General features: G+C 33.8%; 40 protein-coding genes (1 of these 40 cut by a window edge). 25 read left to right on the top strand and 15 right to left on the bottom strand.

Going from position 1 to position 57,654, the window contains the following annotated elements; genetic code table 11:
* Positions 1–142: 142 nt before the first annotated feature.
* Positions 143–703, bottom strand: a complete 561-nt coding sequence (locus ERX46_RS16945) for a hypothetical protein (RefSeq protein ID WP_130095056.1) — start codon at positions 701–703, stop codon at positions 143–145.
* Between the two features lie 195 nt (positions 704–898).
* Positions 899–3,136: a hypothetical protein gene (locus ERX46_RS16940; RefSeq protein WP_130095055.1), complete on the bottom strand. Its 2,238-nt coding sequence runs from the start codon at positions 3,134–3,136 to the stop codon at positions 899–901.
* Between the two features lie 185 nt (positions 3,137–3,321).
* On the opposite strand from ERX46_RS16940, the gene ERX46_RS16935 reads away from it, so the two are divergent.
* Genes ERX46_RS16935 through ERX46_RS16920 form a run of 4 tightly spaced genes read left to right on the top strand, consistent with a single transcriptional unit; the run spans position 3,322 to position 8,483 of the window.
* Positions 3,322–4,881: an LptF/LptG family permease gene (locus ERX46_RS16935; RefSeq protein WP_130095054.1), complete on the top strand. Its 1,560-nt coding sequence runs from the start codon at positions 3,322–3,324 to the stop codon at positions 4,879–4,881.
* Positions 4,881–6,053: a glycosyltransferase family 4 protein gene (locus ERX46_RS16930; RefSeq protein WP_130095053.1), complete on the top strand. Its 1,173-nt coding sequence runs from the start codon at positions 4,881–4,883 to the stop codon at positions 6,051–6,053. The genes ERX46_RS16935 and ERX46_RS16930 overlap by 1 nt, the downstream gene beginning before the upstream one ends.
* Positions 6,004–7,209 carry a glycosyltransferase gene (locus ERX46_RS16925; RefSeq protein WP_130095052.1) on the top strand — a complete coding sequence of 402 codons (1,206 nt, stop codon included), beginning with the start codon at positions 6,004–6,006 and terminating at the stop codon, positions 7,207–7,209. Before ERX46_RS16930 ends, ERX46_RS16925 begins: the two co-directional genes overlap by 50 nt.
* A gap of 53 nt (positions 7,210–7,262) precedes the next feature.
* The gene (locus ERX46_RS16920; protein ID WP_130095051.1) at positions 7,263–8,483 is read left to right on the top strand and encodes a bifunctional 3,4-dihydroxy-2-butanone-4-phosphate synthase/GTP cyclohydrolase II; all 1,221 of its coding nucleotides are present in this window, start codon (positions 7,263–7,265) and stop codon (positions 8,481–8,483) included.
* A 700-nt stretch (positions 8,484–9,183) separates the two neighbouring features.
* Here ERX46_RS16920 and ERX46_RS16915 read toward each other — a convergent pair.
* Genes ERX46_RS16915 through ERX46_RS16905 form a run of 3 tightly spaced genes read right to left on the bottom strand, consistent with a single transcriptional unit; the run spans position 9,184 to position 17,227 of the window.
* Positions 9,184–9,414 (bottom strand): hypothetical protein, encoded by a 231-nt coding sequence (locus ERX46_RS16915; RefSeq protein ID WP_130095050.1) that lies wholly within the window; start codon positions 9,412–9,414, stop codon positions 9,184–9,186.
* Between the two features lie 36 nt (positions 9,415–9,450).
* The gene (locus ERX46_RS16910; protein ID WP_165366268.1) at positions 9,451–10,575 is read right to left on the bottom strand and encodes an FAD:protein FMN transferase; all 1,125 of its coding nucleotides are present in this window, start codon (positions 10,573–10,575) and stop codon (positions 9,451–9,453) included.
* Entirely contained in the window at positions 10,538–17,227 is a 6,690-nt protein-coding gene (locus ERX46_RS16905) for a hypothetical protein (protein ID WP_130095048.1), read from the bottom strand. The genes ERX46_RS16910 and ERX46_RS16905 overlap by 38 nt, the downstream gene beginning before the upstream one ends.
* 330 nt (positions 17,228–17,557) lie before the next feature.
* Here ERX46_RS16905 and ERX46_RS16900 point away from each other — a divergent pair, with 330 nt between their 5' ends.
* The 6 genes from ERX46_RS16900 (at position 17,558) to ERX46_RS16875 (ending at position 24,326) form a co-directional block, all read left to right on the top strand.
* On the top strand, positions 17,558–18,280 hold the full coding sequence (locus ERX46_RS16900) for a 2-phosphosulfolactate phosphatase (protein ID WP_130095047.1): 723 nt from the start codon (positions 17,558–17,560) through the stop codon (positions 18,278–18,280).
* Between the two features lies 1 nt (position 18,281).
* Entirely contained in the window at positions 18,282–20,213 is a 1,932-nt protein-coding gene (locus ERX46_RS16895; protein ID WP_130095046.1) for a phospholipase D-like domain-containing protein, read from the top strand.
* 77 nt (positions 20,214–20,290) lie between these two features.
* Positions 20,291–20,791 (top strand): YehS family protein, encoded by a 501-nt coding sequence (locus ERX46_RS16890; protein ID WP_130095045.1) that lies wholly within the window; start codon positions 20,291–20,293, stop codon positions 20,789–20,791.
* Between the two features lie 541 nt (positions 20,792–21,332).
* Complete coding sequence (locus ERX46_RS16885; protein WP_130095044.1) at positions 21,333–22,217, top strand: alpha/beta hydrolase; 885 nt, start codon at positions 21,333–21,335, stop codon at positions 22,215–22,217.
* A 147-nt stretch (positions 22,218–22,364) separates the two neighbouring features.
* Entirely contained in the window at positions 22,365–23,129 is a 765-nt protein-coding gene (locus tag ERX46_RS16880; RefSeq protein WP_130095043.1) for an ABC transporter ATP-binding protein, read from the top strand.
* A gap of 3 nt (positions 23,130–23,132) precedes the next feature.
* Positions 23,133–24,326, top strand: a complete 1,194-nt coding sequence (locus tag ERX46_RS16875; protein WP_130095042.1) for an ABC transporter permease subunit — start codon at positions 23,133–23,135, stop codon at positions 24,324–24,326.
* A gap of 909 nt (positions 24,327–25,235) precedes the next feature.
* On the opposite strand, the gene ERX46_RS16870 is transcribed toward ERX46_RS16875, so the two are convergent.
* Genes ERX46_RS16870 through ERX46_RS16855 form a run of 4 tightly spaced genes read right to left on the bottom strand, consistent with a single transcriptional unit; the run spans position 25,236 to position 29,241 of the window.
* Positions 25,236–26,474, bottom strand: coding sequence for an HAD-IIIA family hydrolase (locus tag ERX46_RS16870; RefSeq protein WP_130095041.1), 1,239 nt, complete (start codon positions 26,472–26,474; stop codon positions 25,236–25,238).
* Between the two features lie 18 nt (positions 26,475–26,492).
* Complete coding sequence (locus tag ERX46_RS16865) at positions 26,493–27,077, bottom strand: D-sedoheptulose-7-phosphate isomerase (protein ID WP_130095040.1); 585 nt, start codon at positions 27,075–27,077, stop codon at positions 26,493–26,495.
* Positions 27,059–28,087: a GHMP family kinase ATP-binding protein gene (locus tag ERX46_RS16860; RefSeq protein WP_130095039.1), complete on the bottom strand. Its 1,029-nt coding sequence runs from the start codon at positions 28,085–28,087 to the stop codon at positions 27,059–27,061. Before ERX46_RS16860 ends, ERX46_RS16865 begins: the two co-directional genes overlap by 19 nt.
* Positions 28,088–28,098: 11 nt before the next feature.
* Positions 28,099–29,241 carry a glycosyltransferase gene (locus tag ERX46_RS16855; RefSeq protein WP_130095038.1) on the bottom strand — a complete coding sequence of 381 codons (1,143 nt, stop codon included), beginning with the start codon at positions 29,239–29,241 and terminating at the stop codon, positions 28,099–28,101.
* 271 nt (positions 29,242–29,512) lie between these two features.
* Here ERX46_RS16855 and ERX46_RS16850 point away from each other — a divergent pair, with 271 nt between their 5' ends.
* The 8 genes from ERX46_RS16850 to ERX46_RS16810 all read left to right on the top strand — a co-directional run bounded on the left by ERX46_RS16850 (position 29,513) and on the right by ERX46_RS16810 (position 39,511).
* Positions 29,513–30,403, top strand: a complete 891-nt coding sequence (locus tag ERX46_RS16850) for a 3-hydroxyacyl-CoA dehydrogenase family protein (RefSeq protein ID WP_130095059.1) — start codon at positions 29,513–29,515, stop codon at positions 30,401–30,403.
* 280 nt (positions 30,404–30,683) lie between these two features.
* Entirely contained in the window at positions 30,684–31,781 is a 1,098-nt protein-coding gene (locus ERX46_RS16845; protein WP_130095037.1) for a hypothetical protein, read from the top strand.
* Between the two features lie 471 nt (positions 31,782–32,252).
* Positions 32,253–32,570, top strand: coding sequence for a hypothetical protein (locus ERX46_RS16835; RefSeq protein ID WP_130095036.1), 318 nt, complete (start codon positions 32,253–32,255; stop codon positions 32,568–32,570).
* 483 nt (positions 32,571–33,053) lie between these two features.
* The gene (locus tag ERX46_RS16830; protein WP_130095035.1) at positions 33,054–35,507 is read left to right on the top strand and encodes an alpha-ketoacid dehydrogenase subunit alpha/beta; all 2,454 of its coding nucleotides are present in this window, start codon (positions 33,054–33,056) and stop codon (positions 35,505–35,507) included.
* A 229-nt stretch (positions 35,508–35,736) separates the two neighbouring features.
* Positions 35,737–36,588, top strand: a complete 852-nt coding sequence (locus ERX46_RS16825; RefSeq protein ID WP_130095034.1) for an MBL fold metallo-hydrolase — start codon at positions 35,737–35,739, stop codon at positions 36,586–36,588.
* 24 nt (positions 36,589–36,612) lie between these two features.
* On the top strand, positions 36,613–37,713 hold the full coding sequence (locus ERX46_RS16820; RefSeq protein ID WP_130095033.1) for an SPOR domain-containing protein: 1,101 nt from the start codon (positions 36,613–36,615) through the stop codon (positions 37,711–37,713).
* Positions 37,714–37,746: 33 nt separating this feature from the next.
* Positions 37,747–38,565, top strand: a complete 819-nt coding sequence (locus tag ERX46_RS16815) for a 1-acyl-sn-glycerol-3-phosphate acyltransferase (protein WP_130095032.1) — start codon at positions 37,747–37,749, stop codon at positions 38,563–38,565.
* Between the two features lies 1 nt (position 38,566).
* Positions 38,567–39,511, top strand: a complete 945-nt coding sequence (locus tag ERX46_RS16810) for a GNAT family N-acetyltransferase (protein ID WP_130095031.1) — start codon at positions 38,567–38,569, stop codon at positions 39,509–39,511.
* A gap of 53 nt (positions 39,512–39,564) precedes the next feature.
* Here the strand turns inward: ERX46_RS16810 and ERX46_RS16805 are convergent, their stop codons facing one another.
* The 5 genes from ERX46_RS16805 to ERX46_RS16785 form a co-directional block, all read right to left on the bottom strand.
* Positions 39,565–41,526, bottom strand: coding sequence for a WG repeat-containing protein (locus tag ERX46_RS16805; RefSeq protein ID WP_130095030.1), 1,962 nt, complete (start codon positions 41,524–41,526; stop codon positions 39,565–39,567).
* Between the two features lie 36 nt (positions 41,527–41,562).
* Positions 41,563–43,416: a T9SS type A sorting domain-containing protein gene (locus ERX46_RS16800; protein ID WP_130095029.1), complete on the bottom strand. Its 1,854-nt coding sequence runs from the start codon at positions 43,414–43,416 to the stop codon at positions 41,563–41,565.
* Between the two features lie 290 nt (positions 43,417–43,706).
* Positions 43,707–44,729, bottom strand: coding sequence for a helix-turn-helix transcriptional regulator (locus ERX46_RS16795; protein ID WP_130095028.1), 1,023 nt, complete (start codon positions 44,727–44,729; stop codon positions 43,707–43,709).
* 33 nt (positions 44,730–44,762) lie between these two features.
* Positions 44,763–45,722, bottom strand: coding sequence for a M48 family metallopeptidase (locus tag ERX46_RS16790; protein ID WP_130095027.1), 960 nt, complete (start codon positions 45,720–45,722; stop codon positions 44,763–44,765).
* Positions 45,723–45,741: 19 nt separating this feature from the next.
* Positions 45,742–46,305 (bottom strand): LemA family protein, encoded by a 564-nt coding sequence (locus ERX46_RS16785; RefSeq protein WP_130095026.1) that lies wholly within the window; start codon positions 46,303–46,305, stop codon positions 45,742–45,744.
* A gap of 187 nt (positions 46,306–46,492) precedes the next feature.
* Here ERX46_RS16785 and ERX46_RS16780 point away from each other — a divergent pair, with 187 nt between their 5' ends.
* The 7 genes from ERX46_RS16780 (at position 46,493) to ERX46_RS16750 (ending at position 57,503) form a co-directional block, all read left to right on the top strand.
* Positions 46,493–47,452, top strand: a complete 960-nt coding sequence (locus ERX46_RS16780) for a tRNA dihydrouridine synthase (RefSeq protein ID WP_130095025.1) — start codon at positions 46,493–46,495, stop codon at positions 47,450–47,452.
* 80 nt (positions 47,453–47,532) lie between these two features.
* Complete coding sequence (locus tag ERX46_RS16775; RefSeq protein ID WP_130095024.1) at positions 47,533–47,940, top strand: hypothetical protein; 408 nt, start codon at positions 47,533–47,535, stop codon at positions 47,938–47,940.
* Positions 47,921–48,316 carry a hypothetical protein gene (locus ERX46_RS16770; RefSeq protein WP_130095023.1) on the top strand — a complete coding sequence of 132 codons (396 nt, stop codon included), beginning with the start codon at positions 47,921–47,923 and terminating at the stop codon, positions 48,314–48,316. Before ERX46_RS16775 ends, ERX46_RS16770 begins: the two co-directional genes overlap by 20 nt.
* 295 nt (positions 48,317–48,611) lie before the next feature.
* Complete coding sequence (locus ERX46_RS16765; RefSeq protein WP_130095022.1) at positions 48,612–49,499, top strand: DMT family transporter; 888 nt, start codon at positions 48,612–48,614, stop codon at positions 49,497–49,499.
* A gap of 109 nt (positions 49,500–49,608) precedes the next feature.
* Positions 49,609–54,705, top strand: a complete 5,097-nt coding sequence (locus tag ERX46_RS16760; protein ID WP_130095021.1) for a translocation/assembly module TamB domain-containing protein — start codon at positions 49,609–49,611, stop codon at positions 54,703–54,705.
* On the top strand, positions 54,705–56,993 hold the full coding sequence (tamL, locus tag ERX46_RS16755) for a translocation and assembly module lipoprotein TamL (RefSeq protein WP_130095020.1): 2,289 nt from the start codon (positions 54,705–54,707) through the stop codon (positions 56,991–56,993). The genes ERX46_RS16760 and tamL overlap by 1 nt, the downstream gene beginning before the upstream one ends.
* Positions 56,994–57,269: 276 nt before the next feature.
* Positions 57,270–57,503, top strand: a complete 234-nt coding sequence (locus tag ERX46_RS16750) for a hypothetical protein (RefSeq protein WP_130095019.1) — start codon at positions 57,270–57,272, stop codon at positions 57,501–57,503.
* 73 nt (positions 57,504–57,576) lie between these two features.
* On the opposite strand, the gene ERX46_RS16745 is transcribed toward ERX46_RS16750, so the two are convergent.
* Positions 57,577–57,654, bottom strand: the 3' portion of a protein-coding gene (locus ERX46_RS16745) for a hypothetical protein (RefSeq protein WP_130095018.1). It continues 1,062 nt past the right edge of the window; 78 of the gene's 1,140 nt are visible here — the last part of the coding sequence; its start codon lies off the right edge, out of view; it ends in the stop codon at positions 57,577–57,579.

Here is a 57,654-nt window from a genome sequence, read left to right as displayed (position 1 = left end):
TGGAATGTTGGAACTTCATTTGTCGTTTAATCCACCAAGATGCGAACCGCCGTATACGAGACCCGTACGTACGGTGGTGTGAGAGGCGCACTCCGTCAGTTTATCTGGCGGAGCCGTCTACTCGATTATGCCCTTTTTATTTTTAATTCCACTGTAGTTCAACATATTTCGTGCAGTCGTTTTTCATATCTTCAAAACAGTCTAATAAAATTGCTGCACCACCTTTATTCACGACTTCTTTAACCAATTCGTAAGTTTCTTCAGCTCCTTTCGGGTCTTGTCCAACCACGTCAAACACTATATTTTTTGTCTTAGAAAGCGCTGCGTATAAACTCAACAGTCGCCTTGGGTTTCCTGTGAGCGTATTGACTTTAGTCTTTTCGTTTATCCATTCAATTTCATAAATTTTTGACGCATATGGACTTTTCAAATCTGCATTCTTTTTTAAATATTCTCCAACCGTCACTGGATAAAAAAATCGTCTAATTTTAGGTTCAATAAAGTGCTCGACAAAGGTTAATTTTTTATGTATGACAACATTTTCGTCTTTCTTTTTACCAATAAAAACATCTTTGAGAAACATCTCTGTCTCATAGAAATGCTGTCCATTGAATAGATACAAAACAACTATCTCACCAACGTTCAAGTCGAAAGGAGGTATGTGAAAAGTGTCTGTTTTTATTCCTTTATTTTCAATCAGCATTCTCTAATTTCTAATTGGGCATAACAGGTAGATATACGCAATTGCGTATATCCAACCTATATTTATCTCAAAAATAAGAAATATATCCCAAAACCCAATCCACTTGAAAACAAATAGTTACCAAAACAAAGGAAAATTACACTATAAATTAACCGTATATTAAACGTCTAATTCTAAAATTACAACCCATTCCCCCTACTCCCCAAAAGTCTTAAACTTCACAGAACTCGCGCCAACCGTAATCCTAGATTTATCAATTGCCTTGTTCAATCTATCAATCACCTTAGTGGCTTCTTCTCTTGGCAAGTACTGACCAGCTAAAATATTCAATTCGCTTTTTAGGGTTTTCAATGTTGTATACGAACGGTAGGCACTCAACATTTGGTTTCCGCTGAATTTATTTTGATTCATGAAGGAAAGAAGAGCAGCGTCTGATGGTTTGAAATTACTTCTTACTGGATCCGTGAAACTATTGACTTGCATTAAAATTTCTCTGTCAATATGAATAACAACTTCTGTCGTTCTTAATTGTTTGAAAATGGAATCCTCTCTTGCAGATTGACGTTCGGCAGTTGAAATTCCAGGATAATTAGACAATTCATTTGGAGTATAGTTAATTACCACTCTATCATTTTTGAATTTGCCAACTCCTCCTCCACGTGAAATAATTTTAAAATTCTTTTTCTTGTCTAAAAGTGCTTCAAAAAACTCTACAACTGCTATAGAATCTTGTTTATGGAAAAGTGACGCTTGATTTAATTCAAATTTATCTACGTCAAACAAGTCATTGATTCGCAATTGAATTTGAGATGTATATAAAGGAATAGCATCTGTAATATTTATATGCAACATCACTTCATCGTAATTATTACTCATGTGAGAGAGCGGCATAGCCAGTAATGTAACATCAAATCTATCTTTTTCATCTGTCGCTGGAAAAACGAATTCTTGCGTAAACAAATTAAATGTTGTAGAATCTTCGAATAGGAAATATCCATCCACTTCTTTGAAAGGAACCCATTTCTTTCCTATTAAATCATACATTTTTTGAAGTTTGGCGCTAACGACTGACTTAGCCCATAAAATATCTTCTTTTTCCTTTTTTAATTTCTTAATTGTGCTTTCAATACTTTTTAGTTGATTATAGCTTTGCACAACTTTCTCTTGTCTTTTCTTTCGTTTTTTGCGTTTAGAATCTGTTTTGTACTTTTCGTGATTCGTAATTATAGTGCTGTAGCGAATGTCATTGAGTTCCTTCTCCGTTTTATCAATTATTAATTTCAAACCATCTCTCTTCCCTTCCAAGGTTTTAATTTGATAATCGATTCCTCTTTTACCACTAATTTTCTCTTCGAGATTGCTAATGTCTTGTTTTACTTTGGCTATTAATGAATAATACGTTACTCCACCGCCAAAACTAGAATCTGGAGAGAGAAATCGTGTATTACTTGCTCCAAAAAGCGGATAATAATCTCCATTTTTTCGAATAACAACTGTGGTTTGCTTTTCTGAATTATATCCCCAAACATCAAGGTGAATATTTGTTTCTCTTCCGCCTCCAGAAGTTTCAAAACTATGCATGGTGTGTCCCATCGATAAAATCTCAGGCTTCTTCTTTTTTGAATCTGGCTTTATCCCTATATAAGGTTCATAAGGGAAAAGTCCAACAGCTTTTGGCAAACCTTTATTCCATCTTCCACGTTCATCTTTCTCTCTTTCTTCAAATAATCCAGAAGTCGTTGAACCATCTCCAGCAGCGGTTAAAATATTTTCAAAATAGTCTGCTTTACCTCCTAATTGAGTGAAAATTTGTTGCGTTCTATTGGCTACCCATTTGTTTACTGCAATATTATAAGCAATAATCACTTGTTTCTTTTCTTCTTCTGTCCAACTTCCAAAGCCATCTAAAATAGCCACCTTATCTTTAAAAGTCAATGTAGGATTGGTCAATTTTTCTACTCTTTTATTGATGACCGTTTCCTCTTTCTTTTCACGTTTTGCTTGTTCTGGCAATTCGTTCATTAACAACTCTTCAAATCGCTCATAGTCTAATGCATTACCATCTTTTATCAAACTATTACTTCTGTTGGATTGTAATAATTGATTCAATTCCCAAAGTGCCATTTTATTAGACAATTCCGCAAGTATTCCTTTTGGAGAACGGCTAATTTCGTGAGAATAAATAGCCAATAATTCAGGTTGATTTATAATTTTTTGTTCTGTAGAATCGTAATTTATGTCTCCATTAGGCAAAGTAATTTCCTCCCCTTGATAAACAATATATCGTCCAATATTTTGTTCTAAAATTGGACTTTTTCTAACCGTATGATACAAGTAAGCCTTGCTTTGAGGTGTCAAAAAGTAATCCTCTTGTCCATTAACGGAGAAACTGAGTACAATTAATAAGATGGCGATCAAACGAAAGTTATTCATACTACAAATATGGAAAAAAGATTTATCCTTTTTTAGTACTTAGAGAGTAGTTATTAACAAGTGCAGTGTTGGTATTGCTATAAAAATCACCATTCTAAAATAGGAATGCGAACATTTATCAATAAGCAGATTTTATTAAGCGCCGATAAAAATTAATTCAGTACATTCGCAATTGAATAAAAAGAATGAAAAAACTCAGTATTTTTTTCATAAAATCATTTGTGGGGCCGTTTCTAGCGACCTTTTTTATTTCCATGTTTATGCTTGTTATGCAATTCCTATGGAAATACATCGATGACTTGATGGGTAAGGGCTTGGAAATAAGTATTATTCTCGAACTTTTGTTCTATGTATCTGCAAGCCTCTTGCCTTTAGCGCTTCCATTGGCTATTTTGCTTTCTTCATTGATTGTAATGGGAAATTTGGGAGAATCTAATGAATTAACAGCTTTAAAATCCAGCGGACTTTCCATATATCGAATTTTAAGACCATTAACAGGAGTCGTAATTTTAATTGCTGTAGGAACATTTTACTTTTCCAATTATGTAATTCCTATTGCGAATTATAAATGGCATTCCATTATATGGGATATTCAAGAAAAGAAAATGACTTCCTTTCTAAAACCCGGTTCCTATACCCAGGAAATTGATGGATTTAGCATAAAAATTAAGGAAGGAAAAGACAATAGCTTTAAGAATATCATTATTCACGACCGCAGGATCAGTAGTGAATTGAAAACCATTAGAGCTGACTCTGGGGAGTTTTATCAATCGGAAAACGGGGAATTTCTATTTTTCAAACTCTTTAATGGAGATGTGATTGAGGAATTAAGAAGTGCTCCAAACTTTCAAGGGAATAAAAGCAAAGGAGGAGGAATTTTTCCAAGTAGAAAATCTGATTTTAAATCGGCTACCTACAAAATGGACATGAGTGGTTTTAAATTACAGCGAACAAAAGACGACATGTTTAAGAATGATTATGAAATGCTAAATGTGTTTCAAATCAATAAAACAGTCGACTCTATGCGCATTATTTATAATGAACTAATTGAAGTATTAGCGACTAACACAAAGTCAAAGCACCCCTATTTTCAAGCAATAAACTATCTTAACAACGATGTAATTGACAGTACAATGATGTTGGCTGAAGAACGTTTTAGGCGAAAAAAATTCATACTGGAAGGAAACGATACAATAGTTGATAAAGCAGATATTGAAAAACAGTTAATTAAGAAAAAGAAGAAACAAGAGTTAGATTCAGCTCAACTCGTTATTCCAGTTTATCGTTTTGATGATATGACTGATGAGGAAAGGGAAAACACCATGAGTCACATGAAAACTCAGTTAAGAAACAACATAAAAGGACTTGAAGGTCAAATAGATATTGAAGAAAACCGCCACCGTCAATTGCGAAAATTCGAAATTGAATTTCATCGTAAATTCGCTTTATCCTTTGCAATTATTGTTCTATTTTTCGTTGGAGCTCCACTTGGTGCAATTGTTAAACGTGGCGGATTTGGTGCACCAGTAGTAATTGCAGCATTGTTATTTATGGTTTATTTTGTATTGATTACGATTGGAGACGGAATGGCCAATAACGGAGTCATTTTACCCTATTTAGGAATGTGGGGACCGAATATTATTCTATCACCAGTGGCTTTTTTATTAATGAGAAGTGCTGCTAATGACAGAAGCGTTGTGGTTTTACCTAAAATATTCAAAAAGAAGAAAAAGATTAAAAACTAATGCTCAAAGTATTTCACTTTTCAAATAAACCACCCTTCCCATTAAAAGATGGAGGTTGCATTGCTATTTCGAGTATTTTAAAGTCTTTACTTTCAAGTCCAAATTTAGAAGTTACTCACTTTACTTTATATACTCATAAGCATCCTTTTAATATTGAAAGTTATCCGGAATCTTGGATAAAAAGAATGAATATTCTATCTGGTTTTGTGAATACTAAAACAGATTTACTAGGCGCTTTGATTCATTTAGTGACCAATAAATCATATAACGTCACGCGATTTTACGATAAAAAGGTTGCCCAAAAATTAAAAGAAGAACTTGAGCAAGGAGAATACAATATAGCTATTCTCGAAAGTATTTATCTCCTTCCCTATTTGCAAATATTCAAGGACAATGACGTAAAAGTAATAGTTAGAGCGCATAACATTGAACATCAAATTTGGGCTGGAATGGGAGAAAATTCTTCTTCAACCCTTAAAAGATGGTATTATCAAAAGCTAGCCAAACAACTATTGACTTTCGAAATAAGTGAGTTATCAAAAGTTAATGGCATAATTTCTATAACTGAAGAAGATGCAAAATTCTTCCAACAATTTGAGCCCGAAGTAATGACAACGGCTATTCCAACTTCAGTAAAAACCAATTTTCCAGAGGCTGATTATTCTAAGTCTGATTTCTACTTTTTAGGAGCTATGGACTGGATGCCGAATCAAGAAGGAGTGCAGTGGTTAATCAATAAAGTTATTCCAGAAGGATTAACAGGAACTCGCTTATATGTTGGCGGAAAAAGTTTAAAAGAAGGAGAATTTGATCATCCTTCGGTAGAAAATTGTGGAGAAATCAAAAATGCAATTGATTTTATTACAGCACATGGAATTTGTATTATTCCAATGCAATCTGGAAGCGGATTAAAAATAAAATTATTAGAGAATATGGCGATGGGAAAACCTATCGTCACTACAACAGAAGGTGTTCGTGGAGTGAATATTACGCACAATAAGGAAGTATTGATTGCTGACGATCCAGATGAATTTAGAGAATTAATGTACAAACTTCACTTAGATGAAAAGTTAAGAAAAAAATTGGGGACTCAATCCAAATTGTATATTCGCAATAATTACAGTGAAGAAAAAATTACCAGAAGACTCCTTGCATTCCTTAAAGACATATAAAAAATTAGTGGTGATTACCTCACGTTTTCCTTTTCCACTCGAAAAAGGTGATAAACTGCGTGCATACCATCAAATTAAAGAATTATCGAAACATTTTGAAATTCACTTAATTAGTACTTCGGAACATAAAGTTGAAGAAGAACACATTGAAGAATTGCGGCCTTTTTGTAAATCAATAGCTATTTTTCAAATAAGCATATTTCAAAAAGTTATTGGAGCAAGTACAAAAATGTTCAGTAGAAAACCTATTCAAGTAGGCTATTTCCATCACTATTCTATTCAATTAAAGATCAATAAATTACTTACAGAAATTCAACCAGATCACATTTATTGTCAATTGATTCGTGCAGCTGAATATGTAAAAAACTATCACGATTGTCCAAAAACTATCGATTACATGGACGCACTTTCAAAAGGACTTGAAAGGAGATCTATGAATGCAAAATGGTTGAAGAAATATATTTTCGAAAGTGAATTTAAAAGATTGATGAATTACGAAAATTCTATTTTTGAATACTTCGAGCACCATACAATTATTTCAAAACAAGATAAGCAATACATTTTCCACAAAAATAGAGCGGAAATTGAGATTGTTCCAAATGGTGTAGATGATTCATTCCTTGAAATTGATAATGCACAGCCTAAAAATGTAGATTTAGTATTTATTGGCAACATGTCTTATCCACCGAATGTTACCGCTGCACAATTTATTGTGAATGAAATACTTCCATTACTTCCTACTCAGTTAAAAGTTAAAATTGCAGGTTCAAATCCAGCTAAGGAAGTAATTAAACTGGCCTCAAATCAAGTAGAAATCACAGGTTATGTCGATGACATTAAGAATGCTTACCGCAGTGCTGAAATATTTATAGCTCCCATGTTTTTAGGAACTGGATTGCAAAACAAATTGCTCGAATCAATGGCATTAGGTGTTCCCTGCATTACGACAAGCATGGCAAATAATGCATTGGGCGCAACTCCAGAGAAAGAGATTTTAATTGCAGACAGCGCTGAAGAATTCGCATTTCAAATAAAGCGATTAACAGAAAATCCTCAATTAAAACAGGAAATAATTGAAAACGGAAGGTCATTCATCGTTAAAAATTATGAATGGAGCAAAGTAACAGACAAACTCGTCCAACTTATCAAGGATTAGTTTATAATCCGGCTTTATATTCGTAAATTTGCATTAAAATTTAGAAGACAGCAATGCAATATAATTTGAATACGATAGAAGAAGCCCTCGAAGACATCAAAGCAGGAAAAGTTGTTATTGTAGTTGACGATGAGGACCGCGAAAACGAAGGAGATTTTGTTACCGCAGCAGAAAATGTAACTCCTGAGATCATTAACTTTATGGCAACTCATGGACGTGGATTAATCTGCGCTCCACTTGTTGAGGACAGGTGTGACGAATTAGGATTGGACTTAATGGTTCGCGCTAATTCAGCAGCCTACGAAACTCCTTTCACTGTATCGGTAGATTTAATAGGACACGGATGTACAACAGGAATTTCGGCAATTGATCGTTATAAAACTGTAAAGGCATTAATTGATCCAGACATCAGACCAGAGGAATTAGGAAAACCAGGACATATCTTCCCATTGCGTGCAAAACGTGGTGGAGTTTTAAGAAGAGCTGGCCATACTGAAGCGGCTATTGATTTAGCACGTTTAGCAGGATTCCAACCAGCAGGTGTTATTGTTGAAATTTTGAACGAAGATGGATCAATGGCGCGTTTGCCACAATTGGTTGAAATCGGAGAAAGATTCGGAATTAAAATCATCACTATTGAAGATTTAATTAAATACCGTTTAAAGAAAGAAACTTTAGTTGAACGTCAGGTAAAAATTCAATTGCCTACCGAATTCGGAGATTTCGAAATGATTGCTTACGAAGACAAAAACAGCGGAGAAGAACATTTAGCTTTAATTAAAGGTGAATGGACGCAAGATGAAGATGTTTTGGTAAGAGTGCACAGTTCATGTATGACGGGAGATATTTTCGGATCTTGCAGATGTGACTGTGGACCACAATTACACGAAGCAATGCGCATGATTCAAGAAGAAGGAAGAGGTGTTATCGTTTATATGAATCAAGAAGGTCGTGGTATCGGAATGATGAATAAATTGAAAGCCTACAAACTTCAAGAAGAAGGTTATGACACAATTCAAGCAAATGAAAAACTTGGATTTAAAGGAGATCAAAGAGATTACGGTATTGGAGCACAGATTTTACGTGATTTGAATGTCCGCAAAATGCGCTTGATGTCTAATAACCCAACGAAAAGAACTGGTCTAATTGGATATGGTTTGGAAGTTGTTGAAAATGTTTCTTTAGAAATTGAAAGTAATAAGCACAATAAGTTTTATTTGGAAACTAAAAGAGACCGAATGGGACATACTATTGAGGTGAAAAATAAAAAATAATTATTAATTTTTAATGATTAATGATAAATTGGTTTGACTTGAAATTGACTCGTAGGGGTTTTCTTCCTCATTCTCAATCTCTTTCTCACTCTTTTATCTATTAGAAGATTACTAAGAAGATTATATTTTAGAAGTCCGCCAATTGGTGGACTTTTTTTGTTTTATAAACATTAAAAATTACTTGGTGGTTGGTGACTTTGAAGAAAACAAAGTTATTTGTAGAAAGGTTTTTCACGGAGAAACACAGAGGGTTTTCACGGAGATGCACGGAGCGTTTATAGTGTATTGACAGAGTAAAACTGGAGCGCAGCGTTAATTGGTGAGTTATTGAGTTATTGAATTCTTGAATAAAGTTGAGCAGTGTCAATATGGTTCTGAGATTCGCAAAGCTATTAAATCACCGCTGAAGTCGCACTACTACGGCATGTTTTAAAAGCAAAGTTTATTTATACAATGAAAAGCCATTGTCTCTTAACAGTTAAGAAAACTGATATTATGACTTAAAAAATGTATGAAGTGACTTCGTAAATAGACATCACAGCAGTGCAATTGCAGCGAAGCTATTATAAAACTAAATAACTTCGTAATTATAGAAGCACTTCCTCTGCAAAGTCCAAATACTTTCCATAAACAACTAACAACTTGATTATTAGGATAAGGAAATCATCAAACCACCCCGTTAACCATTAAAAATTAAAAATTACTCTTCTTCTTTATCAATAACTTCATCACGTTTCTTGTGAATCTTTTTTGACCAAGTTCGGGCGATGATAAGCACCAAAATAAGTGTTCCACCAATAATCATGGCAGTATTTGATTCCCAGAAATTTACTTGTTCGCTGTCCGTTTGTTTAACGTGCTGTGGAGATTGCGCTAGTGTTACAAAGCTCATCCAAATTGCGGCCATTACTAAATATATTTTTGTCATCATATCTTTAAAATTTATTCACGTGAAATTGATGAAACGTTAGTCCATCAAATACATATTCATTCCTCTGTTGTAGGCTCTTTCGATGCGGCCCTGTTCATTCTCAAACAATAAATAAGCATCAATGTTTAAGTCGGGATTATCTTTCATTAATTGCATTGATTGCTCTACTCCCATTACCATGAATGCCGTAGCATAAGCATCTGCGGTCGCTGCATCATCTGCAACTACTGTAACGCTCAATAAATTGTGTCTAACTGGTCGACCAGTAATTGGACTAATGGTGTGACTGTACTTTCTGCCGTCTAATTCATAGAATTTTCTGTAATTCCCTGATGTTGCGACAGCTTTATTGGTTAATTCGATATAGTTTTCTAATTCGCGATTTTCTATGCCCTCAACGCCTGTATTTTCTTCTACAGGTACATCAATTCCGATAATCCACTTTCTTTTGTCATCGTTTATTCCTTTAACTCTGATCTCTCCTCCTATTTCGATGAAGTAATTCGCTTGCCCTTTTGAATCTAAGAATTCTGCTACAACATCAACGGCTTGTCCTTTTGCAATGGCGTTGAAAACCAATTTAAAACGTTTGTCTTTTTTGGCAATAATTCCATCTTCATATTTGAAAGTTGATTTATTAAATCCAACAAAATTCAATACGCTGTCTATTGCTTTATCGGATGGCGCTGCTTTAATGTCGTTGAAAAATCCCCATAAACTAACCAAAGGATAAACTGTAGGATCAAAAGCTCCATCTGTTGTTTCATAAATCTCCTGACTTAAATCAAAACACTTTTTAAAGAATTGAGTAGAATTCAAATCAATTACTGAATCATTTTCGTTGAATTCACTGATTAAAGAATGGGGAATATAAGTTGACAATTCTAAATTGAAAGCTTCAATTAAGTCATCAATTTCTTGTGGATCTGTAAGCAATGAATCATCACTTGTTTTAATTACAAATGTTGTTCCTAAGGCATTTCCAGAAATAGTTTTAAGGTTTTTCCACCAAACATTTTCTGTATTGTTTGAATATTCTATGATGTGTTCATCCTCAGATTCTACTGTCTCATCTGCGCTGCATGCTACAAAAAAGAGAGATAAACCTCCAATTAAGAGAAATCTAGTAGTGTTTTTCCAACTTTGCACTTTCCGTTCCATAAATCCAATTTTGTTCAGTGATTGGCGAACCATTCTTACTATAGGTCAAGCCATTTCTTGTTTGCGTTCTAATGTAAACTTCTCCTCTACCTTCCGTAACAACTATTCTTCGTGTTACAATTTTAATAGGAATACCTTTACTGTCCTCGCGAACGTAATTTTCTTGAGTAACTCCTTCCGGATAATCATCTCCAATAGTATTTGCTACCGTTTCAGTAAACTTGATGTCATTATTTTCTAAACCATCCACATACTTTTGAGTTTCTTGCTTTTCTTTGCTAGCGTCGTTTCCAATGTTCTGATTTTTATTTTCAATACTGATCGCTTGTCCTTTCAACTCTTCATAATTGTCGTTGATATTCTCTACGTTTTCTCGACGCAACAACTCTTCACTTTTATCAATACTTAGCAGTTTGTTTTCAGTAGCATTATTCTCTCTCACTTCTTCGGCTGCTTGTTTTTGCCTTCCTCTTTCGTAAGCTGACATGCGATTTGTTACGTCGTCATCCACAACAGTTAAATCCTTAACATTCTGCAAAGCTTTCTCTGTTTCAAGCGTTTTGATTGCCTCTACTTCAAGATATATCTCCTCTGTTCTACTGCTTTTATCTTTTGACCTTCTATTGTCTTGATTAATTTTCTCTTGATCAATATCTTTCAATTGCTCAACAGCCAATAATCTTGCATCATCTTTACCAACTTGTGCTTCTACAAATTGATTGTCAGATGCTGTTAATTGATCATCCATTTTCAATTGTTCTTGACGCACTTGGCCTGATTCTTCTGCTAATTTACGTTCAAGTTGGGCTTCATACAATTTGATATCTTCTTTCAATTGTAATTCAATAATGTCTTTTTCTTGCGTTGATTCCGTAACTCTTAATTCAGCTAAAATGGCCTGATCTTGAAGATCAATCACTTTTTCATACATGTCATTATTTTCAACAACCCTTCTGTCATCAATTCCATATCTAACATTATTCACTTGACGTTCAGTTCCCTGTTGAAATTCCTCATTGACGATTAAAAATTCATCATACGTTTTCTCAATTTCAACAAGTTCTTCACTCGTAGCGGTTACTTTAACATCATGATGCGCCAATTCAGTTGCATCTTTATCGTTTCTGCTATTTTCAATATCTTTAATTTGCTCGATTGCCTCTTTGTGCAAAGCTCTGAAATCTGCATTCTCTTGATCAAAATCATCATTTAAAAAGACAAGTTCTTGACTAGCACGTGATAAATCGCCATCTTTATATTTAGAGAATTGTGAAGCTTCTTTTTCTAACTCAAACAATTGTTTATCGACATCATCTGCAATTTCTCTCTTTGTTTCATCATCAGATAAATGCGATTCATCTCTTATGTTCTTGATAGTAGTAACTTCATTTTCATAAGCTAAACGCTCTTCATAATCACTTAAAGAACGATTTTCTTCCTCCCCTTCAAATTCATTTAGACTATTTAAAACATTTCCTTGTTTTATTCTTTTCCTTTGAATTTCTCCTTTTTCAAGTAATGCAGCACCTTCCATAATTGAGATATTAGACTGTTCACCTATATACGCAACACTTCCTTGTGCTTTTACATTTGCATTTTTAATTGCTTCTATTTTTGCCAAACGCGTTCTTGGATGTTGCTCATAAGTTCTAATACTCAAAGCGCGTTGATAAGCACTTTTAGCCTTATCATATTCTTCATCTTGGAAAAATTGATCAGCAGAACTAATCGATTGCGCATATCTTTTATCCATCTTCTGAGCTGTTTGTTCTTTAGATTTCTCAATAGACAATTGCAATTGTGTATTTGCATACGCATCATTTACATCAATTTTCAATGCATTTCTATATGCTGAACTTGCTTCAAGATATTCTTCACTTTTAAACAACCTATCTGCCTCTGCAATTAACTGATCAAACTGTTGTTGTTTAGATTCATTGTCTCTTTTCGCTTTTAAGATATTATCAAGAATTTGCTGCGTTTCATCTATTTTATCTTTTGCTTCAGTATCATTTTCTTTAACCGATAATGCCGATTTATAATTGGCCAATGCACTTTCAAACTCCTTATTTAAAGATTGAGCATTTGCTTTATCCATGAAGTTTTGATATTCTTTTTCTTTTAAAACTCCCGCGTTATTAGCAATTTCTTCCTCTGCCAATGCAATTTGTATTTTTGGATATTCCTCTGATTTTTTAATATTCAACGCTTCGTTATACAATTGAATACTGTTCTCATACGCTTTATTGTCGAAGGCTAAATCTGCTTTTGAAAGCAATGAACTATAATTTGCTTCCATTTCTTTTGCAGCTGATGCTTTGTCTAGAATCGCTTGGAATTTTAAAATCTCTTTCGTTGGGAAATCTTCATTTGGTTTTATTCTTTGCGCTTCTTTTAAATAGTCAATTGCATTTTTGTATTTTTCATCTTGAGCTGCAACACTCGCCAATTGTAACTGATCTTGATAAAGTTTTTCATTGTTTGCTGCTTGATTACTCGCTGCAGCATCTTCCTCGATTTTACGCAATAAATTATCGATTTCAACAATTTTAGTTTGCGGTAATGAAGCTTGTGGACGAATTACTTGTGCTGATCCAAAAATAGTTTTTGCATCTTCTAGCTTTGCAATGTTATTGTTTTCAGCAATTGCCTCATCGTATTTTGCCAATGCTGACTCCACCAATCCTGTGTATTCTTCTTCTTCCAAAGCAAGTTCAGCAATCTTAGCATTAGCTTGTTCTTTTAATTGCGTTGCCTGAGCATCTGCAGGAACTATAATTAATGCATCATCAAAAGCTTTTACAGCTGCAGAATAATCTTTATTTTCCATTGCTGAATTCCCAAGACTCATCGCTGAATTGTATTGATCATCTTTGTTTTGAGCTTGTGCCAATGCGTTAAGCTTTAATTGCATGTCAATAATTCGACTTTTTGCAATAGCATCACCTTCTTTAATAGTTAACGCTTCATTGAAACTTGAAAGCGCTTCTTTGTATTTCTCAGCGGATGCGAAATCCTCTGCAATACTCATTTTCGAAGCATATTCTTCTTCCTTATTTTTAGAAGCCGCTTCTTGTGCTAACTTATCTTTAATGATTTGTAGATTTGCATCTATTTCCGCATCAGAATTTAATAGAAGTGCTTCCTCATATTTAGATTTCGCTTCGTTCCATTTTTCCTGACCAAGCAATTCATTACCCGCTTGCTTTAATTGTGCAAATTGTTCGCCTTGAGATTGAGATGCCTCCCAAGCTGTTTTACTTTCTTTTGCCGTTTCAAGCATTTGAGAAACATCAGAACGCGTATTATCAATAGTTAAAGCTTGTTCATATTTCTGAATTACTTCATTCCACTTATTCTCTGGCTTTAATGCGCTTGCTTCATCAATTAATGTTTGAATTTGAGCCGCACTTTCTTTATTTGCTTCCAAACTTGCTAATGCCGCATTCGCCTCAGTGATTCTAGTATTCACATGTTCTCTGTCGGCAAAAATTGCTTTTGCAGCTAAATACTTGTCTCTAGCATTTGCCCATTCTTTATTGTCAAATGCCTTATCAGCATTTGCAACAATCGCATTAAATTCTGATTCTAATTCCTCTTGTGATTGTGCTGCTTCCCATTCTTGCTTACTTACTTTTGCAGCAGCCAATAATTCAGAAACATCATTTCGTTCTTTATCCAAAGCTAAAGCTTGATCGTATTTCTGAATAACTTCTGTCCAGTTGTTAGCTGGTTTCAATGCGGATGCTTCATCCAATAAAATTTGAATTTGAGCTAAAGTTGCTTCTTTAGATTGTGTAGCTTCCCACTCTTGTTTACTCACTTTTGCAGCAGCTAATAATTCAGAAACATCATTTCTTTCTTTATCTAAGGCTAAAGCTTGATCGTATTTTTGAATTACTTCTGTCCATTTATTATCAGGTTTCATCGCAGTAGCTTCATCCAATAATATTTGAATTTGAGCTAAAGTCTCTTCTTTTGATTGTGCAGCTTCCCATTCTTGTTTGCTCACTTTTGCAGCGGCTAACAAATCTGAAACATCATTTCGTGTGCCATCAAGTGCTAAAGCTTGATCGTATTTTTGAATAACATCTGTCCACTTGTTGTCTGGTTTTAATGCTGTAGCTTCATCTAATAAAACTTGAATTTCAGCTGTAGTTGCTTCTTTAGATTGTGCAGCTTCCCATTCCAGTTTACTCACTTTTGCAGCAGCCAATAATTCAGAGACATCTTTTCGTTCACCATCAAGCGCTAATGCTTGATCGTATTTCTGAATTACTTCTGTCCATTTGTTATCTGGTTTCAATGCAGTTGCATCGTCCAATAAAGTTTGAATTTGAGCTGCGGTTGCTTCCTTAGATTGTGCAGCGTCCCATTCTTGCTTGCTTATTTTCGCAGCAGCTAATAATTCAGTAACGTCTTTTCTTTCCGGTTGAATCGCTAATGCTTCTTCATATTTTGCTATTACTTCTGTCCATTTGTTTTCTGGTTTCAAAGCAGCAGCATCACTCATTAATTTTTGAATTTTCGCCAGGTTCTCTTGTTTGTCGGCTGCGTTTTTAATCGCTTCTTCAATTAAAGTCAATTGTGTATTTACATGCTCTCTATCTGCGAATATTTTTTGTGCTTCTGTATATTTTACTTTAGCTTCTTCCCAGTTCTCTTTACCAAATTCAGCATCAGCTTGAGCTACAAGTTCGTTGAAAGCAGTTTCTTCGGCCTTTTGTGATTCTTTTTTAGCCAATAATTCTTCCGCTTTCTTTTTTCCAGCAATTGCTTCAACGTGATCTGCTTTTAATCCAAGAACAGCATCAAAATCTGTAATTGCAGCTGTATAATTTTCTGCAGTTACTTTCTCATTTGCACTTGTCATTAAATCACTAATTTGAGCATCCAGCCCTTGCTGCTCTATTTTAGCTTCAACTTCAGCAATTCTATTATTAACATGTTCTCTATCGCCAAAAACTGCTTTTGCCGCTAAATATTTAGTTTTTGCTTCTTGCCAAGTTTTTGCGTCATAAGCTTTGTCGGCAGCTGCAACTAATTCATTAAATTTATTTTCTTCTGCTTCTTTAGATTGCTTTGCAGCCAATAAATCTTCTGCTTTTTTCTTTCCAGCCAATGCCTCAGGATGTGTTGAAACTAAAGCCAAAACACTTGAATAATCTGCTATTGCATTTGAAAAGTCTTCGGTACCCATTTTTTCTTGAGCACTCGCCATTAAAGCAGCAATTTGTTCTTTCTGTTGTTCTTTATTCTTTTGATCAGCCAATAATTGATTGGCATTATCCAATTTCGTTTGAACTGCCGGATCTTCCATTATTGCAATTGCCTCGGTGTATTTCGAAACAGCTACATCATAATTTTTAGATGTAACATTAGCATCTCCTTCGGCAACAAGTTTATTGAAATCGGCAATTTTTTTAGCTTCTGCTGCTCTTTCGTCAATTATATCTTGCGCCATTTTAATTCTACCAGGAGGATAAGTTGCAGCACTTTCAAAAGTCATTGCTTCCTTATATTTTAAAATAGCTTCTTCATAATTTTCAGCGTCATAAAGCGCATCACCTTCTTTTACCGCGTTGTTGTAATTGTCTTTTTGTTCTTTTACAGCTGTTTGAGCGTCTAATTTACCACTGATAATATCTAATTGTTTTTGTGGATATTCTTCTTTAGGTAAAAGTTTTTTAGCTTGTAGATAGTTATCACGTGCCGCTTGAAAACTATTTTGTTTAAAGAAACCATCTGCTCTTTTTACAATTTTATCATATTCTTCTCTCTTGGCTGCATTTGCAATTTCTTCTTTTAAATCCTTTACTCTATCTTTTGGATATTGTTCATCAGATTTCATAACGATTGCTTCGTTGTATTTGGCTAAGGCTTTGTCATATTCTTTGGCAGTTGCTAAATTATCTGCTGCTGCAATCAAATTCAAATAGGCTTGATTTTCTTGTTGAAAAGCCAACTCTTCCTCTTCTTTCTTTTGAAGAAGATCCTCAATTTTCAATAATTGTGCGTTTGGATGTGCTTCTTTTTGCTTTCCTTCAATTTGTAATGCCGATACATATTTATTTAACGCTTCTTGATATTTTTTACTCGCATACAAAGCGTCTGCATCCTTTATCAATTGGTTGTATTCAGCATCTAAATTCTTCTCTTTGTCTTGTGCGGCTTTTAATTTGCTTTCAATTTTATTTTTAACCTGCTGCATCTGACCTTTGTTGTAATTCATGCGCTCACCTTCATCAAGTGACCATTTTACAACAGGTTCAGTTTCTAAAAATGAAAAATCTGTTCCCACACGTTCAGCAAACAAATCCAAATTAATAGGCGGAAAAATTTTTCCTCCAGCAGGCATATCTTCACCAATAACTTTAACTACATCAAGGATGATTATTTTGGTAACATAACCGGATTTGGTATATTTTACGGTATAAACTTTTCCAGGCGGAAAGCTAACAGAATACGAGCCACCAGAAGAAGTGCTGGAACTGGTTACTTCTGAACCATTGGCGAAAACAGAAACTTTAACGTTAGAAAGTGACTTTTCGGAGTCCATATCTGTGACACTTCCATCATAAGTAATATTTTGCCCATAAGTATAGGCAATGGAAAGGATCAAAAAAGTGATAATTGAGAAAAAATGCTTCATCTTGTTTATATAGAACGCAATCATATAAAATCTGTTACAAGTTGCGTTTGAAATTCATAGTTTGACTTACAAATATCGATAAAAATAAAATAAATCCATTGAATACGGTCTATTGAAATAGCGTGAATTCTAAACAGTTGCAAATACCCCTGATAATCAATTAATTAAATACATAAACTTTGAGTTTTACTGAATGAATTTTCACCTATTTTCTAAGAATTATCACATTTATGACTTTAATCATTAAAAAATCAATCAAAATCTTCGAATTTTAGAAGCAATATTGGACATTTCGTTATTCCAATTAGAGAAAATCATTAAATTCGCCCAATGCAGAAAAAATTAATCGAAGTTTGTTATACTCCTGCCGACTATGAATATTTCAAAGGTCGCTTTGATATTGTGGTTGTTATTGACGTTCTCCGAGCAACTTCGGCGATATGTTCGGCAATTCACAATGGCGTAAACAGCGTTATTCCAGTTTCAACAATTGAAGAAGCAAGAGAATATCAAGAGAAAGGATATTTGGTTGGAGCAGAAAGACAAGGAGAAATCGTGGAAGGTTTCGATTTTGGAAATTCTCCATACAGCTATATGAAACCTGAATTAATCGGGAAGGATATTGTACTTTCTACAACCAATGGAACGCGAGCAATTAATATTGCCAAAGAGGCTCCAACTGTTGTTATTGGTGCGCTAACAAATATCGATTTCCTTTGTGACTGGCTCATCAAACAAGATAAAAATGTTTTGTGCTTAGCTTCTGGTTGGAAAGACAAATTCAATTTAGAAGATACAATTTGTGGTGGTGCAATTGCTGATATTTTAATTAAAACAGGGAAATTCACCTCAGATGAAGATTCTTCAGTAGCTGCTAAATACCTATTTCAAGCGGCCAAAGACAATTACTTTGGTTTCTTAAAAGCAAGTTCACACAGAAGAAGATTAAAAAAGCTAAATTTGAATGAAGATATCAAGTTCTGTTTGACGCCAAATCAAATGGATGTTATTCCAATCTTAAGGGATGGCAGAATTGAAAAATTAGAATTTTAAAATGAAAAAAGCACTTTTTGTATTCTATCTCATTTGCTCTAGCTCAGTTCTAGTTGCCCAAAATGACACAAGCAAGGTAGAGTGGATAAAAGTGTATTTTAACAGTATTGCCGATCGAAGTTACGCTTTGCCAGGCAACGATGCGAATGATCAGTGGGACATGATTCAGCCACTGGTAGATCGAATTGATAGCGCAAATTTTAGTATTGATTTAGTCGCTTATGACTTGCAAAATATGCGTGTTGGACATGCGCTTGCCAATGCTGCTAGAAGAGGTGTTCGTGTGCGGGTAATTACAGATATTATTCACAGAAATCACGCACCAAGATTCACACAACCCATGTGGGATACTTTAAGAGCAGCGGGAATTTACAATATTGATGACAGTGGAACAATTTACCATCCTGATGGTCAAATCATAGAATTATATGAAAGATTGCCCAATTCTGGAGCGAATATGCACCATAAATTTGCCGTTTTTGATTTAATTAGTGAAGATCCTGAAGATGATTATCTGTGGACGGGAACAATGAATATTACTTACACTGGCCCTTGGAATACAAATGCGACTTTACTCATTAAAGACAATGGTTTAGCAGGCGCCTATGGTGAAGAATTTCAACAAATGTGGGGAAGTAATACTGAAATCCCCAATGCTAATAAAGCAAGATTTCATAAGGATAAGAGAAATGTTTCTAACAATTTACACTTCGTAAATGACATAAAAGTTGAAGCATATTTTGGTCCGCTTGACAGAGATAAAAGAAAGCCAAGTATTTCCAGTAGAATTACTGAATTAATCAACGATTATGCAATACACGATGTGCATTTCTTGGCTTTTGCAATTAGTCCAAACATTCCAATTAGCCAAGCGCTAATCGACAGGTCAGGAAGAGGTGAAATTAACCTTGAAGGAGTAATTGATCCAGCATTTTATGCACGTTATAGAAACAACGGTCAAATTTGGGCAAAACCTGAAATGAATTTTGGAAATCGCAAGGTCATGGCAGGAAGAGAAGTGAGAAAACTCCACGCCAAGACGATGATTATTGATGCACAATATCAATATCCTGAAAAACACAAAGCGTTAACGATTGTCGGTTCCTATAACTTCTCTGCTGCTGCTGAAATTGCAAATGATGAGAATATTTTAATGATTTATGATAATAAAATTGCCAACCAGTTTCTGCAAGATTTTAAAGGTGTAATGAGCCGTGCAGAAGGAAGAAGCTATCACCATTTCCCGAAAATTGACACCAGTGTTTGGTATGACAATTATAGATTTGGGAGAAATGGAAGTATTGAAATTGAATTAGAAACGAATATTTTCTATCCTGTTGAGTTATTAGGGGTGAATATTCCAAGAACTTGGGGTGGACATAAAGATTCAAGTTATTTCTATGCGGATGAAGCAAACAACTATTTAGGTGATTTAATAAAAGGAGCGTCTTTGAAAGTGAGTGCTGGAAAAGAAATGCCTTCTCATAGATTTAGTCGTTATTCAGCTTACATTACCGCAAAAAAAGATTCACAAATGATTGCTGTTAACCGTGAAATGATTGCTTCTGGTCATGCCTCCTACTCTTTCTATAACCGTCAGCAAGCTGATTCTATTTTGAGCTTTAAAATGGCTGAAAAAACAGCGAAAGAAAACAAACTTGGAATGTGGGCTTTCCCTGATTTTGTTAACGCTAAAGTGTTGACTCCAGAGGCTGAAATGATGGATAATTTATTCCCTTTAGACATCAATAAAGCTACAGATAAAGAGTTAATGTTGATTCCATCGATAGGACCAAAAACAGCAACTACAATTATAGAATACAGAGACAATAATGGTGGCTTTGAACAAATAGAGGAATTAACCCGTATCAGAGGGATTGGGCCTGCTACTTTGGAAAAGCTTAAACCTTATTTATACGTTGAAAATGAATAAATTAAAGATATATAATTACGTTTAAAAGCGTTTTTTATAATTTTATATTGATCACAATAATTACAAAATAAACAAACATGACAAACAACGATATTTTACGCCAAATACGCTACGCTTTTGAATACAGTGACGATGATATGATGGCATTATTTGCCTCTGCAGGAATGGAAGCAACTCGCTCTCAAGTTTGTGACTGGTTGAAAAAAGAAGAAGAAGATTCTTACGTCAAAATGGAAGATAAGGAATTGGCGACTTTCCTCAATGGTTTCATCAATGAAAAACGTGGAAAAAAAGAAGGTCCACCAATGCGTCCAGAAGACAATTTGAACAACAATATTATATTTAGAAAACTAAAAATCGCATTGAATATTGATGATGTTGAGATTTTAAGAATTTTGGATTTAGCGAATATGAGAGTGAGTAAGCATGAATTGAGTGCATTCTTTCGTAAACCAACACAAAGACAGTATAGAAAATGTAATGACCAGTTTTTGAGGAATTTTTTATATGGAATGCAGTTGAAATATAGAGAAGGAGCGGTTAAAGAGAAGGAAGGGAAGGTTAATGATGAATTATGAGTGTTGAATTATGAATTGTTGGATTAGGTGGTGATTCGCTGAATTTTCTTAGAGAGGGGAAGGAAGAAAGGAAGAAAGGATTACGCGGAGATTCGCAGAGGAGCAGAGATTCGCAAAGAAGAAAAAAAGAGAAGGAGAGAGAAAGGTGACGCAGAGGTTAGCTGAGCGTTGCATTGCGATGCACTGAGCTTGTCGAATATGATTCGCAAAGAAGAAAAAAAGAGAAGGAGAGAGATTTCCATAAACCTTCCCTAATTATTCACAGTAAAGAAGATGATGTTATTCCTTTTGAAATGGGGCAAAAGATTTACAATAATGCAAATCAACCTAAAGAATTTTTCGAAATTGAGGGCTGTCATATCTGTGGATCGAGATTATATAATGAAGAAATTGCTGAGAAGATCAAGATGATGTTGGAAAATATAGAGTAAGAAGATTTGGGCGTAAATTACTCATCACATTTCCAACAACTTAACAACAATTAAAGCTTAATTTAGTATCTTATGCATTATATTCTTTCCAGAATTTAGAATAAAAACTCATGAAATTAATTTCCTTAATAACTTTAGTCTTTTTGCTACTCTCCTCTTGCAGCTTCGATAGCATGTTTTTATATCCAACACAAATTCCTGCTGAAGCAAAAAACTTAACCATCAATACGCCAACTGATACGACGATAATTTATATTGACTTCATAAATTTTCAGCCTACTTTTCGCAGACCAAATAACGATATTATTGATTTGAGTTATACTATCGAAAGTGTAAAATTCGAAAGTGATAACGGCAATATGCTGAATGGTTGGATGATTAAATCTAAAACTCAAAAAGCGGAGACTACACTACTCCATTTTCACGGAAATGCCGGATTTATAATTGAGCAATACAGAGCTTTATCTCCTTTGCTAGATTATGGTTTTCAAATTTTCATCATTGATTACAGCGGATTTGGATTCTCAGAAGGAAAAGCAACAAGAAAAAATGTATTAATGGATGGAAATTCAGCATTAAAACATTTGGTTTCTCGACCAGATATAAAAAACACTAACCTTGTGATTTATGGTCAATCTTTGGGTGGTCATCTAGCAGCTGTCGTGGGTGAACAAAATCAGGATTTAGTTGATGGTATCGTAATTGAAGGAGCATTTTCTTCTCATAAAGATATTGGAAAAGAAACCGCTGGATTTTTTGGTAAACTATTCGTTCAAGAACAATATAGTGCTTTGGAATCCATCCAAAACTTTCACAAACCAGTGCTTATAATTCATAGCAGTGAAGATGATGTAATTCCGATTGCATTGGGAAGAAAAATTTATGATCACGCGAATGAACCTAAGGAGTTTTATGAGATTGATGGATGTCATATCTGCGGACCGAGATTGTATCATGAAGAAATTGCTGAAAAGATTCAAAAAATGATCAAATAATCTCTAGAAATATTTTATCATTTTTCATTTTCAACTTTTCACTTTTCATTTTCCCTAAAACAAAATCCTCAATCAAAACAAAAACCTTATTTTAGCTCAGATTTTTAAAATGACAAATAACAAGATTATTACCTTATATACAAACTTATGATTCAAGTAGAGAACATACGCAAGGAGTTCGAATTAACCAAAAAACAGCAAAAGGAAAACAATACTAAAGATAAAGTAGCATTGGCTGTTGATGATGTCAGCTTTGAATGCCAACCAGGACGCATTTTTTCATTGTTGGGACCAAATGGAGCTGGGAAAACCACAACGCTCCGCATGTTGGCTGGAATTTTAAAACCTACATCAGGTTCCATTAGAATAAACGGAATAGATATTCAGAAAAATCCTAACGAAGCCAAGAAAGACATTGGTTTTTTGACAGGTTCAACAGGATTGTACGAACGTTTAACTGCCAATGAAATCATAGAATATTTCTCTAAACTTTATGGAGTTTCTAGAGAAGATTATGAAGAACGCAAAGAAAATTTGTACACTTTATTGGGAATGCATGATTTCCAAGACAAGCGTATCGGAAGATTGAGCACTGGAATGAAACAAAAAGTTTCGATTGCAAGAACAATGATTCATGATCCTAAAGTGGTGATTTTTGATGAACCAACAAGTGGTTTGGATGTTATCACTGCCGAAAACATCATAAAATTGATCAGCGATTGTAAAACACAAGGAAAAACAGTCATCTTCTCTTCTCACATTATGAGTGAAGTAGATTTGTTATGTGATGATTTAGCGATTATCCACAAAGGAACAATTGTTCACAGAAGCAGTATGCATGAATTCCGTGAGAATATGCAAACCAATAGTTTAACTGCAGAGTTTATCCGTGTAATCAACGAAAATAATTAAGCCATGATATTTACAATATTTAAAAAAGAATTAAAAGACACTTTGCGTGATCGCAGAACGATTATCGCAATGATTGTTGTTCCTGTTTTGGTCTTCCCAATACTTTTAGCTTTATCCACTACGGTGACCAAATACTTTGACGATAAACAAAAAGAGGAAGTCTTAAAAATCGCTGTAGTTTCAGAAGCTACAGACAATCAATTTACGCAAAGACTTTCTGCGATTCCTGATTCTTTAGGGCCCAAAGATTTAATTTTCCGTCAAGACACAGTTGGCTTAAAGAAAGAAATCAGTATTGATTCTATTCAATTGGCATTTATTATTCCAGCGAGCTTTGATCAAGACCAAGATTCAAATCTACAATCTACAATTCAAGTCTACCACAAAGGAGTTAATCTCGGAAACAAAGACCGTGTTAAAGACTATCTTGCAATAATTGAAAATACATTGCTGCAGGAAAGATTTGAAAGATTAAACTTAGACAAGCAACTCATAGATCCGATTGATGATCAATACATCGATATTTCAAGTAAAAAAGAGGTAATTGGTAAAATCGCTGGTGGCTTCCTCCCCTATCTCTTCATCATCTTTGGTTTCATCGGTTGTATGTATCCAGCCATTGATTTATTTACCGGTGAAAAAGAGAGAAAAACACTGGAAACACTTTTGACAACTCCTGTTCCCCGTTGGAAAATCCTTATTGGTAAAATGATGGTTATTTCACTTTCTGGAATAGCGGCGGCGGTATTTGCGCTTGTTGGAATGTTCGCAGGTTTACGCCTATTCAACATCGTTAACATTCCAGGGTTAAGTGCCGTTATTGATGGAATATTAACTCCACAATTTATCTTAGGATTATTGGTTTTACTCTTGCCTTTAACGATTTTCTTCGCAGGTATTATAATACCAGCAACGATTTATGCGAAGTCATTCAAAGAAGCACAAAGTGTTTTAACGCCTGTTAATTTCATCATTCTACTTCCTGCATTCGTTGGAATGTTGCCCAACATTGAATTGGATTACACCACAGCATTTATTCCGATCGTAAATATCGTTTTAGCCACCAAAGAAATAGTTGCTGGAACGATAGATCCAATATTGTTGGTCATCAGTTATTTGGTGATGGTTGCTGTAGCGGCGATTTCAGTATTGTTTTCTTATAAGAGGTTTGGTAAGGAAAGTAATATTATTAGTTAGGGGTAGATTAGAAAATCGCTATCCTCGTTTGATTGATAGATATTTTATTTTTGGAAGCATGGCTTAGGCTGTGCTTTTTTTTTTGGCTAAATTCTTATTAACATCATGCAATTCAGCCATTCTTTAGACCATTTTCCTGACGTCGGGAAAATGGTCTAATCTGATGTTTTTAATTCAAAAAAACCATGACCACGCTAAATTTAATGAGCCAAAGACAACTTAAAAAATAATTCAATGAAGGGATGAAATATATAAAAACTCACTTATAGATTATCTGAAATAATATTCAAATTCAATTAATTTCTATACCATTTTCCTGACGTCGGGAAAATGGTCTAATCTGGTGTTTTTAATTCAAAAAAAACATGACCACGCTAAATTTAATGAGCCAAAGATAACTTAAAAGATAATTCAATCAATGGGTCAAATCTATAAAAACTCACTTATAGATTATCTGAAATAATATTCAAATTCAAATAATTTCTATACCATTTTCCTGACGTCGGGAAAATGGTCTAATCCGGTGTTTTTAATTCAAAAAAACCATTACCACGCTAAATTTAATGAGCCAAAGACAACTTAAAAAATAATTCAATCAATGGGTCAAATCTATAAAAACTCATTTATAGATTATCTGAAATAATATTCAAATTCAAATAATTTCAATACCATTTTCCTGACGTCGGGAAAATGGTCTAATCTGGTGTTTTTAATTCAAAAAAACCATGACCACGCTAAATTTAATGAGCCAAAGACAACTTAAAAAATAATTCAATGAATGGATGAAATATATAAAAACTCACTTATAGATTATCTGAAATAATATTCAAATTCAAATAATTTCTATACCATTTTCCTGACGTCGGGAAAATGGTCTAATATGTACTTAAAAAATCATAAAACCCGCTTCTATACTAATCTTTCCGATTCAAAAATGGCATCAATTAAACTTGCAAAATCTATAAGAGATTTACACGAATAGTATTCTTCACTCCCCACTTCACTTATATAAACATTCACCATTCCTGCATTCTTTCCAAATTCCATATCACTTAAAGAATCTCCTACCATGATAGATTTATGAAATTCAACACTTGGAAAATCTGATTTTGCCTTTTCAGCCATTCCGATATTGGGTTTTCTCAATTGATTAGCTGCACTTGCTAAGTCCGGCGCGAAATAAACTTCATCTATGTTTCCACCGTTCTCTTTTACACTTGAAACAACTTTGTCGTGTACAACTTTTAAATCTTCAACGGACATTAAACCTTTGCCTATGCCCTGTTGATTGGTTACGATGAATATTTTATGAAAGTATTTGTTCAATGTTGAAATGGCTTTCAAAGCTCCCGGTAAGAATTCTAGTTCATCGAGGTTTTTGACATAATCATTGTCCCTTTTCTTATTGATTACGCCGTCTCTGTCCAAAAACAAAGTCCATGATTTGTCAATTTTAAAGAAGGAGCCAATTTCAGTTTGTGCTTTTTGGAAATCAGATGGAATTCCTATATCTAAAAAGTAGCCATTCATTAAGAATCCAAGCATTTTAGCATCATTCACACAGGCTTCGAAATAATCTTTTTCAACAGAGAATTTTTGTGGCCATTCTCTTTCGGTATAAGATTTTACATTGAAAATATAGAGTCCAGCATTAATTATACCTTCCGAGATTGGTTGTTTTTCAATGAAATTTGTAATCCTCGATTGCTCATCTAATTTTACCGTTCCGTAGCGTTCGAAATTTTTCATTCTTTTCAACGCCAAGGTAACATCTGCCTTGTTCTCTATATGAAATTGCAGTTGTTTTTGAAGGTCAGTCACCACGAGAGAATCACCATTCGCAACAACAACATTTTCGCTATTTGTAAAACGCATCGCATTTTTAATCGCTCCTCCAGTTCCTAATAGCTCTTTTTCAATCGCGTATAGAACATTGCAATTCTTGTAAGAATCCTTAAAATGTTCTTGAATTTGTTCAGATTTATAGCCAATTGAAAGAACGAAGCTTTTCACACCTTGTGCAATCAATAAATCCATTTGATACTCCAAAAATGGTTTCTCTTGAATTAAAGCCATAGACTTCGGCATTTGTTTTGAAACATTTTTTAAACGCGTTCCTAAGCCTCCTGCTAAAATAATTGCCTCCATAAATCGAATTGTTTAATTTTAATCTTGCGGAAAAAGTCCTTGTTCTACTATTTCACAAATTGAATGTCCAATTAACATGTGACACTCTTGAATACGTGGAGTATTTGTAGAAGGAACATTAATGAGAATATCACAATGTTCTTTCATTTTACCGCCGCTTTCTCCAGTGAAACCAACTGTCAACATTCCTGCTTTGTTGGCTTGAATTAATGCGTTAATTACGTTTGTAGAATTTCCAGAAGTAGACAATGCAATTAATACATCACCTTTTCTCCCCATGGCTTTTATCAATCGTTCGTAGACAACATCATACGAATAATCGTTTGCTACGGCTGTCATGTAAGAAGTATTCACATGCAAAGCTTCAGAAAATAACGGTGGACGATCATAGTAGTATCTACCAGAAAACTCGGCAGCTAAATGTTGTGCATCGGCAGCTGAACCACCATTTCCGCAGAATAAAACTTTTCCGTCTTTCTTGTAGACTTCAATGATTTTATCTGATAAATCTGCAATTTTTTCAACCATTGAATTATCGTCAAACAGTTTTTGTTTGACTTCGATTGATGCTTTTAAATTATTTTTTATTGTTGACTTGTCCATGATTCTAATCCATTATTTTGAAAGCGGTAACGTTGCCATTTAACACCAATATCTCCCAATGCTTTAATCACATTGAAGCGACTATTGAACGGACAGTAGAAAATCATAAATCCTCCACCACCAGCTCCTGAAATTTTCCCTCCAGTTGCTCCAGCTTCAATTGCTGTGTCGTAAATCGTATTGATTGCATCGTTTGAAATTCCGCTTGCTAGTTTCTTTTTATTTTCCCAACTCACTTGCAAAGGCTCTTCTATTTTCGATAGATTTCCTTTCAGAATTGCTTCTTTCATTTTGTAGGCTTGTTCCTTTAATTGATGTGAAGCCAAAATAGCGTCAGATCCTTTCTTTTCGAAATTAGAACGTTGAATATCAATTATACTTGAAGATTCCCTTTGTGTTTCTGTATAAAACAGCAAAAGATGAAATTCGAGATCTCTTAAAACCTGAGATTTAATTCGCAGTGGATTCACAACAACTCTATTGTCTTCATAGAATTCCATAAAATTCATTCCACCGAATGTAGCAGCATATTGATCTTGCTTCCCTCCTGCCATTTGCAAATCCTCCCGTTCAATTTGAACAGCCAATTGTGCAATATCATATTCACCTAAAGGCAAACCTAACCACTCCACAAAAGCTCCAATACAAGCCACAACAAGTGTCGAAGAAGTTCCTAATCCTGAACCTGTTGGAACATCCATCGTAGTAATAATCTCACAAGGCAAAGGTTTCTTCACGAAGTCTTTTACGATGCGATTATACACACCAATTTGCAATTTTAAATCTGAAATTTCTTCTAATACTTCCGTTGCTTTAAATTCGTGTCGAACACCATTATTTATGGCATTGATAATTACTTTATCATCAGTTCTAGGAATGATCACAACTGTTGCATGTAAATCGATTGATGCATTTAAAACTGCACCACCAAATTCATCTGAATAAGGCGAAACATCTGTTCCTCCACCAGCGATTCCGATTCTAAAAGGGGCTTTACTTATGTATTTCATCGTCCTTAAAGTTATTGATTTGATTCAATTTTATTGTATAATGAGAAGATATTATGAACTAAAATTTCCCAACTGTATTTCTTTTTCTCTTCTATAATGTGCGCTATCATTCGTTCTTGCTGATTCTCATTGAAATACCTCAAAATCGCTTCCGCAAGTAAAGATTTATCCACTGGAACCACATACCCCACTTTTCCGTCTGGACACATTTCCTTTAATCCACCAACATCTGTTACAATCATTGGTTTATTAAAGTGATAGGCAATTTGTGTTACACCACTCTGCGTAGCCGTTTTATAAGGTTGAACCACTAAATCCGAAGCACAGAAGTAATATTTCACCTCTGAATCTTGTATGAATTTCTCAACGTGGATTATCTTATCCTCCAATTGATATTTTTCAATCAATTCTAAATATGGTTTTTTATCTGTGTAATATTCCCCAGCAATAATCAATTTAATATTCTTGTCCTTTAATGCTTTTTCAGCAAAGGCCTCCAATAATACATCAAGTCCTTTATACTCTCGAATTAATCCAAAAAACAACATGTATTTGTACTTTGGATCTAATTTAAGATATTCAAGAGCGACTTCTCGCGTTACCATTTCTCCAAAGTTATCAAAGATAGGATGTGGCGAAATCAGACTAGGCTTTTCGGTATCAAAGAAAGATAAATCATCATGTACTTTCTTAGACATAGCAACAAACCCATCAATAGGTTTCACAAAGTATTTGGTGAATGGCTTATCTCCAATTCGAGATTCATGCGGAATAATATTGTCGAGAATTGAAATGACTTTCGTGTGCTTGTTCTTTTTCGCTTGTCTTAAAATAGTTCCAAAAGCAGGTCCCATAAAAGGCAACCAATATTTACAAATTACAAGATCTGGCTTAGCTTTTTTCAATTCATTCCCCACCTTCAACCAATTAAGTGGATTTACAGAATTAACCGCTCTAACAATGTTGAGTTTATAGGTCGGCTCCTCTTCTAAATATTGCGTTTTACCTGGGAATAAGAATTTCGGATACTGTAAACTAAAGGTGTAAATTTTCACCGTGTGGCCTTGCTCTTCAAAAGCTTTTGCCAATCGTTCATTATATGCAGACAAACCGCCTCGGTAAGGATATGCTGAACCAATAATTACAATATTCATAGAAAGGTAAAAATTACTATTTGCTTTAATATTTTGGAGAATGTTGTAGAAATACCTCCATTGACAAACATCATGATTTTTTTTTAGAAAAAGGTTAAAATATGGGGGAAATGTGGTAGGATAACAACAGAATTGATGTAAACTCCTTACTCAAAACTCACTACTCTCTGTTGATTACTCACTACTGTTTTATGAATTATCATCTTAAAGACATAAAAAATCAATGAATATCCTTAATTTTATGGCACGAAAATAATTAAGAAAAGATATGATAAAAAAGGTAGCGGTTATTGGTGCTGGGACAATGGGGAATGGTATTGCTCACGTTTTTGCACAATTTGGATATGAAGTTTCTATAGTTGATATCTCACAAGAATCTTTAGACAAAGGAATGGCAACGATTGAGAAAAACCTTGATCGTATGGTGAGTAAAGAGAAAATTAGTGCAGAAGATAAAGCAGCGACATTAAGTCGTTTAACTACATTTACTTCAACAGAAGAAGGTGTTAAAACTGCAGATTTAATCGTAGAAGCAGCAACGGAAAATGAAAGTTTAAAGTTCAAAATCTTCCAACAAATTGATAAAGCAGCTAAACCTTCTGCAATTTTAGCAACAAATACTTCTTCTATCTCAATTACGAAAATTGCAGCAGTGACTTCACGTCCAGACAAAGTAATTGGAATGCACTTTATGAATCCAGTTCCTGTAATGAAATTGGTTGAAATTATTCGTGGTTATTCTACTTCTAATGAAGTTACAGATTTAATCATGGAGACTTCAAGATCATTGAAGAAAACACCAGTTGAGGTAAACGATTATCCAGGATTCGTTGCAAACCGTATTTTAATGCCAATGATTAACGAAGCAATCATTACATTAAACGAAGGAGTTGCTGGAGTTGAGGAAATCGATACAGTAATGAAATTAGGTATGGCACACCCAATGGGACCGTTGCAATTAGCTGACTTTATTGGTTTAGACGTTTGTTTAGCAATTATGGAAGTATTGCACTCTGGATTAGGAAATCCTAAATACGCACCTTGTCCATTGTTAGTAAACATGGTAGCAGCAGGTAAAAAAGGAGTGAAATCTGGGGAAGGTTTTTATGATTGGAGCCATGGGACGAAGGATTTGATTGTTGCTGATAACTTTAAGAAGTAGAACATAAATTTCACAATGACAGCGGACGATTTACAAATCGTCCCTACATTGTAACTTCGGATAATGATTGCTTTTTAATATTTGAATTTTTCAATCCTTGAATCTTTGAATATTTACAATTGGAACAATGATAACGGACGATTTACTAATCGTCCCTACATTGTATCTTCGGATAATGATTGCTTTTTAATATTTGAATTTTTCAATCCTTGAGTCCTTGAATATTTACAATTGGAACAATCATTGTGTAACAAAATCACTTCTTAAACGTTATCAAACTATGAAATATACTGTTTTACTCTTTATTTTCGTTTTATTCTCTCTTACGTTGTTCTCACAGAAGAACGACGCTCAATTGCGTGAAAAAGAAAATGAACTTTCTTTAATCTTGAATGAGTTAAGATCTACTAAAGGAGATGAGGAAATAAACAAGCTAAATGAAAAGTTTAAAAAAGAATTTGGAAAGGCCTTAGCTACAGAAGGTGCTTTTGATTTTCCGTTTATTTCTCTCAAAACAGTTGGAAAAATACATTCTCAGGACAAATTGGTACGTGTAATTACATGGAATATTCAATACGAAGATTTATCTCACAACTACTTTTCTTTTATCATGAAAAAAGATGAAAGACGAGACCGTGTTTATATCACAGAATTGCAACGTCAAAGGCAACCTTTCATGATGATTAAAGACGAAACGGTTACAGATGAAAATTGGTATGGCGCTTTGTATTATGAAATTATTGATGTTGAACGCAGAAATAGAATGTACTATACTTTATTAGGTTATGACGCTAATAATCAAGTAAGTTCTATAAAATTAATCGACGTTTTATATTTCACTGGAAGCAAACCCAATTTCGGTTATCCTTTCTTCGACACCAAGGAAGGCCGTGCAAGAAGAGTCGTTTTTGAGCATGCCAACAAAACAACAATGTCTTTGAAATATGACTCCCAAAGAGATAAAATCATCTTCGATCACTTAACACCAGAAGCACCAGGATTAAAAGAATTTAGATCTCATTACATTCCAGACATGTCTTATGACGCTTACAGTTGGGACGGTAAACAATGGAATTTAGAAGAAGACATTATTGCAATTAACAAAAAGGAATCGGATAGAGTTGAATTGAAAGCCTATGATTCAAAACTTGATTCTGTGGTAACAATTCCAATGAAAAAGAAATGGATTAATCCCGAAGATCCTAATTCTGCTATTAGTGGTGGTAGACATCAAGCCATAACTCCAGAAGATGTTGAAGAAGGTAAGAATAAAGGAAAGAATAAAAAAGAAAAAGCCGCTGAAAAAGCGAGAGAAAAGAAAAATGGTGAGAATTACTCTAATATTAAAGGAGGTAAGAAGCGAAAGAAAAGAAGATAAAAGAAGGTGTTAGCTTTTCATATTTTAAAGTCAAAAAGAGAAGATAGAAGAGGAAGTACAGAAGTAGTTATAGGTTTTTAGAGACAAATTATTTATGCTTTAAACTTGGTTATTTGAATATTTAAAACTGTTTTTAGTTTGTAATCATATAACAACACCATGCCAACCATTAAAATAATAGACTCAATTAAGATTGACATATATTCTAGAGAACATCCACCACCTCATTTTCATGTTTTGTAAGCCGAATATGAGGAATTAATTGAGATTGAGTCATTAGAAACATATATTGGCAGTATTCCCAAATCCCAAAGAAAAAAAGTCGTAAATTGGGCTGAAAATAAAAAGGATTATTTAATGCGGATTTTTCAAAAATCAAATCCAAGATTATGAGAAAAAAACAAATTAAAATACCGAGAATAATTAAAATTGAGAAGGTAGATTATCTAACCATTCAATGCATGTTCAACAATGGTGAAAGCAGACTTCTTGAATTTAAGGAAGATATTTATAGACTGGAATATTACTAAAGAGGACACTGAACATAAACTATTAAGTAAAAACGCTTTTAATAAAGTTGAATTGAGAAACTTTACGCTATCATGGCCAAATGTGGTAATAGAAATAGAAAACGAAGCAGGTGAGATAATGAAACTTCCTTACGAAATTGGTCCAGATGTTTTATATGATTTAAGTCAAGAAATTGATTCAGATGAAACCAAATTTGGTTCTTTAATTAAATCTGCAAGATTAAAATCTGGATTAACTCAGGAACAACTAGTGCTGTAACTCATAAATAACGGTGCTTAAATTTTTTCTTTAGACAAGGCAAAATTTTCAAGCATAGCCATAGTTACGGTTTAAAATTTTAACGAAGTATAAGGGAAAAAGAGGAGTGAACCGCAGCAAAGCAAGCTCATGAAACCCTTTTGAAATTTATATGATTGAATAAATAAGCGATGGAATTTATGAATTACAGCACTAGCCATGAGAAGCGGAACAACAAGGTTTTATATCTCCAGAGTTGAAAATAATAAAACAGATGTTGAATTATCTACTTTACGCAGGATCATCGAAGCTGGATTAGGAAAAAACTTAAAACTTATCATAGAGTAATCTACTTTTATAAGCATCATTCTTACCTTTTCAATATCCTAAAACCTCCTCAGACCAATCATATTTCTGTAACGAATACCCCATTTGTTTTGCCCCCTATTCCGGTTGGTATAATGAAAAAGAATAACTATCTTTGCTCTCTAAAATTTTAACCTTATGTCAAAAAACACAGTCCTCAAAGAGGAAACTAATAAAATAGATTTCGAAAGCTTCAAAAACGAAGTAATTGCTGATTATGAATTGGCATGTGTTTCTCGCGAAGCTTCTTTGTTAGGTCGACGTGAAGTGCTTACTGGAAAAGCAAAATTTGGTATTTTCGGTGATGGTAAAGAAGTCGCACAAATTGCATTAGCAAAACAGTTTAAAGATGGTGATTTTAGATCAGGTTATTACCGTGATCAAACCATCATGATGGCAATTGACCAATTGAATGTTCAACAATATTTTGCTGCTTTATATGCTGAGACTGATGAATCATTAGAGCCAGCTTCTGGTGGTCGTCAAATGGGTGGGCATTATGCTACACGTAACATTGACGAAAACGGTGAGTGGAAAAACTTGATGGAACAGAAGAATAGTTCTGCTGACATCTCTCCTACTGCTGGTCAAATGGCTAGATTATTAGGATTAGCACAAGCATCAAAAGTTTACCGTAATCACGCTGACTTAAAAAATATAGAAAAATTTAATTCATTTTCAAATGGTGGAAATGAAGTAGCATTTGGTACAATTGGTGACGCAAGTACATCAGAAGGTCAATTCTGGGAAGCGATGAACGCTGCCGGAGTTTTACAAGTACCAATGGTAATGTCAGTTTGGGATGATGGATTTGGAATTTCTGTTTCTAAAAAATTCCAAACAATAAAAGAAAGTATTTCTGAAGCTTTATCTGGATTCCAACGTACGGAAGATAAACCAGGATTTGAGATTTTCAAAACTAAAGGTTGGGATTATCCACACCTTTGTGCAACTTACGAAAAAGCTGTTAAAATAGCGCGTGAGCAACATATCCCAGTTTTGGTTCATGTTGAAGAAGTAAATCAACCACAAGGACACTCTACATCTGGATCTCACGAGAGATATAAAGATGAAGCGCGTTTGCAATGGGAGAAGGATTTTGATGCTGTTGCAAAATTCAAAGAATTCATCCTTGGTTTTAAAGGAGAAAACGGAGAAACACTTGCTACAGAAGAAGAATTAGATGCAATTGGAAAAAGCGCTAAGAAAACAGTTTTAGATCAAAAGAAAGCTGCTTGGGCCGACTTTAGAAAAGGAACAGGTGCTGATTTTGATGCGGCTATTCAATTGATGAAGAATGTGGCTAGTGAAAGTTCAAATGGAAACTTCATCAGCAAAGAAATTGAAACATTAGAAAAAGCGTTTGAACCAATCAGAAAAGATGTGTTCAATACCTTAAATAAAGTATTGCGTTTGGTTAGAGGAGAAAACGGTTCAGCCCGCACTCAATTAATCAGCTGGTACAAAGGAAAATTAGAAGAAAATAGAGCCCGTTATGGTTCTCACCTTCACTCTGCTTCAAAGTATGCAGTAGAGAATATTGAAGGAATTGCACCAACTTATGGTGATGATAAAAAAATGGATGACGGACGTATGATTTTACGTGATAACTTTATGAAGTTATTTGAAAATCACCCAGAAGTAATCACATTCGGAGAGGATACTGGAAAAATTGGTGGTGTAAACCAATCAATGGAAGGAATGCAAGATAAGTTTGGTGAAGTGCGTGTTTCTGATACTGGAATTCGTGAAAACACTATTCTTGGTTCAGGAATTGGAATGGCAATGCGTGGACTTCGTCCGATTGCAGAAATTCAATACTTAGACTACTTATTGTATGCTATCCAGGTAATTTCTGATGATTTAGCAACTTTACAGTACAGAACAAAAGGAGGTCAAAAAGCACCTGTTATTATTCGTACCCGTGGACACCGATTAGAAGGTATTTGGCACTCTGGAAGTCCGATGGGAATGATCATTAACGCTGCTCGTGGAATCCATGTTTGTGTTCCTAGGAATATGACACAAGCTGCTGGGATGTACAATTTATTAATTGAAGCGGATGAGCCAGCTTTGGTAATTGAACCTTTAAACGGATACCGTGTTAAAGAAGCAGTTCCAACGAATTTAGGTGAATACAGAATTCAATTGGGTAAAGTTGATATCGTTAAAGAAGGAACCGATTTAACTATGGTGAGTTATGGTTCTACATTTAACATTGCAGCTGAAGCAGTCAAAGAATTAGAGAAAGCAGGTGTTAGCGTTGAATTAATTGACGTTCAAACATTATTGCCTTTCGATTTAGACCACGCGATTTCTAAGTCATTAGAAAAAACAAGTCGTCTAATGATTGTTGACGAAGATGTAACAAGTGGAGCATCAGCTTATATTTTAGATCAAATTTTAGTGAAGCAAAAAGCATATTACTTATTGGACAGCGAGCCTGTTACTGTGAGTGCAAATGACCACCGCCCAGCTTATGGAACGGATGGAGATTACTTCTCTAAACCAAATATCGATGATATCTACGCGGCTGCATACAATTTAATGCATGAGGCAGATCCAAAAGAGTTTCCTTCTTTTTTGGACTAGTATCAGAGGTCTCTCAAGTAGCAGCATATAATTAGTTTATATCGCAATTGAAAGATAAATGATACGATAATAAATAGTTAAAGCATAATTTACAAAAAAGAGCGTTTCGAATGGAACGCTCTTTTTTTTGCATTAAATATTAAAACAATGCTGCTGCTAGCTTTTAACTCGTGAGCATCATTGTTTTAATTGTCAAAATTCTTATATTCACAAAAAAGTCAATATTAAAATGAAAATATATCCATTAAATACAGGGAGTTTTAAGTTAGATGGTGGTGCAATGTTTGGCGTTGTTCCCAAAACATTGTGGTCTAGAACAAATAAACCTGATGAAAATAATATGTGTAGCTGGTCAATGCGAAGTATGTTAATTGAAGATGGAGATAGACTAATGTTGATTGACACTGGAATTGGAGATAAGCAAAGTGAGAAATTCTTTTCTTACTATTATTTATTTGGTGATGACTCTTTGAAAGGGAATCTTAAGAAATTAGGGTTTTCACCAGACGACATTACGGATGTATTCTTGACTCATTTGCACTTCGATCATTGTGGAGGAGCTGTAGAAAGAATTGGAGAAAATAGTTATCAGCCTGTATTTAAAAATGCAACTTTCTGGAGTACAGAAAAGCATTGGAAATGGGCAACTGAACCTAATGCAAGAGAAAAAGCTTCGTTTCTATCTGAGAATATTTTACCAATTCAAGAATCTGGTCAATTAAAATTCGTTACAAGAAAAGACGATTTTAGTAAAGATGTATTTAAGGATATTGACTTGCTATTTGTAGATGGACACACTGAAAGTCAAATGATTCCACACATTCGTTACAAAGGAAAAACTTTGGTTTTCATGGCCGATTTACTACCTTCAGTGGGACATATTCCATTGCCATTTGTGATGGGTTATGACACTAGACCTTTGTTAACACTCAATGAAAAGGAAAAGTTTTTAATAAAAGCCGCACGAGAAGAATATATATTATTTTTAGAGCATGATTATGAAAACGAATGCTGTACTTTAAAAGAGACAGAAAAAGGAATTCGTTTAGATCAAACGTTTAAATTTGACGAACTTTTTTAAAATATCAACACTTAATACATTATCATGGATCAATACATTCAAGAGTTATTATTACTTCACTCAAAAATTATCTTGCCGAAATTTGGCGCAATAGTTATTGCAAATGAGGAAACTGGGGAATTATCATTTAATGAATACCTTAGTTATGATGATGGAAAACTTTCCAACAAATTAAAAAGTGAATCTAATATGGATTTACAAGAAGCACAAAATACTGTTGCAAAATTTGTTCGTGAGTTAAAATTACAATTAAATAAAGGAGAAACTTATTCTATTTTTCAACTGGGAGAATTCAGTAAAGATAAGGATGGTTCTTTTATTTTTGAAGGCAATATCAAAGCAGGTGGAAAAGCTGAATCTGATAATTCTAGTAAACCTACTCCAACTCCAACAGGTGTTGTTCCACCAAAAAAGGTAGAGAGAGAAACTCCTGTTAAAAAAGAAGAGCCTAAAGAACCGGTTAAAAAGGTTGTTGTCGTTGCAGATTCAACTCCAAAGGAGAAGGCAACTGATAACTCTGAAGTTAAGAAAAACGTATATATCGAGAAAAATACGGATGTAAAACCTACTCCTATTCCAACTCCTAAAAATGAACCGCAAACGATTATTGTAGAAAAGAAACGAAGAAAAGGATTCTTATTTTGGTTTTTACTATTTCTGGTTCTTCTTATTATTACTGGAACTACCCTTGTCATTATGAATCAAGATAAAGTTGAGGAATACATGGGCTGGACAATGTTTGATAAGAATAAAAGTGATAAAGATGCATTAAAAGAAAAACCAGTTGAAGTTAAAGAAAAAGTAGAAACAGCAATTGTACCTGAAGAGGAAATTATACCTGATGAAGAAACTGTAATGGTTGAAGAGCCAGTCAAAGAAAATATTACCCCTGTAACACCATCTACTGGTCAACATCATATTGTGGTTGGTTGTTTTGGAGAGAAGAAATATGCTGACAAAATGGTAAGTGATTTCAAACAAAAGGGTTTTGATTCTAAAATAATTAGTCAATTAGGAGGATTATATTTTGTTGCAGCACAGAGCTATCCAACATTCCAAGCTGCAAATTCAGATTTATCACGTGTTAGACAAGAAGTGCAAGGAGCTTGGCTTTATAAAAACTAATTTTAAAATTTAAACATATCTATTCATTTAGAAATGAGCGAATCAAAGAAAATAATTGATGTAAAAAAAGTTATTCATGAAAAGAATCCAAAGCTTTTAAAGTTTTTACCTGGATTTATAGTACGCTATCTTCAGCGTATTCTTCAAGAAAAAGATGTGAATCAATTTGTACATGATCACAAGAAAGATACACCGATAGAATTTTGTCTATCTGTGATGAAGAAATTCAGCATTAATTTAGACTACGAAGGATTAGAGAATGTTCCTGAAAAAGGTGGAGCTATTCTAGCAATGAATCATCCTTTGGGCGGAATGGATGCTATGGCTTTGGTAACAGTAGTTCATGAGAAACGTCCAGATGTAAAATTCGTTGTGAATGATGTCTTGATGCATTTAGAAAATTTACAACCGATTTTTGTTGGAGTAAATTTACATGGTGGAAATGCTGCTGCATCTTTAAAGAAGGTCGATGAAACTTTTCAAGGAGATGAGTTATTGTGTATTTTTCCAGCTGGATTGGTGAGTAGAAAAACCGACGGAAAAATTGAAGATTTAAAATGGAAAAAAACATTTGTAACGCGTTCAATTAAATACAACAAAACAATTATTCCAGTTCATATTGATGGAGAACTCACAAACTTCTTCTACAACATGTACTCAATTCGAAAGAAATTAGGTGTAAAAGCCAATATTGAGATGTTATATTTAGTGAATGAACTGTATAAACAACATAATAAAAAAATTAAAATTAAATTTGGAGAACCTTTGTATGCTGCGGATTTTGACGAATCCAAGTCCCATGATGAATGGGCACAATATGTAAAAGGTAAAGTCTACGAATTAAAAGATTGATATGTCAGCTAAAGAAGAAAAAATAATAGATCCTGTAGATCGTGAACTCATTAAAAGTGAATTGACTAAAGAACGTTATGGTCGAGTAACGAGAAAAGGAGACAATGAAATTTATATCCTGAATCACCATAACTCTCCAAATACAATGAGAGAAATTGGAAGATTAAGAGAATTGTCTTTCCGTTCTGCTGGTGGTGGAACAAAAAAATCGATTGATATTGATCAATATGATACTTGTGAAAAATGCTATGAGCAGCTTATCGTTTGGAGTCCAGAAGATGAAGAAATAATTGGAGGTTTGCGTTTTATCAATTGTGAACTCATTTTACCTGATGATAAAGATGCATTCATTCCAATGAGTACTTCACATTACTTTAATTTCTCGGACCAATTTAAAAGAGATTTTCTTCCTAGCGCAATAGAATTAGGAAGAAGTTGGGTTCAACCGATGTATCAACCTTCTGTAAATCCAAGAAAAGGATTATTTGCATTAGATAATTTATGGGATGGTTTGGCTACACTTACTGTGGTTTTTCCAAAACTGAAATACTTCTTTGGTAAAGTTACGATGTACCCAGATTATCATGAGGAATCAAGGGACTTCTTGTTGTTCTTCTTACAGAAATATTTCCCAGACAAAGAAGGTTTGGCGACTTCAATGTTTCCATTAGAACAATCTTATGATGAAGACAAATTTACGGCGCTATTGGAAGGATTAGACTTTAAAGAAGGTTATAAAGTTTTGACACATTTCGTAAGAGAAAACGGAGAGAATGTTCCGCCATTAATGAATATATACATGCACCTCTCTCCTACCATGCGTTCATTTGGAACAGCAGTAAATCCAGATTTTGGAGGAGTTGAAGAAACGGGAATTGTGGTTACGATTGCTGATATTTATGAAGATAAAAAGGAAAGACATATTGCGCCATTGTTGAATCTGTAAAAAAACCGACGGTAGAGATGCAATGCATTGCGCCTTTACCGTCGGTTTTTTTACTAACGATAATTCACGCTATACCTTTTTTTATCTTTGTCCATTACCCAAAGATTATTTGCATGTAAATGTGATATTCCATCATAAATAAACGGAACCATTATTTCATTTTGATCATTTATAACGCCATACTTTTTCCCTCGGTTTACAATCCAAAGATTTTCCTTTGGTCTGTCCCAATGACCTAGAAAACGGATAGAATCATATTGACAAGCAATAACTTCATCTCCACTTAAATTAACAATTCCCCATTTATCTTTATCTTGCACTTGAAAAAGAGGTCGATCTCTTTCAATTCTAATTTCATTGAATTTTCCAGCAATAATATCCTTCTTTGAAAAATCCATAATACCAGCCTTACCATTCTTGAGGTAAATTAAATACTCTGGATTTCGAGGATATCTTTCAAGTTTGTCATATTTAAAATCAATTATGTTATTAAATGAGCTATCTATTACACCAAATAGCTCATTCTCATTCTTTACAATTATTTTATTATCACTAAATGAAATTTCATCATATATGTCGGCCTTCTCTCGAACAATCAAGTTTTTCTGTTTAAAAATAGAATCATTTCTTAAGCGAAAATCCTCATAAAACATTGGAGTTATCTGTTTACTTTTCTCATACCTAATGGGTAGAACCATTCTATTCGTTAAAGTATTCAAAACCCCAATGTGATCTCCAACTTGGATAGTAACGTAATTATCAATCGCTACATTAAAATTTTGAACTTTCCAATTCGGTTTTAAGTTGTCATTTTTCTTCTTTTCCTCTTCAATGTTAATACAATAGAAAGCTCCGTTTTTCAACACCAAAAAGGTTGAATCATCGATATATTGAGCATAATCATATTCTAATGGAATTTCTATTTCATAATTTTTATTTAAGAATCCGAATTTACCGTTCTTGTTCACTTGAATTAAATCTCCCACATCATTGAACATTTCATATTGAGGCGCTACAATTTCTATAAATGATGAATTTAGCACTCCTTTCTTCCCATTCTTTTTTACTTTTATTTTTCGATTATCATACTCCCCAACATCTTTATATCTACCGAAGTCAAAAATTTCATCATATCCATTTAATTTGATTAAGCTATGATTACTCGAATTATATAGTGCAACTATAGAATATTGGTTCTTGTAATTATCCTCTTTCTTAGTATTTAAAAAATAAATATCGAATTTTCTGTCTGGATAAAAATCAGACTTTTCTTGAACAATTCTATAACTATCGTAAACCAAAGGCACAATAATTTCCAAATCATAATTTATGATTCCCCATTTTCCATTTTTACTAACAATGAGGTTTTCATGCCATGGAATAATTTCATTGTATTCAAGTGGTATTTTCACACTACCCAAAGAATCTATTAAACCGAACATCAAATTAACCGATTCTTTATTGAATCCAAATGGAACAAAGCCGTTTGGAACTTTTCCCGAAGAATTGTCAAATACTTTATAATGACCTTTAAAATTGAATAAATAATCACCACTGTATGCCCAAATACCTTGGTATATATAATCTTGACTAATGTGGTAAGGAAAGAAGTTCGCGAATTTACTTTTGAAATTTAGTGGGACTTTCCTAAAGTGCTTTGTTAGGCTAATTAAATCAAGATCAGAATTAAAAGCTTTAACAATTGATCCTAAAGTATCCCTAAAAAAATATTCATTTCCAAAAGACATTGGAATCATATCAGAATATGACATTGCTCTAGGTTGAGATTGCCCCAAGTGATACACTTTCTTATCTCTAAAGCCAATATGATCAACTTCGATCATTTGCACTCCCTGATAAAATGGATAGTAAACAGTATCTGGATATTGCGGCATTTTAGGCATTTTAGATTGTAAAGCCTCTTTAATCGTTAAACCGCTCATTCTAACCTCTTCGATTTGAGAATAGATCAGACCACTACATAAAAGTAAAGTACTGAATAAAAATATTTTCATGTCTCAATTTTTGAATTTATAATGTTTGATTGGCTCCTACTGCAAAACAATCTTCTTCACATACATTTTCTCTTCATGCGCAAATGTCACCAAGTAAATTCCTCTTGCGTATTGGGCGATGTTTGTTTTTAATTCACGGTTTTTCTTAAGATCTGTAAAACGATTCATGATTTTTCCTGTGATATCCGTAATGAATAATTCACTGATATCTTCACTTACTTTAATGTTCAAATCACCTTGTGTTGGATTCGGCCAAACATTCCAATCCAAAGTAATCAAAGAATCATTTGCTTCTGGACCTTGGTTTTCATCAATTGTTGTTTCTTCATCACAATCTGCAATAAAAGAATAAGTATCGATAATTCTAACCATTAAATCATTGAGTAATTCCACCTCATATTCATCAGTTGATGGTTCGATGTGTTTATTACCAATTCCACTGTGGTTGGTCAAGAAAGCATAAGTTCCATTCGTTCCCAACGCAAAACAACGCATAAGATATTCTGTATCTTTTCTGATTCCACTAGCTGCTAATGGAACAATTCTAATTCCTTTTGAAGCTGCTTTTCTTGCAATGTCTTTTAACTGCTGACGAATTTCTGGAGTGTTATGAGGTGGCGCATCTAGGACCAAGAACAAAATACGTGTTCTTGCAGATGCACTCCATTTCAAGCTATCTAAAGCTTCGTTCATGGCAATTTCAACTGCTTCTTCGTAATCTCCTCCTCCACCAGCACTTTGTTGTGTAATGAAATCAATGGAAGAAGAAAGTACATCTGTGAAATCGTGACGGCGTGTTACATATTCATCGCTATTGTCACGGTAAAAAACATTTCCAAAGTTAAAAGTCAATTCTGGATGATCGTTTTTAGATTTGAAAATCACGTGATTCAATTCTGCTTTTAGGTAATTAATCTCATCTCCCATTGAACCTGTTGCATCCACCACAAAAGCGATATCTACTATATCTGAAGAGCCACAGTCAGAATTGATAGTTAAAGAATTTACTCCATTTTGAAAGCTCGTTAATCGGCGAATAGTATGAGATTTTCCATTATGAGACACAAGGGCAGTTGCATTGTTATTCCAAACATCAGTTAATCCCATTTTACCCCACAACTCCGCTTTTCCAGTATTATCAGTGCGACTTTCATAACGAACAGCTTTACTTTCGTCGAGTAACTGCACTAAAGCATCAACAATTGGAAATCCATCTTCATTTTTTAATTGAACCGTATAACGTTCAGAGAAGAATAAATCCCACTTTTGCTGATAAATTGAAAGTTCATTAGCTGCGATATCATTCCACATTTCCCATTTAGCAAAATCATTGACTTCTCCCGCTGTTAAAGACCCTGATTTAATATCTTTATCGCTTTTCTTATAATCAGAATCTCGGGGTTCATCAAAAGAAGTGATGGAAGGTTTAATTGAAATAGAGGACACTTCTCGGATAGCATCGACCTTTATTTCCTCTCTGATTGCATCGCCAAACATTAGTTTTTCCTCTTTAGAGTAACTGTAAGATTCAGTAGATTCGACTTTTGGCATGTCATATCTTGGAGCGATATAGCCATCTTTTGTAGCCAAAGCAAAATCATCTTTTTCATCTCCTTTTACGTGAATGTTTTTCACCAATTTCTCGTGTCCTTCATATTTGAATTCCACACGGTAATATCCAGTATCAAGTTTCACATTGAAATTTCCCAAGTGATCTGTTAAGACAGAAGCGATTTTCTCTTTTCCTTTATAAATATCAACGTTTCCATAACCTAGAGAAGCGATATTTCCGGAATTCATATTTCCACTGATCGATTGACCAGCAGCCGTAAATGAAAATAGTATGATGAATAGAAAGAAGGATAGATAAAAGCTGTTTAAATTCTTCATGATTTTTGTTTTGATACCGACTTGTACACTTCAAGTTTGAATCGGTTCAAAAGAAAAATATTTTTATCATGTTTTGAGTGAATGAATGAAATTTGTCGCAAGATTGATAATAATTATTCAGATAAAAATTTAACGATAAAATCGAGGTGTCTAGGAATTTTTCTGTTGCGCTGTAATGGAACGCGGATTACGCGGATGCAAACAACGCAGATAATCGCCGATTTTTTTTCCTTGTAGCGACGCACGGCCTTGCGTCGCTACAAGGAAAAAATAATATTCCAACATGATTTTCACAATCCATAATTCCCATTCATCTTCCTAATCCTTTTAATCAATTCATTTTTCAATCCATCAGGTTGTAAAACTTGAACATCTCCTCCATAGCTCAATAATTCACGAATCAATTCTTCAGAAACTAATGCAAACAATTCAAATATGGCTTGTTCTTCATTCTCTTTAACGATTTTCTGACTTTCATGAAACGGTTGAGAGTTGATATATTTGGATGCAATATTGGAAGCGATAAAAACTATTTTTTCTGGTCGTGCTTCTGATGAGGCGGTAATTCCAATGGAATGTCTAAAAAATAAATCGGGTTTAAAATCGGCCGGCTTCTCTCCCATTTGTTCGATGATTTCCAATTCAGAGATTCTATCTAAGGCATAAGTAATGACTTTCTGTTTTACTGAATCAAAGCAAATCAAATACCAGCGATTATTATATTCCTTAAGTAATAAAGGAGTTACTTTCCTTTGTTTTCGGACTTGTGTAACAAAACTTTCGTAAGTAAAATAAGCTATGTGTTGATTTTTAATTGCAGAAAGTAAGGGTTGTAAAAACTCATTTCCTAAAACCGCTTTAGATTTCTCAAATTGAATTAGCTGATCAATATCGATATCCGTATTGCGAGAATCTGAATCTACATTTACACGATCTATGATTTTATTTAAGGCAAAACCAAAATTTTGAAACATTTCTGTCTCCTTAAATTGAGAAAGTGTGCTTAAAGCAAATTGAATTGAAGCAATATCGTCCTCAGAAAGTGGTTTTTCATTGATTGTAAAATCTGGATTCTCGTAATAATATCCTTTGTAGATTTTAGAATATTTTATCGGCGCATCTAATTCTTGTCGCATCGCAAATAAATCCTTCTCTATCGTAGAATCAGATATGTGTTTACCATTGGTATCACCATACAATTCCATCTCACAAGCGTAACGCAAATCAAGCTTTGATGGATAGGGATTGTAAGAATTACCTAATGCTTTATCAATAATTCTATAACGGATTAAAGCATTTTTGATGTGCGGCATAAATGAATTTTTTATCGCTAAATGAAAATTGTTTTAGAATTGTTTTAGAATTTGAATTCTCTTTTCAATTGGAGGATGTGTTGAGAAAAGTCCTTTAACTCCTCCAAACAAACTCGCAGAAGTATCTTTTGGAGTGTTTTCAATGAACATTTGTTGAACATCAGCACTTTTAATTTTATCAACATGGTGATTTCCTGAGATCTTCTCCAAAGCACTTGCTAAACCTAAAGGATTTTTAGTCATTTCAGCAGCTCCTGAGTCTGCCATATATTCTCTTCTTCTGCTCAATGCCAGTTTGAAAAGAATAGATAAGAAATATGCCAAAGCAGCTAAAACGACAATTAAAATCATTATTGCAGCACCACCTTTTCCATCATCTTTACTTCGTCTTGAAGACATTCCACCATATAAAATGGATCTTAAAGCAACCTGCATAATGAAAGAGAAAATTCCAACGAAAATGATAGAAACGATTAACAATTTCACATCACTATTTCGAATGTGCATTAACTCGTGTGCGATAACACCTTCCAATTCTTTCTCATCCAGTTTTTCAATTATTCCGCTGGTCAATGTAACTGTAAAAGTTTTTTCATTGATTCCACTTGCAAAAGCGTTTAATGCTGAATCATCTATTATTCTTAATTGTGGCATTTTCATTCCCACACTCATGCACAAGTTTTCTGTAAGGTTATACACCTCCATATTTTCCTTACGTGATAAAGAATGAGATTTTGCAGCGTTATTAATCATGCTAGAATTCGCAAAATAAGCAATGACAAACCAAATTCCTACGGCCAATAAGACCATAGGAATTGCATTTAAAAATTGCTTTAGTACTAAATCTATAGTTGGAAAACCTTCTTCGGTATAATTTATAGCGAAAAAGAATATGAAAACCATGACCAAAACCAGTAAAGGAAAGGCCGCTAATAAAAGTATTGATTTTCTATTGTTTGAAGATATCTGCTCTTGCAGTCCTACATATTTCATAGTTTTACACGCCTATTTTTTAGAATTTTATCTCTGGAGCTTTGTCCATAACCACACGTTGTGCTTCTCCAACATCAAACATTGGTTCTTGTTTGAAACCGAACATTCCAGCGAAAACAACATTTGGGAATTTCTGAACTGAAACATTCAATTCTTTTGTAGAAGAGTTAAAGAATCTTCTCACAGCAGCTAATTTATTTTCAATATCAGACAATTCATTCTGCAATTGCATAAAGTTGGCACTTGCTTTTAAATCAGGATAAGCTTCCACTTGAATATTTAAACCGCTTAAAGCTGAATCTAATTGTTTCTCTGCTGCTATTTTCTCATTCACTGTCGATGCTCCAACCGCTGCTTGCCTTGCCGCCGTAACAGCTTGTAATGTTCCAGCTTCATGTTCCATATAACCTTTTACAGAGCTCACCAATTGCGGAACCAAATCATGACGTTGCTTTAATTGAACATCAATATCAGCAAATGCATTTTCTCTATTTTCTCTTAGTCTAACAAGGGCATTGTAGATAGCAATAACCCAAAACACTAGAATAACAACGGCAATTATACCAATCCAAAATCCACTCATTTTCTATTTATTTTAATTTAATATAAAGATACAATAATTTAGATTGGATGTAATAATGTTGGAAAATATTGTGAAATTGTAGCAAGATATTATTGTGGCTTTTTTTAAAGAATAATTACAATTATAGATACAAAAAACAATTCAATCCATTAATCAAAAACCTTATCTTTGCACATCAAAATAGACTATGGCTCCAACTTTACTTTCATCTCCTTTGCAAGGCTTCACAGATTTCAGGTTTCGCAATGCTTTTCATCATTATTTTGGTGGAATAGATACTTTTTATGCGCCTTACATTCGTTTACAAGGTAAGTTGGTCATCAAAAATTCTTATCAAATCGATTTAGATCCTGAGAATAATACCACTTTGGAAGTAATTCCCCAAGTGATGACGAATGATCCTGATGAGTTTTTATTTGTTGTGAAATACGTTCAAAGTCTTGGCTACAAAGAATTAAATTGGAATTTAGGTTGTCCTTATCCTATGGTGACTAAATCAGGAATGGGTTCGGGATTGATTTGTCAGCCAGCAAAAATTGACGATGTTTTACACAAAGCGCACAATGAATCAGATATTGTGGTTTCCATGAAAATGAGAATGGGCTATGATAATCCAGAAGAAATTTTAGCTACTTTTCCTATTTTAGATAAATATCCACTAAGAAATATAGCCATTCATGCCCGAATTGGAAAGCAACTCTATAAAGGTCCTGTGGATTTAGATGCTTTTGAAAAATGTTTGACCAGCACGAAGCATAAATTATACTATAATGGAGATATTACAAGTGTTTCTGCGTTTAAAGCGATTGAAAAACGTTTTCCAACAATTGACCATTTTATGATCGGAAGAGGACTTATTACTGATCCTTTTCTTCCGAATATGATTAAAAACAATACAGAAGAATATCCTAAAAACCGTTGGGAAATATTCTCTGAATTCCACGATACCATTTACCAGCAATACGATGAATACTTATCTGGCCCTACTCCTATTAAAATGAAAATGCAGGGATTTTGGCAGTATTTTGCTGAAACAACTTCTAATCCGCACAAGACCTATAAAGCAATAAAAAAAGCTGCAAATCCTCAAAAATATAGACAAGCTGTCAATGACATTTTGAGAACAGAGATGAATGTTGAATATTAGGCAGAAAAACACGCGATAAACTATCAAATGATAATATTGAACTATATTTGCCCTTTTGAATATAAAACACAATAAATAGAATGGCAAAAAGTAAAGAAAAACCATCACCAGAAGTAAAAGCACTTTCACTTTTTTTAATGGCTTTTAAAAAGAAAAGTCCAGCATATCAAGAGAAATCTAAACGCATCAATAACCTTTGGAACAAAGTAGTTTCTGATGATCTTAGCAAAGCTGCTTACCTTGAAGAGGTACAAAATATGTTAGCATCTTTTGGAGGTTATTCAGTAGTTATTGAAAAAACTGTTAGACATTTCATAGAAAAAACTGGAGAATGGAAATTAGAAGGTAATGACAAGTTTTGCGTTGACGCAAAGAAAGTTGCTGATAAAATTCTAGAGCAAAAGAAAAAAGCAGAGAAAGCGGAAAAAACAGAGGATAAAACAGAGGATAAAAAAGAAGACAATACAGATGATAAGCCAGTCACTTAAAGATAATCAAATTCATTTATCAATTGATAGCATGGATTTTTCTTACAGAATTCCAGTTAAAAAAATCGGTAACTCGATTGATTGGAAAATTGGAGAAAAAGGAACTGAAGGCATTGTAATGAAGCATGTTTCGGCATGGACGCTTAAATTATTTACAGCTAATGTAACTGATGAAAAGTTTGTAAAGCAATTCGAGAAAATTGTAAAAGCACACGCACCTGACAATACAATTGATTGGGAAGAAACTTTTGATGCAGTAAATGTTCAAAATGAATACAACAGCATGAAAAAGGAAAATGCTAAATCTGATCACAAGCTTACTGAAGATGAGATTATTTCAGCTTTAAGTACGAAGTATAAACTCGATCTTACATAGTCTTTTAAGAAAACTCCAAATACTGAGTTATGCTCACTTCGACTAGCTCTGTGCAGGTGTTTTTAAAGTTTTGTTATCAAAGGCTTAACAATGTCTAGTTTTATCACAGATATTACATAGGATTAAAAAAAATATACATTTAATAAAGACGGTTTCGCATAATATTGTGAAGCCGTTTTTTGGTTTTTAACCTCAAAAATCACAACTATTCTCTTTTTTATTTCAAAACTGTTGAAAATATCAATTAGAATAAGCTACTTTTATTTACAAAGAGATATCAATCTGATGAAATAAAATGAGTAGATCTTATATTGAAATGCATTTGGCCATTTTCTTAGCCGGCTTTAGTGGAATCTTCGGGAAACTCATTTCGCTCAATGAAACATTGTTGGTATTTTATCGCGTTCTATTTTCTTCGCTTATTTTGGTTTTTATTTTATTTCTAATCAAGAAGAAATCAATCCGAAATTTCTCATTTTCAAAAGCCAATTTCTTACTGCTTTCAAATGGCGCCTTATTGGGTTTACATTGGATTTTCTTTTTTGGAAGTATAAAAGCCTCAACTGTTTCCTTAGGAATATTATGTTTCTGTTTAACAAGTTTTTTTACCGCCCTTTTAGATCCTTTAATCAATAAAACGAGACTTTCTTTAAATAATCTGGCTTTGAGTTCACTGAGTTTATTGGGAATCTCCCTAATTTTCGGATTTGACAGCACCTATCGAGAAGGAATTATTCTTGGCGTTATTTCTTCAATTTTAGTCTCGCTTTTCACTATTTTTAATGAACGATTAGTCAAAAAACACGACACTTTTAAAGTCACTACGCTGCAAATGGTTGGTGGAACTTTAGGTTTAAGTATTATTATTTTGTTTTGGTCAATATTCCATGACTTTCAATTCAAAATTCCCCAAGGAACAAACTTAATATATCTTTTAATTTTGTCAGTGGTTTGTACTGTTCTGATGTATATTTTATTGAATCGATCTTTACGAACAATCAATTCTTTTACGGTAAATCTCAATTTTAACCTAGAACCTATTTATGGAATTGCACTTGCTTTTTTAATCTTTAATGAATCAGAAGATTTCAATATGGCATTTTGGGCAGGAGTATTTTTAATTCTGCTTTCAATATTTCTTCAATATGCTTTTTTAAGGCCCAGAAAAGTGAGAAAAGCCTAACGATAATTCAAAATCTCTACACTTTTACATATTTTAACGCAACATAAATGACTGTCCTATTGTTACCATGATGCAGAAAGATTAAATTTGGCCTTTCTAATTAAGAAATTTGACAGAAGACCCGGAAAAGACGAGTAAAGTAAGTAGTAAGAAAAAACGTCCTTGGTGGCAACGTATCTTACGAATTTTGGGCAGTATACTACTTGTCCTGCTAGTGCTTTTCACTATTCTGGTACTTGTCGTGCGCAGTCCTTGGGGACAAAATCTTATTGTTGGAAAACTTACCAATTTCGTTTCGGAAAAGACACAAACCAAAGTTGAGATAGAAAAACTCTTCATAACATTTGGTGGAGCTATCGATATACAAGGAATATTTCTCGAAGATAAAAAAGGAGATACACTTCTCTATTCCAAAAAACTACAAGTTGATATTCCAATTTGGCCAATTATAATGGGGAATCCAATCTCTATTGATGGTTTGGAATGGACTGGACTTCGTGCGAATGTAATTCGAAAAGATTCGATTCAAGGTTTTAATTATCAATTTCTGATTGACGCTTTTGCTTCTGATTCAACAGCAGCAGAACCTGAGGCGGATACCACAAGTAGCAAACCGCTGAAGATTTCAGTTGGTTCGATTGATTTTTCAGATTTCAAAGTAATTTACGATGATGCTGTGACAGGCATGAAAGCTGACCTTAATTTGGGTAAACTTCATCTTGAAGGAAAAAATATAGATCTCGAAAAGATGAAATTTCAAGTTGCTGAAATAGCTTTGGAAAATACCAAAGTGAGTTATATTCAAACCAAGCCAAGCGCTCCATCAGATACCACAGAATCTACACTTCCCTATTTAAGTCTCGACAATTTAAAATTGAAAAATGTAATTGCACATTATGAATCCGTTCCTGATGAACTAATTGCAGATATTGATTTGGATGAATTAGAGCTGCAAGTTCCTAAAGCTGATTTAGCAAATCAAGACATTAAAGTTGGAAATTTGATCTTAAACAATTCAAGTATCAAGTTAAAAATGGGCGCTCCAAAAGTGAAAGATTCCACTGAAGCTCCTACTCCACCTAAAAGTGGTGAACCATTTGTTTGGCCCGACTGGAATGTGGAAGTTGAAACCATTGCCCTTCAAAACAATAATTTACACTATCAAGTTGGTGATAAACCAAAGGAACTAAAAAGTTTAAATCCTGACTATATAGTATTGACAGATTTCAATTTTAAGGCAAATGACATTTTACTTTCTAAAAATAAATCTGCAAAATTAGAGCTTGAAAACTTGTCTTTCCATGAAAAAAGCGGAATCACTTTAAATAAATTGGCTTTCATTGCTGCCCTTGATCCTACAGCTTTTTCAATTGAAGATTTAATTGTCGCAACTGGAAATAGTTCTATTGATATTGACTTAAACGCAAAATTTGCTTCATTAGAGAAATTTATTGAAGCACCAGAAAATTCTGAATTATCACTCGATTTGAAACAATTTGTGATTGATTTAAACGACGCATTCGTATTTGCACCAGAATTAAAAGAAAACGAATACTTAAATAAATTAGCGAAGCATCAATTCGTTGGAGAAATTAAAGCAGATGGTAAACTGTCAGCACTAAATCTTTCTAAGTTCCAAGTGAATTGGGGACAAAACACAGAAATTAAAACAAATGGTCAGTTTAAAAACCTTACAGACGTAGACAATTTATATGCTGATGTAAAAAATCTCACATTCTATTCCATACGTTCAGACATAACAAGCATTATTTCTGAGGAGGATTTAGGAATTTCTATTCCAAAAACTGTACTTCTTCAAAGTAACTTAAGCGGTAAACTTGATGATTTAAAAGCTCAACTAGAATTATCAATTCCTGAGGGAAAAGTGAAAATTGATGGAAAATTCAAACAACAAAATGAAATTGCTTTCGATGCTGTCATAAACGTGATTGATCTAAATCTTGGAAAAATTCTTAAAAATCCAGAAATAGGAACAATTGCTTTTGAAATGAAGACGAATGGAAAAGGGAATACCGTAAATGACATGAATGCTAAATTGGCTTCTAACTTTTCAAAATTAGAATTTAGCGGTTATGATTTTTCCGAATTAGAATTGGATGGACAGCTTAAGAACGGAAAAGGTGACATTAATATTTGCTATAAAGATGAGTTCTTAGATTTAAAATTAGATTCAAAAATTGAATTAGATTCTGTAAAACCCAAAGTACAATTAGATTTAAAATTAGAAGGAGCAGATTTGTATGCGCTTGGTTTATCAGAGAAGAAAATTAGAGCGAAACTAATGATGATTGCCAGTTTTGAAGGAAATGCCGAAAACTTCAATTTTGAAACACATATAAGAGAAGGAGTTGCTGTATATGACGAGAATAACTACTATTTGGGACCTGTTGACATCACAGCTTGTGCAGCAAAAGACAGTACTTCGTTTGATATCAACAGTAATTTCTTAAATGGTAAATTACGCGCTAATGCAGGAATAGATCGAATTACAGAAGCTATTCAACATCAATTAGAAGGATATTTCGTTGATTCCATTGATCATGAGCATGACTTTGAAGACTATGTAAACCTAGAGTTGAATATGAAGCTTTCGCAATCTAAATTAATAACTAAATTTTTAGTTCCGGACATTAATGCGATGGATACGCTTCAATTGAATGTCAAATTTGATCAGAAGGAAAAACAGTTAAATGCGTATTTGGATCTGCCCTACTTCAATTATGCAGACAATACAATTGATAGTTTGAAATTAAATTTTAAATCATCTGAAAAAGAAGCGAAATTCAAATTTGGATTTAATGAACTTGATGCTGGTCCATTGGTGATGAACCGAACTTATTTTGACGGAGATTTTAGTAACCAAAAGTTGAATCTTCATTTCCATGCTTTAAATGACAAACAAGAAGAGTCTTATGTCGTAAAAACTGAAATTTCAGGAAAAGCTTCTAATTTGAAAGTACATTTTGACAACGAAAAACTAATTTTTAATGGTGAAAATTGGTCCATTCCTGCAGACAATGAAATAAGATTAGAGGACAAAAATATCATTGCTCAAAATTTAGTCTTTAGTAAAGGAAATCAAAGTATAAAAATTGCAAATGACTTGGTGAAAACTCCCCAAAATAACATTGGAATAGGCTTTGAGAACTTTAAATTGGCCAATTTGTTAGCCATTTTCAACGAAGATAATCTTTTAGCTTCTGGCGATATGCAAGGAAACATTGTTGCCATTGACCCATTTAATAATTTTGGTTTAAATGTTGATTTTGGAATCACCGATCTAACGGCTTTACAAGCTCCTCTTGGAAAAATGACATTGAAAGCCAAGTCTGAAAGTGGCGATAACTACAACCTTGATCTCGCTATAAAAGGAGAAGATGTTGACATCGAGGTTAAAGGTGACTATGCATTGCAAAACAAAGGTTCTGAATTAGATTTCATGGTGAATTTGAATAAGATTGGTATAAAAACCATCGCTATTATTTCAGGTGAAAGTTTAAATGAAGCATCAGGAAATATTTCAGGAGAAATTGCGCTAAAAGGAGATGTGAGTGCTCCGGAATACAAGGGAAGTATTCAGTTCAATGATGCTAATTTCAACGTTACTGCATTGAATTCTAAATTCCGATTGGCCAATGATAAAATCAATATTGACAACTCAGATATCACATTTAGTAAGTTTTCAATTGAAGATGAAAAAAACAACAAATTTACTTTAGACGGTTCTATTTCAACAGAAAATATGTCAAATCCAGATTTTGATTTGAGTATTAAAGCCAAGAATTTTCAACCTATAAATTCAACAAAAGAGGACAATGAAGAATTTTATGGCGTTTTTGACTTTGATATGAATGGAACAATCAAAGGGAACCTCAATTTCCCTGTTGTAGATATGGATATTTCCATCAATGAAAATACTGACTTTACCTACGTGCTGCAAGATGCACAAGCCAAATTGGAAAAAAGTGAAGGAATAGTCGAGTTTGTAAATAAAGAAAATCCAGACAATATTCTTACAAGGGATAGTGATTCAACTGCAGTTACCATTTTTGGAGGAATTGAATTGCATGCCAACTTAAAAATTGAAAAAGGTTCAGAGTTCAATGTGATTGTAGATCCAAAAACTGGTGATAATCTAAATATTTCAGGAGATGGAGATTTAGATTTCAATATTGCTAAAAATGGACGAACAACATTAAGTGGACGCTTTGAAATCAATAAAGGGCATTATAATTTGAGCCTTTATAATTTAGTGAAACGTGAATTTGAATTGGAACGTGGAAGCAGCATTACATGGAGTGGCGGTGATGTTATGGATGCCGAATTAAGTGTTACAGCAAAATATAAAATTGAAACTTCTGCCTCAGCATTAATGGCTTCTCAAACTGCTGGTGCAAGTGAAGAAGTCAAAAATAAATACCGCCAAAGATTACCGTTCTTAGTCTATTTGAATGTTAATGGTGAGCTTGATCAACCAAGGCTAAACTTCAATTTAGGAATGCCTGAAGATTCGCGAGGTGCAATTGATGGAACTGTTTATAGTCGAATTAAACAAGTCAATAATGAAGAAGACGCTTTAAACAAGCAAGTTTTCTCACTATTAGTATTAAAGAAATTTTATCCAAATTCAGGATCAGATGGAAGTGGCGGTGGAACAGCGAGAATGGTTAGAAAAAACATAAATCAAGCACTTTCAGATCAATTAAACTCTTATTCAGATAAATTGATGGGGAATTCTGGAGTTGAACTTAATTTTGGCTTAAACAGCTACACTGACTACCAGGGAGAAACTGCAGAAGAAAGAACAGACCTGAATGTGAGTGCTCAGAAAAAATTATTGGACGATCGTTTAATTGTTCAAGTAGGAAGCACTGTAAACGTTCAAGGAGATGCTCAACCTGGTGAAGAAAATTCCGTTGTTGGAAATGCGAGTATTCAATATCTTTTAACCAAAGATGGACGTTGGAGATTGAAAGGATTCAGAGATAGTGAATATGAAAATGTTATTGATGGGCAAGTCTTTGTAAATGGTATTTCGGTAATTTTCCAGCGTCAATTCAATCACTGGAATAATTTATTCGATGATAAACCAATTAAAGAAGAATCATCAGAAAAAAATAAAGACGAAAAATCAAAAGAGAAAAGTGATAAAGAATCTGAATCGGGTAAAAAAGAGGAAAATTAATGCAGCGCAATTTTACTAAATATCGAATTTTAACTGCTGTTTTGACTATGACAATGCTTTATGCATGTAGTGTTAAAAAGTATATTCCTGAAGGTGAAATGCTCTTTCGTGGAGGAAAAGTGACCGTTAAAGACAGTGTGGATAATAAAGATATTTCTGGTTTAGAAAATGAACTTCAAAGCCTACTCTACCCTGAACCAAACACTAAGTTTTTGGGTTTATATCCGGGGTTACATTATTATTATAAAGCACAACAAAAGGAAAAACCAAATTTTATTGTTCGTTTCTTAAACAAGAAAATTGGAGAAAAACCTTCCTATTTTTCTGATGTTAATATTGAAAAAACGGAAGAACTTCTAGACAACAGATTACAGAACAGTGGATTTTTCTATACTGAAGTTTCATCTACAATAAAAAAAGACAGCACTGCTAAAACTGCTGAAACCGATTATACTGTCGTAATTGGAGAAGCTTATCATTTAGAAAATTATACAATTGATGTTGATTCTCTCGAGAAAACTAAAACTTTCCCTGTTTATGTGGAATTGGAAAGATCACTTTCTGAAACAATTCTAACCAAAGGAAGTCGTTATGATTTAGGCGCTTTTAAAGCAGAACGTGATAGGATTGACCAATTTTTGAAAAATCGTGGCTACTATAACTTTAATTCTACTTTCATTATTTTTCATGCGGACACCAATTTGAATAAAAACAAGTCCTATAATTTGTACTTGAGATTGAAAGAAGGTGTTCCAAACAAATCTAAAGTTCCTTACGTAATCGATCAAGTGGAAGTTTTTCCAAATGTTACAAAAGACACTTCTGCCGTTGAACAAGACACCACTATCATTGGAGGTGTTGAATTTCTTCAAAACAAGGTGTTTTTTAAACCGAACAAATTACGTCCTTTTATTCTTTTGAAACCAGGTGAACGATTTGATCCTGAGAAGTCTAAATACACAAGTCAACGAATATCTTCCATCGGAACCTATAAATTTGTAAATATCAATTTTAGCGAAGTTGATTCTTTGGATGCGGATAGTCTAAATGTAAGACATTTGAATGCTACTATTTCGCTTTCACCGTTAAACAAAAGATCGCTTCGCGCAGAATTACAAGGTGTGACAAAATCCAATGGTTTCACAGGACCAGATTTAAGTTTGACGTATCTCAACCGAAATATTTTCAAAGGAGGTGAAAGTTTCTCTGCAAGAGGGAATTTTGGTTACGAAAAACAATTCGGAAGCAATACCAGTGGTTCAAGTAGTTTAGGCCTAGGATTGAATCTATCTTTGATTTATCCAAGGTTGATTTTCCCAGGAAACTTGGATGTATATTTCAAATACGCCATTCCAAAAACAAGAATTAGCTCTGGTTACGATTACCTAAGAAGAACTAAACTTTACACAATCAACTCTTATTCAGCTTCTTTTGGTTATATATGGAATGCAAACCGATGGGTAACGCATGAGATTGATCCAATAAAAATCAATTATGTGAAAATCGGAAAAAGAAGTGAGCAATTTGATTCTATTTTGGATGGAAACCCTTTCCTAAAACGAAGTTTCGAGCAACAATTTATCGCTGGATTAAATTATACTTTTATTTACAATGAATTGAATAATCCCAATAGAAAAGGTCGTCTTTACGCAAGATTTAATTTTGATATCGCTGGAAACACAGTTAGTCTGCTGGGGAAAATGAGAGAAGGAGATTCAACAGAAAGTATTCTTGGCTTGCCTTATGCGCAATATGTAAAAGGTGATTTGGACTTGAGTTACCATTACAGAATCACAAAATCTGGTCATAGTTTAGTAGGACGAATATTTAGTGGAATTGGAATTCCGTATGGAAACTCGAAAACTTTGCCATACGTAAAACAGTATTTTTCTGGAGGTTCATATAGTGTTAGAGCGTTTCAAATACGTGGACTTGGACCAGGTGTTTACAATCCAGAAACAGATGAAAACCTTTATTTTGATCGATCAGGAGATATTCGTTTAGAAGGAAACTTCGAATACCGTTTTCCTCTAATTTCTGTACTTAAAGGAGCTCTATTTTTCGACGCAGGAAACGTTTGGAATTTAACCGACAATCTTGAAGGTGGGAAATTCACCTCAGATTTCAATAAACAATTTGGTATAGGAACCGGATTTGGATTGCGTGTTGATGTCCAAGGTTTTGTAATTCGATTTGATTTAGCCGCACCGCTAAAACGTCCTGAAGCTGATTGGGAATTTGAATATGATAAGCCTGTGTTTAACTTTGCAATTGGTTATCCTTTTTAGGGGTGATTACTTAAGCTATAATTATCAATTTCGACTTTTTTCCTTATGAATTGATTTGAAGCCAGCAAGATTAATGTAACTAGAGACCTGAAAAGTAATTTTTTAAAGGAAACATCATCAGAAACTTCAAAAATCAATATAATCAACCTTAATAAGGTAAGAAATGACTATGTTAGCATCATAGTAGGAAAACTTATTTGCTAAATAAATTGTAATAGCATCTTATGAAAATAGTTTTTATTAAACGCATTATTCAATTTTAAAAACGTCACCAATATGGAAGAAATAAAATTTGGAAAAAATAAATTCCCTGTTGTTAAAGTCCATTTGCCCTTTGGTGAATCATTTGTCAGCATTTTAAGGTTAAATCGAGCATTGATGAACATGGAAGGTAATTATGTTTCTGAAGAAGCTCGTTTAATTGATGAAAAAATATTTTACTTTGTTGAAGAAAATCAATTAAAAATGTCGGAAACTAAACTTGTTGACTTAATTCTTTCTGAAATATGATACAATATCAGTTTTTCCCTCGTTAACATATACGGAATTTATGAAATGATATTTAGCCGATTTTTTAAGATTTTTAATTAAAGTACTCACGAATGTATTCATTCAATGAACTTTGTTTAATTCCGAGTACTGATTCCAGCGCTAGATAAAA

The sequence above is a fragment of the Brumimicrobium glaciale genome (assembly GCF_004152935.1).
Taxonomy (GTDB): domain Bacteria; phylum Bacteroidota; class Bacteroidia; order Flavobacteriales_D; family Crocinitomicaceae; genus Brumimicrobium; species Brumimicrobium glaciale.
The sequence above is the reverse complement of the archived record's forward strand: the minus strand, read 5'-3'. Positions and strand labels throughout refer to the sequence as shown.

Coding starts and splice junctions, on each gene's coding strand:
- ERX46_RS16945 (WP_130095056.1), bottom strand. CDS start 703: ATGCTGATTGAAAATAAAGGAATAAAAACAGACACTTTTCACATACCT.
- ERX46_RS16940 (WP_130095055.1), bottom strand. CDS start 3,136: ATGAATAACTTTCGTTTGATCGCCATCTTATTAATTGTACTCAGTTTC.
- ERX46_RS16935 (WP_130095054.1), top strand. CDS start 3,322: ATGAAAAAACTCAGTATTTTTTTCATAAAATCATTTGTGGGGCCGTTT.
- ERX46_RS16930 (WP_130095053.1), top strand. CDS start 4,881: ATGCTCAAAGTATTTCACTTTTCAAATAAACCACCCTTCCCATTAAAA.
- ERX46_RS16920 (WP_130095051.1), top strand. CDS start 7,263: ATGCAATATAATTTGAATACGATAGAAGAAGCCCTCGAAGACATCAAA.
- ERX46_RS16915 (WP_130095050.1), bottom strand. CDS start 9,414: ATGATGACAAAAATATATTTAGTAATGGCCGCAATTTGGATGAGCTTT.
- ERX46_RS16910 (WP_165366268.1), bottom strand. CDS start 10,575: ATGGAACGGAAAGTGCAAAGTTGGAAAAACACTACTAGATTTCTCTTA.
- ERX46_RS16905 (WP_130095048.1), bottom strand. CDS start 17,227: ATGAAGCATTTTTTCTCAATTATCACTTTTTTGATCCTTTCCATTGCC.
- ERX46_RS16900 (WP_130095047.1), top strand. CDS start 17,558: ATGCAGAAAAAATTAATCGAAGTTTGTTATACTCCTGCCGACTATGAA.
- ERX46_RS16895 (WP_130095046.1), top strand. CDS start 18,282: ATGAAAAAAGCACTTTTTGTATTCTATCTCATTTGCTCTAGCTCAGTT.
- ERX46_RS16890 (WP_130095045.1), top strand. CDS start 20,291: ATGACAAACAACGATATTTTACGCCAAATACGCTACGCTTTTGAATAC.
- ERX46_RS16885 (WP_130095044.1), top strand. CDS start 21,333: ATGAAATTAATTTCCTTAATAACTTTAGTCTTTTTGCTACTCTCCTCT.
- ERX46_RS16880 (WP_130095043.1), top strand. CDS start 22,365: ATGATTCAAGTAGAGAACATACGCAAGGAGTTCGAATTAACCAAAAAA.
- ERX46_RS16875 (WP_130095042.1), top strand. CDS start 23,133: ATGATATTTACAATATTTAAAAAAGAATTAAAAGACACTTTGCGTGAT.
- ERX46_RS16870 (WP_130095041.1), bottom strand. CDS start 26,474: ATGGAGGCAATTATTTTAGCAGGAGGCTTAGGAACGCGTTTAAAAAAT.
- ERX46_RS16865 (WP_130095040.1), bottom strand. CDS start 27,077: ATGGACAAGTCAACAATAAAAAATAATTTAAAAGCATCAATCGAAGTC.
- ERX46_RS16860 (WP_130095039.1), bottom strand. CDS start 28,087: ATGAAATACATAAGTAAAGCCCCTTTTAGAATCGGAATCGCTGGTGGA.
- ERX46_RS16855 (WP_130095038.1), bottom strand. CDS start 29,241: ATGAATATTGTAATTATTGGTTCAGCATATCCTTACCGAGGCGGTTTG.
- ERX46_RS16845 (WP_130095037.1), top strand. CDS start 30,684: ATGAAATATACTGTTTTACTCTTTATTTTCGTTTTATTCTCTCTTACG.
- ERX46_RS16835 (WP_130095036.1), top strand. CDS start 32,253: ATGGTGAAAGCAGACTTCTTGAATTTAAGGAAGATATTTATAGACTGG.
- ERX46_RS16830 (WP_130095035.1), top strand. CDS start 33,054: ATGTCAAAAAACACAGTCCTCAAAGAGGAAACTAATAAAATAGATTTC.
- ERX46_RS16825 (WP_130095034.1), top strand. CDS start 35,737: ATGAAAATATATCCATTAAATACAGGGAGTTTTAAGTTAGATGGTGGT.
- ERX46_RS16820 (WP_130095033.1), top strand. CDS start 36,613: ATGGATCAATACATTCAAGAGTTATTATTACTTCACTCAAAAATTATC.
- ERX46_RS16815 (WP_130095032.1), top strand. CDS start 37,747: ATGAGCGAATCAAAGAAAATAATTGATGTAAAAAAAGTTATTCATGAA.
- ERX46_RS16810 (WP_130095031.1), top strand. CDS start 38,567: ATGTCAGCTAAAGAAGAAAAAATAATAGATCCTGTAGATCGTGAACTC.
- ERX46_RS16805 (WP_130095030.1), bottom strand. CDS start 41,526: ATGAAAATATTTTTATTCAGTACTTTACTTTTATGTAGTGGTCTGATC.
- ERX46_RS16800 (WP_130095029.1), bottom strand. CDS start 43,416: ATGAAGAATTTAAACAGCTTTTATCTATCCTTCTTTCTATTCATCATA.
- ERX46_RS16795 (WP_130095028.1), bottom strand. CDS start 44,729: ATGCCGCACATCAAAAATGCTTTAATCCGTTATAGAATTATTGATAAA.
- ERX46_RS16790 (WP_130095027.1), bottom strand. CDS start 45,722: ATGAAATATGTAGGACTGCAAGAGCAGATATCTTCAAACAATAGAAAA.
- ERX46_RS16785 (WP_130095026.1), bottom strand. CDS start 46,305: ATGAGTGGATTTTGGATTGGTATAATTGCCGTTGTTATTCTAGTGTTT.
- ERX46_RS16780 (WP_130095025.1), top strand. CDS start 46,493: ATGGCTCCAACTTTACTTTCATCTCCTTTGCAAGGCTTCACAGATTTC.
- ERX46_RS16775 (WP_130095024.1), top strand. CDS start 47,533: ATGGCAAAAAGTAAAGAAAAACCATCACCAGAAGTAAAAGCACTTTCA.
- ERX46_RS16770 (WP_130095023.1), top strand. CDS start 47,921: ATGATAAGCCAGTCACTTAAAGATAATCAAATTCATTTATCAATTGAT.
- ERX46_RS16765 (WP_130095022.1), top strand. CDS start 48,612: ATGAGTAGATCTTATATTGAAATGCATTTGGCCATTTTCTTAGCCGGC.
- tamL (WP_130095020.1), top strand. CDS start 54,705: ATGCAGCGCAATTTTACTAAATATCGAATTTTAACTGCTGTTTTGACT.
- ERX46_RS16750 (WP_130095019.1), top strand. CDS start 57,270: ATGGAAGAAATAAAATTTGGAAAAAATAAATTCCCTGTTGTTAAAGTC.